This is a genomic window from Litchfieldella xinjiangensis (assembly GCF_000759345.1).
Taxonomy (GTDB): domain Bacteria; phylum Pseudomonadota; class Gammaproteobacteria; order Pseudomonadales; family Halomonadaceae; genus Litchfieldella_A; species Litchfieldella_A xinjiangensis.
In genome coordinates, this window is sequence record NZ_JPZL01000002.1 from 111,181 (window position 1) to 168,851 (window position 57,671).

Genomic DNA, 57,671 nt, shown 5'->3' on the forward strand with positions numbered 1-57,671 from the left:
GTCCGTGCTTGCCAAGGGTGCCGAGCGTGCACGTGCCGAAGCGGCGGCCTTGATGGACCGGTTGCGTCCTGCAGTAGGACTGGGCCGATTCGTGTAAACAGCGACCGCGAAGACCGCTTCCGAGGCGCCCCACGGGGCGCCTTGTTTATATCTATAATTGATAGTCGGTATCAGTCTTATGCATTTCCACTTGCTCAGGCCGCGGCGTAGGGTGGGCATCATCGAGTTAACGCGACCGAGGAGAGCATGATGAGCGATATCGCAGTACCGCGCCGTCCGGCGCCTACCGTCTGGGTGGCCGGCGGTTTGCTGGCGTTGGGTGCACTGAGTATTGGTGCCGTCTTCGGTTGGCGCCTCACGGGGCTCATGCTGGTAGGGGGTGCGCTGGGGCTAGTGCTCTACCATGCCGCGTTCGGTTTCACCGCCGCTTGGCGCGTCTTCATCATCGATCGGCGAGGCCGGGGCTTGCGCGCCCAGATGCTGATGCTGGCGGTGACGGTCCTTCTGTTCTTCCCGGTCCTTGGCAACGGCACTCTGTTCGGCCAGGCGGTGAGCGGCTTTGTGGCGCCAATCGGTATTTCGGTGCTGGTCGGCGCGTTCCTGTTCGGGGTCGGCATGCAGCTTGGCGGCGGTTGTGCTTCCGGCACGTTGTTCACCGCAGGCGGGGGCAATGCGCGAATGCTGGTGACATTGGCCTTCTTCATCGTGGGCTCGCTCATCGGTACCGCGCACTTCACCTGGTGGCAGGGCCTGCCGGCCTTTGAGCCGGTCTCGGTCGTCGACACGTTCGGCGTAGCGGGCGGCCTGGTCGTCAGTCTCGGTTTGTTTGCCTTGATTGGTCTGCTGACAGTGGCCCTGGAAAAGCGTCGCCATGGCAAGCTGGAAGAGACGCCACGAGTGGATTTCGGTCATCGTCACTGGCTGACCGGTCCATGGCCGCTGCTATTCGGCGCTGTAGCTCTGGCGCTACTCAATTTCGCTACCCTCGCCTTGGCCGGTCGCCCTTGGGGCATCACTTCGGCGTTCGCCCTTTGGGGTGCCAAGGCCTTCGAGTTCCTGGGCGGCGATGTCAGCGGTTGGGGCTACTGGCAGAATCCCGGCAATGCGGCTGCACTCGATGCCAACGTCTGGCAGGACGTGACGACGGTGATGAACGTGGGGATCATGCTGGGCGCGCTGGCGGCCGCCTCATTGGCGGGACGCTTCGCTCCCAGCCTGCGCATCCCGTTGCGCTCATTGCTGGCCGCAGTCGTTGGTGGTTTGTTGCTCGGCTACGGTGCCCGGCTGGCATTCGGTTGCAATATCGGGGCGTACTTCAGCGGCATCGCTTCAGGCAGCGTGCATGGCTGGGTCTGGATGGTGGCAGCCTTCGCCGGCAATATCATGGGCACCTGGTTGAGGCCCTGGTTCTTTCAACAACCTGCCCGGCCCGTATCGCGCAGTGGCTGAGGCGCATATCATGGCGCGCCGGACATGAGCGCGCCGGGCCAGACATGCTAAAGTGACGCCATTCATGGCGCCGCCAGAGCGCCACATGACTCCGCCAACCGCACGAGAGACGAGATGAACGATTTCCCCAAGCGTCCGCTGTATGTGCCCTATGCCGGGCCCTCGTTACTGGAAATGCCACTGCTCAACAAGGGGAGCGCCTTTACGCTCCAGGAGCGCATCGCTTTCAACCTCGTCGGCTTGTTGCCCCACAATGTCGAGAGCATCGAAGAGCAGGCCGAACGGGCCTATCGCCAGTATCGGTTATGCACCACGGATCTGGATCGTCACATCTATCTGCGCGCCATCCAGGATGACAATGAGACGTTGTTCTTCCGCCTGCTCGAAGAGCATCTCGAAGAGATGCTGCCGATCATCTATACCCCGACGGTCGGCGAAGCGTGCGAGGAATTCTCGAACATCTACCGCAACCACCGTGGGCTGTTCGTCTCCTATCCGCACCGCGAACACCTCGACGATATCCTGCGCAGCGCCACCAAGGACAAGGTCAAGGTGATCGTGGTCACCGACGGCGAACGTATCCTGGGGCTTGGCGATCAAGGGATCGGGGGTATGGGTATCCCTATCGGAAAGCTGTCGCTGTATACCGCATGCGGCGGTATCAGCCCGGCCTATACGCTGCCGATCATGATCGACGTGGGCACCAATAACCAGGCGCTGCTCGACGATCCCATGTACATGGGCTGGCGCCATCAGCGAATCTCGCAAGATGAATACAATGCCTTCATGGCCGACTTCATCGCTGCCGTGAAGCGTCGCTGGCCTAACGTGCTGTTGCAGTTCGAGGACTTCGCCCAGTCCAATGCCATGCCCCTGCTCGAGCGTTACCGTGACGAGCTCTGCTGCTTCAATGACGATATCCAGGGCACGGCGGCGGTCTGTGTCGGTACGTTGCTGGCGGCCTGCAAGGCCAAGGACGAGAAGGTCAGCGAACAGCGCGTCGCTTTCGTGGGCGCCGGCTCGGCAGGCTGTGGTATCGCCGAGCAGATCGTCGTGGCGATGCAGGAAGAGGGGCTTAGCGAATCCCAGGCACGTGCCCAGATATTCATGGTCGACCGCTATGGTCTGCTGACCACCGACTTGAACGGGCTCTACGATTTCCAGGCACGCCTGGCGCACGATCCCGCCGCGGTAGCCGATTGGGGGGATCGCAGCCTGCTCGATGTGGTGCGTCACGCCAAACCCACCGTACTGATTGGCGTCTCGGGGCAACGTGGTCTGTTCTCTCGGGAGGTGATCGAGGCGCTGCAGGAGGGATGTCCGCAGCCTTTGGTCATGCCATTGTCAAACCCGACCTCACGGGTCGAGGCGACGCCCCAGGACATCCTGACCTGGACCCAGGGTCGCGCCCTGGTGGCGACCGGTAGCCCGTTCAAGCCGGTCTCGCTGGAAGGTGAAACCTACCCCATTGCCCAATGCAACAACGCCTACATCTTCCCCGGCATCGGCCTGGGTGTGGTGGCTTCGGGGGCTACGCGGATTACCGATGCGATGCTGATGGCCGCTTCGAACGCGCTGGCCAATGGCGCGCCAATAGTGAAGCACGGCGAGGGCGCGCTGCTTCCGGCGCTCTCCGATATTCGCGAGATCAGCAAGGCGATCGCCTTCGACGTGGCCAAGCAGGCCCAGGAGGATGGTGTGGCGCTGCGCAGTGACGATGAAACCCTGAGGGAGGCCATCGAGTACCATTTCTGGTACCCGCGTTATCGCGACTACCGCCGCAAGGCGTTCTAAGCGCGCTCCTGCATAGTGCCCCGGCAGCAATGGATAAGCAGCATAAGAAAGGCCCCGCCAATTGGCGGGGCCTTTTTCGATGCTGGATGAAAAGTGGCGATCAAGCCGAGCCAATCATCTTGCGCAGCACATAGTGCAGGATGCCGCCGTGGCGATAGTATTCCAGCTCGTTGGCGGTATCGATCCGGCACAGGGCCTCGATCTTCTTCTCACCCTTGTCGGACTTGATGGTCACGTTGACCTGCCCGCCCGGGGTCAGGTCGGCGATCCCATCGATGGAGACCTCCTCATCCCCGGTCAGACCGAGCGACTTGCGGTCCTCTCCCTCGGGGAACTGAAGCGGTACCACGCCCATGCCGATCAGGTTGGAGCGGTGGATACGCTCATAGGACTCGGCGAGTACCGCACGGACGCCGAGCAGACGCGTGCCCTTGGCGGCCCAGTCACGTGAGGAGCCAGTGCCGTATTCCTTGCCGGCAATCACGACCAGGGGGCGACCTTCCTCGGCATACTTCATTGCCGCATCGTAGATCGCCATCTGTTCGTCGCTCGGCACGTGGCGGGTGTAGCCGCCTTCGACCCCGTCGAGCATCTCGTTGCGGATACGCACGTTGGCGAAGGTACCGCGCATCATGACTTCGTGGTTACCGCGACGAGAGCCATAGGAGTTGAAGTCCATCGGCTTGACGCCGTGCTCCTGCAGGTAGCGACCTGCAGGGCTGTCGGGCTTGATGGCACCCGCCGGCGAGATATGATCGGTGGTCACCGAGTCGCCTAGCATGGCCAGCACGCGTGCGTTTTCTACATCCTGCAGCGGCTCCGGCTCTCTGCCCATACCCTCGAAGAACGGCGGGTGCTGGATATACGTGGAATCCTCGGACCATTGATAAACCTGGCTCTGGGGCACGTCGATGGCTTTCCACACCTCGTCGCCCTCGAAGACCTCGGCATACTCCTTGCGGTACATCTCGGTGCGGACCTTCTCGACCGCCTCGGCAATTTCCGCCTGGCTGGGCCAGATATCCTGAAGATATACCGGCTTGCCGTCCTTGCCTTCGCCAAGGGGCTCCTTGGAGATGTCCAGGCGCACGTTCCCGGCCAGGGCATAAGCGACGACCAGGGGCGGAGAGGCGAGCCAGTTGGTCTTGACCAGCGGATGCACGCGTCCTTCGAAGTTACGGTTCCCCGACAGCACCGAGGCCACGGTCAGGTCGCCGTCCTCGATGGCCTTTTCGATCGGTGGCAGCAGCGGCCCTGAGTTGCCGATACACGTGGTACAACCGTAGCCGACCAGGTTGAAGCCCAGCGCATTCAGGTCGTCCTGGAACCCGCCGGCAGCCAGGTAGTCCGTAACGACCTTGGAGCCCGGAGCCAGCGAGGTCTTCACCCAAGGCTTGGTATCGAGACCTTTTTCCACCGCCTTGCGGGCCAACAACCCGGCAGCCATCATCACGCTGGGGTTGGAGGTGTTGGTACAGGAAGTGATCGCGGCAATCACTACCGCGCCCGGGTTGAGCTTGAAGGTCGAGCCCTCGACATCGACGTCCTGGCTATCGTGGTGTTCGAAATGCTCGTGGGTCCCCACGGGCATCTGTCCGCCTTCCGAATCGAACTTGCCGCGTGCGGTGGCGGAGGCCTCTGCAGCGTCGTCACCCATCAAATTCTCGAAGGTCGACTTCATGTCGGACAGGGCGACGCGATCCTGGGGACGCTTGGGTCCGGCCAGGCTGGCCTCGACATCACCCATGTCCAGTTGCAGGGTGTCGCTGAATACCGGCTCGGCACCGGGCTTGCGCCACAGGTCCTGTTCCTTGCAGTAGGCTTCGACCAGCGCTACTTCCTCGTCGCTGCGGCCTGTCAGGCGCAGGTAGTTGAGCGTCTCGTCGTCGACCGGGAAGAAGCCGCAGGTCGCACCGTATTCAGGGGCCATGTTGGCGATCGTGGCACGGTCGGCCAGTGGCAGGTCGTCCAGGCCGTCGCCATAGAATTCGACGAACTTGCCCACCACGCCTTTCTGACGAAGCATCTGGGTGACGGTAAGTACCAGGTCGGTGGCGGTAATGCCTTCCCGCAGCTTGCCGGTGAGCTTGAAGCCGACGACTTCGGGAATCAGCATCGAGACCGGCTGGCCCAGCATGGCGGCTTCCGCCTCGATACCACCCACGCCCCAGCCGAGTACGCCAAGGCCGTTGATCATGGTGGTATGCGAATCGGTGCCGACCAGGGTATCGGGGTAGGCGAACGACTTTCCGTCCTCTTCCTTGACCCAGACGGTCTTGCCTAGATACTCAAGGTTGACCTGGTGACAGATACCGGTGCCGGGGGGAACCACGCGGAAGTTGTCGAAGGCGTCCTGTCCCCAGCGCAGGAACTCGTAACGTTCACGGTTACGGTCCATCTCGATGGCGACGTTATCGCGAAACGCGCTGGGATCCCCATACTTGTCGACCATCACCGAGTGGTCGATGACCAGGTCGACCGGGGACAGCGGGTTGATGCGCGACGGATCTTCGCCCAGCTTCTCGACAGCGGCCCGCATCGAGGCCAGGTCGACGACACCGGGAACGCCCGTGAAGTCCTGCATCAATACCCGGGCGGGACGATAGCCGATCTCGCGGGTCGAACGCGCTTCCTGCTGCCAGTCGACCAGGGCCTGCATATCCTCGCGAGACACGCTTTCGTCATCGGCAAAGCGAAGTTGATTCTCGAGCAGGATCTTGAGAGTGACCGGAAGGCGCTGGATGTCCCCCAAGGCCTCGGCCGCCTTGGGCAGGCTGTAATAATGATATTCGCGCTCGCCCACGGTCAGGCTAGCGAGCGTGTTCGGTGCGGAATCGGCACTCATGGTCTTCTCCTCGTGACGGTGAAGTCATGTACGGTGGGGCTTCCTGCCCCGGACCATAACCCATGACCTTACACATGGTCATCATAGTTGCAGTTTTCAAGCAACGCTGCGCTGCGCCCGGTCTGGCAGCGTTGTTCTGGCACGGCGGACGACTGGCGAGTTCGTGCGTCAATGGCTCGCTGTCTTCGCAAGTTCCTTGAAAGCATGGCACACAGCCCCCATCTCGCATAATTCTGGCAATGGCTCGACAGGGCATGTGGGGCCGGGGCATAGCCGTGGCCTATGACAGCCATTGGGCATATCGAATTGCAGAATACCGGTACCGGACTTTAGTCTAGGGCCGTTTAATTCCCCCGTTATCCACTCTTTCGTAGAAAGGAGCGTTACATGAGCGTGTTGGTTGGTCGTCAAGCCCCCGATTTCGAAGCTGCTGCCGTGCTAGGCAATGGCGAGATCGTCGAGAATTTCAAGCTGTCCGACAGCAACGGTAAAATGCGCGTGCTGTTTTTCTGGCCGCTGGATTTCACCTTCGTTTGCCCGTCGGAAATCATTGCCCATGACAACCGTCTGCAGCAGTTCAAGGAACTGGGTGTCGAGGTGATCGGTGCTTCCATCGACTCACAGTTCACCCACCACGCCTGGCGCAAGACCTCGCCCGACCGTGGCGGTATCGGTGAAGTCGGCTTCCCGATCGTTGCTGACGTCAAGCACGAGATTACCCAGGCCTACGGCATCGAGCATCCGGAAGCGGGTGTCGCCATGCGTGCCTCGTTCCTGATCGACGAGCAGGGTGTCGTCCAGCACCAGACCGTCAACAACCTGCCGCTGGGTCGTAACGTCGACGAAATGCTGCGCATGGTCAAGGCGCTGCAGCACCACCAGAAGCACGGTGAAGTCTGCCCGGCAGGCTGGGACGAAGGTCAGGAAGGTATGAAGGACACCGCGGAAGGCGTCGCCAAGTACCTGGGCAGCCACTCCAAGGACCTGTAAGCCAAGCGACTGATACGAGGCGGCCCCAAGGGCCGCCTCTTTCGTTGCGACCCTTCTGTGGGGCGCATTACGCTATTTCGCCTGATAAACTACGGTCGCCCGTTAAACAATACGCACCAGGGTGCTGTGGCATGTCTTTGCTGGAAGCCATGCCAGAGGACCGCTGAGGTTCCTTTCCGTGTCTGTACGAGGAATGTCATCCATGAGCGAAGTGCGTCACGAACGCCTGATCATTCTCGGTTCCGGCCCTGCCGGCTACACCGCTGCTGTCTATGCCGCGCGCGCCAACCTCAAGCCATTGCTGATAACCGGCATGCAGGCCGGCGGGCAGTTGACCACGACCACCGATGTCGATAACTGGCCGGGCGATGACGAGGGTGTGCAGGGCCCGGAGCTGATGGAGCGTATGCGCAGGCACGCCGAGCGCTTCGATACCGAGGTCCTGTTCGATCATGTCAATGAAGTCGATCTGCGAGAACGGCCTTTCACCCTGAAAGGCGACAACGGCACCTACACCTGCGATGCGCTGATTGTCGCCACCGGTGCCAGCGCTCGTTATCTTGGGTTGCCGTCCGAGCAGCAGTTCATGGGCCAAGGGGTTTCCGCCTGCGCGACCTGCGATGGCTTCTTCTATCGCAACCAGGAAGTGATTGTCGTTGGCGGCGGCAATACCGCCGTCGAGGAGGCGCTTTATCTTTCGAATATCGCCTCCAAGGTCACGCTGGTGCATCGTCGCGACACACTTCGCGCCGAGAAGATCATGCAGCAGAAGCTGTTCGAGAAAGCCGAGAGCGGCAAGGTCGTGCTGGAGTGGAACCAGACCTTGGATGAAGTACTTGGCGACAATAGCGGTGTGACCGGGGTGCGCCTCAAGTCGGCGCTCGATGGCAGTACCAAGGAAATCACGGCACCCGGCGTCTTCATTGCCATCGGCCACACGCCCAATACCGGTATCTTCGAAGGGCAACTGGACATGGCGGGCGGCTACATCAAGGTGCGGACCGGGCTCGAGGGTAACGCCACGGCGACCAGCGTTCCCGGCGTGTTCGCCTGCGGTGACGTCATGGATCATGTCTACCGCCAGGCCATCACCTCGGCCGGTAGCGGCTGCATGGCCGCCCTCGATGCCGAACGCTATCTGGAAACGTTAAGCTGAAACCTGCCTTCGTCGCAAAGCCCACCGCACGGTGGGCTTTAATGTATGGAACGTCCGGCCTTCCGGGTGTCGATCAGTTCAGTAATGCGGTGGCACCTCATTCTCGGCTCGATAGTCGCTGTCTTCCGAAGTAGCGTTGATCGCCTGGTGCTGTTCACGAAGTCGCTGGCCCATCAGCTCGCTCATGCGCTCCAGCTGGGCGAGGCGACGTTCCTGGGCCGCCACGGCCTTGTCCAGACTCTCAAGCCAATGTTCCTGATAGGCAATACGACTCTCGAGGTCGTCCAGCCGCGCGCGGTCGTGCGCGAGCGAGCCTGATTGCGGCGTGATAGAATCATCGGGTTGTGTGTTGCCATTCATCGCGACACCTTCGCTGTAATCAATCGGTGCCCTGCGCTTTATCACGTCAGGGCCTTTATCGTGTTCGTCATCCCTTACCAAACACAAGAGAGAATCCTAGGTCCATGAATCGAAAGGTCTTGCTTCGTTGTAGTCTGGTTAGTCTGTTGTTCGCCATTCCCGCGCCGCTACTGCTTGCCTTGTGCGTCTCCTTCACCGGCGGTTCGTCGTTTGGCGAATTGCTGTCGGCGCTCGCCGAGGATCGCCTCAGTGTCTACCTGGCCGTGGTGATTGGCGTATTCCTGACGTTACTCTTCGCCACCCTGACGCTGAATTGGGTCAAGCCGACGTTCACTGCCTACGCCGAGGTCGAGGACGACGACCGTGAGCTTGGCGAGGTGAAGTGGTTCAACGTCAACAAGGGGTACGGTTTCATCACCCGTGAAGGTGGGGAGGATGTCTTCGTCCACTTCCGAGCCATCCGTGGCAAGGGGCACCGGACCCTCGCCGAGGGGCAGAAGGTGCGCTACTACGTGATCGAGAATGAGCGTGGATTGCAAGCCGACGACGTCACTGTCATTACCTGACGCTCTGCCCGAGACGCTCGTGTCAGACAATCGCCCGCCGGGGAGACCCGGCGGGCGATTTCATTGTTACTGCCCCGAGTCGGGCCAGTCGATCGCCCCTTCGCTGCCGTCGGGCAGAACCCGCCAGAACCGGTCGGGCTCGTCGCCGGGCTGCCAACCGCCCAATGAGCAGCGAACTTCGCAGTCGAGCCGCTTGGCGGCCTCACGCGCACAGTCAACATCCCTCGGCCAGGGCGTGGCGCCACTGTCGAACCACAGGCTGGCGTAGCCATCTGCGGCCTGCTCGACCAGCAGCACGGGAATTTGCTGTCCGTCAGCATGGCCAGTGGTCCGCGCCTTGCGCTTGCCGGCCCCTTTCAAGGGTGGCGCATCGAGGCGTTCGGCCAGCCAGGCATCCAGCGCCGGTAGTGACGCCTTGGCGAGGTAGATTTCGATATCGGGGTAGCGCTGCATGACGGCCTCTGAAGGTGCTGGATCGAACCGGGGACGAACCTCTCAGGCAAATAGGCGCTTGAGAATGGCTTCGTAGATCTCGCTCAGGGTATCCAGATGGCTGGCGCAGACCCGTTCGTTGACCTTGTGAATGGTATCATTGAGCGGCCCCAATTCGACCACCTGGCTGCCCAGCGTGGCGATAAAACGACCGTCCGAGGTACCGCCCGAGGTGGAAAGCTCGGGGCGACGCCCTGCAATTTCCTCCACACCCGCCAAGGTGGCGTCCACCAGCTCCCCTTCGGCGGTCAGGAAGGGTTCGCCATTGAGGGTCCAGTCGAGCCGGTAATCCAGGCCGTGGGCATCGAGAATGGCTTCGGTACGCTGGCGTAACTGCTCATGGGTGACTTCAGTGGAGTAGCGGAAATTGAACACCGCCTCCAGTTCGCCGGGGATGACATTGGTCGCGCCCGTGCCTGAGCGCAGGTTGGATATCTGGAAGCTGGTCGCGGGGAAGAAGGCATTGCCGTCGTCCCAATGTTCGCGCACCAGGGCATCCAGAGCCGGGGCCACGTCATGGATGGGATTGCGCGCCAGGTGAGGGTAGGCGACATGCCCCTGTATCCCTTTGACATGCAGTACGCCACCCAGCGACCCGCGACGCCCATTCTTGATCACATCGGCGAGTTCCCGGGTGGAGGAAGGTTCGCCAACGATGCAGTAGTCGAGGCGCTCGTGTCGCTCACGAAGATGCTCCACCACCGCGCGGGTGCCATCGACTGCCGGCCCTTCTTCGTCGGAAGTGATCAGGAAGGCTATTCTACCGGCGTGGTCGGGATAGCGTGTGACGAAGCGCTCCACAGCCGTGACCATGGCGGCCAGGCTGCCCTTCATGTCGGCGGCGCCACGCCCGCACAGCATGCCTTCGTCATCGATGCTCGGCTCGAAGGGCGGCGTTGCCCAGTTGGTATGCGGTCCGCTGGGCACGACATCGGTGTGGCCGGCAAAGGCCAGTACCGGGCCATGGTGTCCATGCACGGCCCAGAAGTTCACGACATCGCCGAATGGCAACCGTTCGATCTGGAAGCCGAGGCGCTCGAGACGCTCGATCATCACGGTCTGGCACCCTTCGTCGTCCGGCGTGACCGAGGGGCGACGAATCAGATCGAAGGCCAGGGCGAGGGTCGGGGAGAGCGCGCTAGCGGTGTCGGCGTTGGACATGCGGAATCCTGAAGGTGGCGGAGCGAAAGGGCCGCCGCTCATAAGGAGCGGCGGCGCACGCTTACTGGTTGGCGTGCAGGGCGTCGTTGAGGGCGATGGCGCTCTTGTTGGTCAGGCACTCGATGCGACCGCTCTGGGAATTGCGGCGCAGCAGCAGGTCGTTCTGCCCGGCCAGCTCGCGGGCCGCCACGATCCTGACTTCCTGGCCCTGGTCGTCGAGCAGGGCGACCTTGGCGCCAGCGGTAATATACAGCCCGGCTTCCACGGTACAGCGATCGCCCAGCGGGATGCCGATGCCGGCATTCGCCCCGATCAGGCAACCTTCGCCCACCTTGATCACGATATTGCCGCCACCCGATAGGGTGCCCATGGTCGAGCAGCCACCGCCAAGGTCGGATCCCTTGCCGACCATGACACCGGCTGAGATACGGCCTTCGATCATGCCCGGACCCTGGGTGCCGGCATTGAAATTGACGAAGCCTTCATGCATCACGGTCGTGCCTTCGCCGAGATGGGCCCCCAGGCGGACCCGGGCGGTGTCGGCAATGCGGACGCCGGTGGGCACCACGTAATCGGTCATCTTGGGGAACTTGTCGACACAATCCACCGACAGGGTGCGACCCTCGAGGCGTGCCTTGAGTCGGCGAGCCGGAAGCTCCTCGACATCGATCGCGCCTTCGTTGCTCCAGGCCACGTTGCGCAGCAGGCCGAACATGCCGGTCAGGTCGAGACCATGGGGCTGCACCAGGCGATGCGACAGCAGGTGCAGCTTGAGGTAGACCTCGGGGGCGCTCTGCGGCGGAAGATCCTCGGTCAGGAACATGGCAACCAGCGGACGCTGACTCTCGGCGAAGGCTTCGGCGAGCTCGGCCTGGTCGCCATGGCCTGCCTCGCGTAGGGCCTGGGCCAGCGCTGGACAATGCTCGGGCAGAAAACTCACCGCAGCGTTGCCTTCCGGGGCGTCGACGGCACGCTTCGCGGCCTCGACCAGACTGGCATCCGGTGCCCAGAGGGGCGCCGGATAATAGATCTCCAGCCAATCGCCCTGGGTGTTCTGGGTGCCGATTCCAAGTGCGAAGCTCAGCATGGGGGGTGTCCTCTAGTAATGGTGGGGGCTAGGGCGTCAAATCGTCAAAGTCGCCGTTGCGGTAGCCGACCCGCAGGTCGTTACCCGTATCCAGCAGCGGGCGCTTGATCAGCGTCGGATGGGCGAGCATCAGCGCATGGGCCCGGGCCGTATCGATATCCTCTTTCTCAGCATCGTCGAGTTGACGCCAGGTAGTGCTGCGGCGGTTGAGCAGCGTACCGAGCGGCAGCCGAGCGAGCCATGCACCGAGCCGCTCGGCATCGAGGCCATCATCGCGAAGGTCGTGGAATCGGTAGTCGACTCCCTTGGCGTCGAGTGCCTTGCGCGCCTTGCGGCAGGTGTCGCAAGCCTTGATCCCATACAGGGTAATCATGACGAATCCTCAGTGACCTTCGATGAAGCGGCGAATGCGGCGTGCGCCTTCGAGCGTGGACTCCAGCTCGGCGACCAGCGCCAGGCGGATGCGCCCGGCGCCAGGATCGTCTCCTTGGCTCGACGCCCGTGACATGTAGCGACCCGGGAGCACGCTGACATGCGCCTCGGCAAACAGGTCGCGGGTGAATGCCTCGTCGTCGCCCTCGGGCACCGCCGGCCATAGGTAGAAGCTCGCCTCAGGGGTGGGAAAATCCATCACCGGGGCGAGAATGTCGGTGACCGCGGCGAACTTCTCCCGATAGGCATCGCGATTGGCACGAACGTGCGTCTCGTCACCCCAGGCAGTGATCGAGGCACGTTGGATCGGCAGGGACATGGCGCAGCCATGATAGGTGCGGTAGCGCTTGAACGGGGCGATCAGGTCCGCATCCCCTGCGACGAACCCCGAGCGCAGGCCCGGCAGGTTGGAGCGCTTGGACAATGAATGGAACACCACGCAGCGCCGGTAATCGTGGCGTCCGAGCAGGGCGCACGCCTCGAGCAGCCCGGGGGGCGGGGCGTTCTCGTCGAGATACAACTCGGAATAACACTCATCCGAGGCCACGATGAAATCATGCTCATCGGCCAGCTCGATCAAGCGAACGAACTCCTCGATAGGCGTGACTGCACCGGTGGGGTTGCCGGGAGAGCAGACAAAGACGATCTGCACATCGCGCCATGTCTCGGCGCTGACCGCGTCGAGGGTAGGGCGAAATCCGCTCTCGGCACGGCAGTCGAGATAGAGCGGCTGGCCGCCGGCCAACAACGTGGCTCCTTCGTAGATCTGATAGAAGGGGTTGGGCACCGCGACCCGCGCCGGCCGCGTCCGGTCGAGCGCCGCCTGGACGAACGCGAAGATCGCTTCACGGGTGCCGTTGACCGGCAGGACCTGGCGCTCGGCGTCCAGACCATCAAGGGCGAAGCGCCGTGTCATCCAGCGCGCGATCGACTCGCGCAGCTCGGGTAGCCCGGCCGTGGCCGGATAGCGGGCCATCTCGTGCTGGTAGACCTGCAGGGTCTCGAGGGCCGCAGCGAAGGGCGCATGCTGGGGCTCGCCGATGGTCAGGGGAATATGCGAAAGCGACGCGGGCGGCGTGATGTTCGCCTTTAGCGTGGCGAGCTTCTCGAAGGGATACGGCTTCAAGGCATCGAGATCGGGATTCATGGGTGTCCTGGCGGCGCCTCGCGAGGCGCTTGTCATTTGAGTCGGCGCCGCGGGCGGCCTGCCTGAGTCGTGGCTAGGCTGGCGATTATAAGGAAGCCGCCCCGGTGTCTCAAACCCGGGGCGGTTCATCGAAGGCTAGACGCTGAGCACCTCGACCAGGCGCTCGCGCAACCTGGCCTGGCGCTCGGGGTCGGTCAGTGGCTGGCCGGTCTTGTCGGTGATGAAGAACACGTCTTCCACCCGCTCGCCAAGCGTGGCGATCTTGGCCGTCGACAGGGCGATATCCTGCTCCATGAAGATGCGCCCGACGCGGGCCAGCAGGCCCGGGCGGTCCGGGGCGACCAGTTCCAGCATGGTGCGCTCGTTGGCCGGATCCTGCTCGATCACCACTTGGGTGGGGACCTTGAAGTGCTTCAACTGGCGAGGCGTGTGACGAATCACGATTTGCGGATAGTCCTCGGGGTCGTCGAGTTCTTCAACCAGATGGCGGCGAATCTCGTCGAGCCGGTGCGGATCGCGAATCGGCTGATCCTCCTCGTCGAGTACGATGAAGGTATTCAGTGTCCAGTCGTTGCTCGAAGTGGCAATGCGCGCGTCGTGAATCGATAGCCCCAACTGCTCCATGGCCGCAGCAGTGGCGGCGAACAGATCGTCGACCGAGCGGGTGTGGATGAAGACCTTGGTGCCGCCTTCGGACATGTCCTCGGTCGGCGCGCTGATCAGAATCAACGGCAAGTCGGCGCTGTGATGGGCCAGAATGCCCTGGGTCTGCCAGGCCACCTCACTGGGGGCGTACTGCAGGAAATACTCTTCCCCCAGCGATTCCCACAGCTGATCCACCCGCGCCAGGTCGGCGCCCACCGAGGCGAGCAGCGAACGCGCTTCGTCGCGGGTCTCGCGTACCCAGTCGTCGCGGTCCAGCGGATTTTCCAGCCCGCGACGCAGAACGCGCTTGGTCTCGGCATGCAGCTGGCGCAGCAGCGAGGCGCGCCAGCCATTCCACAGGGAGGGGTTGGTGGCGTTGATATCGGCCACGGTCAGCACGTAGAGATAATCCAGGTGGACTTCGTCGCGCACTTCCATGGCAAACTCGCGAATCACGTCCGGGTCGGAGATGTCGCGCTTCTGAGCGGTTTTCGACATCAGCAGGTGGTGCTCGACGAGCCAGCTTACCAGTCGGGAGTCGTGGGGCGGCAGTCCGTGGCGCTCGCAGAACGCCTCGACATCGCGGGCGCCGAGAATCGAGTGGTTGCCGCCGCGTCCCTTGCCAATGTCGTGATAGAGCCCGGCGATCCACAGCAGTTCGAGCTTGGGTAGCTGGTGAACCAGTACCGCGGCCACGGGGAAGCAATCACGGCCCTCCGGCTCACGAAAGCGCTGCACGAACTTCAACAGGCGCAGGGTGTGGGCATCCACCGTATAGATGTGAAACAGGTCGTGCTGCATCAAGCCGACCGCCTGGCCGAATTCGGGCAGGTACTTGCCCAGCACGCCGTAGCGGTTCATGCGTCTAAGCTGTCGGGGGACGTTTCCGCCGCAACGCAGCAGCTCCATGAACAGACTTTGATGGCGCACATCCTCACGGAAAAGGTCGTCGATGCGGTGACGGTTATCGCGAATCAGGCGAATGGTCGAGGCTCGCACGCCCTCGATCTCCGGGTGCTGCGCCATCAGCAGGAACAGTTCCAGTAGCGCTGCCGGACGGCGGTGGAAGACCCGGGGGTGGCGGGCCTGGATGTAGCCGCCCTTGATCTCGAATCGCGCATTGAGCGGCTTGGTCTCGAGTTCCTCGCTGCCGCGCAGGATGACCTCGTCAAAATGCTGCAGCAGCATGTCGTTGAGTCCGGCGAGGGCCGTGACATGCCGGTAGTAGCGCTTCATGAACTGTTCGACGGCCAGTCGCTCCGGCGTGTCTCGATAGCCGAAGCGTTCGGCAATGGTGCGCTGATGGTCGAACAGCAGGCGATCCTCGGCACGGCCGGTCAGCATGTGCAGCGCATAGCGAACCTGCCACAGGAAGGCCTGCCCCTGACTGAGGATGCGCAGCTCCGCATCGTTCATGAAGCCGCTGTCGACCAGATCCTCGTAGCGCAGGGTGCCGAAATGGCGCTTGGCCACCCAGCCGATCATCTGGATATCGCGCAGGCCGCCCGGGGAGCTCTTGATATTGGGCTCAAGATGATACTCGGAGTTGTTGTAGCGGTAGTGCCGTGTGATCTGCTCCTGCCACTTGGCTTCGAAGAAGCGATCCGCCGGCCACAATCGCTGTGTGGACAGGCGTTCCTGCATGGCGTCGCGCAGCCGTGCCGGGCCGGCCAGGGTGCGCGACTCGAGCAGGTTGGTGATCACTGTGATATCGGCCTTGGCCTCGCGCTCGCAGTCGTTCAGCGAGCGCACGCTATGACCGATCTCGAGCCCGATGTCCCATAGAAAGGTGATGAACTCGGTCAAGGGCTCGCGGTAGGCCGTATCGTCGTCATGCTCGAGCAGCAGCAGCAGGTCGACATCCGAATGCGGGTGCAGCTCGCCGCGCCCATAACCGCCCACCGCGAGCAGGGCGATGCCGTCATCGGGCCAGGCATGGCGCGACCAGGCGACCTCGAGCAGGCGGTCGAGGCACCAGGCGCGGCCATGAATCAGGTCGCGGATGTCGGCGCCGGCCGCAAAGCGCTCATCCAGGCGCGCCTGGACGGCCCGTAGCGCCTCCTTGAAGGGGGCAATGGGCGAACGCTTGCCTTCCAGGTCGGCACGCAAGGCCTCGGTGTCCAGCAGGCTCGTGTCGGGTTCGAAGCGATAGTGATGCAGCAGCATGGTCAGCTGCGCAGGAAGGACAGGTCTTCGTCACCGCGGGCGGTGAGGACTTCGACGCCATCGGCAGTCACCAGCAAGGTGTGCTCCCATTGGGCCGACAGGCTCTTGTCCTTGGTTACCGCGGTCCAGCCATCGCGAAGGACCTTGGTACGGTAGCCGCCGACGTTGATCATCGGCTCGATGGTGAAGCACATGCCCTCGGCCAGGGCGATGTCCGCTTCGGGAGCATAGCCATCGTAATGCAGGAACTGCGGATCCTCATGGAATCCGGCGCCGATGCCATGGCCGCAGAAATCGCGAACCACCGAGTAGCCGTTGGCCTCGGCGTGACGCTGGATCGCGCGCGCCAGCTCGGAAAGGCGCACGCCCGGCTTGACCAGTGCGATGCTCTTGTAGAGGCACTCCTGCGTGACCCGGGAGAGGCGCTCGCCCTGGATGCTTTCGCCGATGACGAACATCATGCTCGAGTCGCCATGGTAGCCATCGGCAGTCTTGACGGTAATGTCGACATTCATGATGTCGCCATTCTTGAGCTTCTTGCCCTCGTCGGGAATGCCGTGGCAGACCACATGATTGAGTGAGGTGCAGATCGACTTGGGGAAGCCATGATAATTGAGCGGCGCCGGCGTGGAGCCCAGCTCGTGCACGATATAATCGTGGCACAGGCGGTCGAGCTTGCCCGTGCTGACACCGGCCTGGACATGGGGGGCGAGCATTTCGAACACGCTTGCGGCCTGGCGGCCCGCTTCGCGCATCTTTTCGATTTCGTCGGACGTCTTGATGGGTACGTTCATGGAGTCTCGAAGGCTGGGAGTGAGTGCCGGCCGCGACGCTGAGAAGGGCGGGCGACTTCATCTTGGCATTGATCTATGGTATAAAGCCGCGCGCTTTCCTGCAATCGTTGACCTGACCCCGTAAGCGACTGAGCGGTGGTCGGTGATACCAGGCAAGATGCGTAACCAGAACGCCTTGAAAACACACATGTACCGTCACATGGTCCCGGGTGCTGTCGGCGCGCCGATAGTCGGATCCATGGGGTATGTGGAGGCCTAACCCGATTTTTCAGGAGTCATCCCATGGCACAAGTCAATATGCGTGACCTGCTCAAGGCAGGCGCCCACTTCGGTCACCAGACCAAGTACTGGAACCCGAAGATGAGCAAGTACATCTTCGGAGCACGCAACAAGATTCACATCATCAACCTCGAGCACACCCTGCCGGCCTTGAACGAGGCGATCGGCGTGGTCGAGAGAATGGCGGCCAGCAACAACAAGATCATGTTCGTCGGTACCAAGCGTAGCGCGAGCAAGATCATTCGCGAAGAAGCCAACCGTGTTGGCATGCCCTTCGTGAACCACCGCTGGCTCGGCGGCATGCTCACCAACTACAAGACCATCCGCGTTTCCATCAAGCGTCTGCGCGAACTCGAAGCCATGCACGAAGACGGCACCTTCGAGAAGCTGACCAAGAAGGAAGTCCTGATGGCGACCCGCGAGCAGGACAAGCTCGAGCGCTCCGTGGGCGGTATCAAGGAAATGGGCGGCCTGCCGGACGCGCTGTTCGTGATCGACGTCGACCACGAGCGCATCGCGATCAATGAAGCCAACAAGCTGGGCATTCCGGTCATCGGTGTCGTTGATACCAACTCCAATCCGGACGGCGTCGACTACGTCATCCCCGGTAACGACGACTCCATCCGCGCCATCCAGATTTACGTCCAGGCTATCGCCGATGCCTGCGCCAAGGCGAAGGAAGGGCGTCCCGACGAGTTCGTCGAGGTCTCCGAGACCAGCGAGAACGAAGTCGCCGAGTGATGTCGCGACGTCTATCCTGAGCATCGCCGCCGGTTCCGTGGCATCGCGATGACAGGATTGATCGAAGGGGGCTACGGCCCCCTTTCCCGCCGCCAAGGTCATCGGTGGCGGGATACGTTCTCCCGAATACCGACTCAACCTAGAGGTTATCAATATGGCAGCTATTAGCGCGTCTCAGGTCAAGGAACTGCGCGAACGTACCGGCCTGGGCATGATGGAGTGCAAGAAGGCGCTCACCGAAGCCGACGGCGATATCGAGAAGGCGATCGAGGATCTGCGCAAGAACTCGGGCCTCAAGGCCGCCAAGAAAGCCGGTCGTACCGCTGCAGAGGGTGCTGTCGTGACCCGTGTTGCGGAAGACGGCAGCTACGGGGTCATGCTCGAAGTCAACTCCGAGACCGACTTCGTCGCTCGTGACGAAAACTTCACTGCCTTCGCCGAGAAAGTGTTGGCCAAGGCCTTCAGTTCTAAGTCCGACGACATCGCCGCCATCATGGAAGGTGAGCTGGAAGACGCCCGTGGTCAGCTGGTCCAGAAGATCGGCGAGAACATCACCGCGCGTCGTGCGGTGGTGATCGAAGCCGGTGAGGGCAACCGCGTCGGTGAATATGTCCATGGCGGTCGCATCGGTGTGCTCACCGTGCTCAAGGGCGGTACTGACGAGGCGGCTCGCGATGTCGCCATGCACGTCGCGGCCATCAACCCCGCGGTGGCGCGTCCCGAGAACATGCCTCAGGAGCAGCTGGACAAGGAGAAGGCGATTATCCTGGCTCAGCCGGACATGGCCGGCAAGCCGACCGAGATCGCCGAGAAGATGGTCCAGGGTCGCCTGAAGAAGTACCTGGCCGAGAACAGCCTGACCGAGCAGCCCTTCGTCAAGGATCCGAACCAGAGCGTCGCCGAGTACGTCAAGGCGGCCGGCGGTGAAGTGATCGGTTTCACCCGCTTCGAAGTGGGCGAAGGCATCGAGAAGGAAGAGGTCGACTTTGCCAAGGAAGTGATGGAACAGGCTCGCCGTAGCTGAGGTCCTAGCTTCCAGGTCCGTGTTGGCGTGCGCGTGAGCGCACGCCTTCGCGTATCCAGCCCCCCAATTTCGCCGACGTGTCCAAAGGAGACTTGCCATGCCTTCATCTTCCGATCAGCCAGGTGCCGTCGAGCCGCGTACCGGCAAGGTCGAGCGCGGTGCAAAGTCGAAGTACAAGCGCATCCTGCTCAAGCTGTCCGGCGAAGCCTTGATGGGTGAGCATGACTTCGGTATCGACCCCAAGGTCCTCGATCGCATGGCGCTCGAGATCGGACAGCTGGTCGGCATCGGTGTCCAGGTAGGTATCGTGGTCGGCGGCGGGAACCTGTTCCGCGGTGCCGCGCTCAATGAGGCGGGCATGGACCGGGTGACCGGCGATCACATGGGCATGCTGGCCACGGTCATGAATGCCCTGGCGATGCGTGATGCGCTGGAGCGCTCGAACATTCGTTCACGCGTGATGTCGGCCATTCCCATGAGCGGGGTCGTGGAGCATTACGATCGTCGCACCGGGATACGCTACCTGACCTCGGGAGACGTGGTATTGTTCTCCGCCGGCACCGGCAATCCCTTCTTCACCACCGACTCCGCGGCCTGCCTGCGGGGCATCGAGATCGATGCCGATGTCGTCATCAAGGCCACCAAGGTCGATGGCGTCTACGACAAGGATCCGGTGAAGTTTCCCGATGCCGTGAAGTATGAACGCCTGACCTACGACGAGGTCCTCGACCAGAAACTTGGCGTCATGGATTTGACCGCCATCTGCCTGGTGCGTGACCATGACATGCCGGTGCGTGTGTTCGACATGAACAAGCCCGGTGCCCTGCTGAATCTGGTCGTGGGCGGCAAGGAAGGCACGCTGATAGATAGAGGGTAGAAACGTGATCAACGAGATCAAGAAAGACGCCGAAGCGCGCATGAAGAAGAGCCTTGATGCCCTGCATGCCAACTTCAACAAGATTCGTACCGGACGGGCGCATCCCAGCATTCTCGATTCGGTGATGGTCGATTACTACGGCGCTGCCATGCCCATCAACCAAGTGGCCAATGTCAATGTCGAGGATGCACGCACCCTCGCGGTGGTGCCCTGGGAAAAGAGCATGGTACCCAAGGTCGAGAAGGCGATCATGACCTCGGACCTGGGGCTCAATCCCTCGACGGCGGGCGACGTCATTCGCGTACCGATGCCGATGCTCACCGAGGAGACGCGCAAGGGCTATATCAAGCAGGCGCGTGGCGAGGCCGAGAATGCCCGAGTGGCGATACGCAGTGTACGGCGTGACGCCAATAACGATCTCAAGGCGCTGCTCAAGGACAAGGAAATTTCCGAGGACGAAGAGCATCGTGCGGTGGACGATATCCAGAAGCTGACCGACAAGCACATCGCCGATATCGACAAGCAGCTGGAAGCCAAGGAACACGACCTGATGCAGGTGTGAAGAGGAGGATGGTCACTCCTTCTTCTTGTGAGGCTCAATGACGTTACCGCAGTCCCCCAAGTCCCGGCAGTGCGAGACAGACCACTGTGGGCCGCCACGCCATGTGGCGATCATCATGGACGGCAACAATCGCTGGGCCCGCTCCCGGGGCATGTCTGGCGTGCGTGGTCACCATGCCGGCGTCGAGGCGGTACGGGCCGTGATTCGCCGTGCCGCCGAGCGCGGGGTCGAGACGTTGACCCTGTTCGCCTTTTCCAGTGAAAACTGGAAGCGTCCCGTGGCCGAGGTCAACGCCTTGATGGAGCTTTTCCTGATGGCGCTCAAGCGCGAGGTGAAGAAGCTTCACGAGCACGACATCCGCTTGTCGATCATCGGTGCACGGGATGGGTTTTCCACCTCGATCCAGCAGTACATCGACCGCGCCGAGCGGCTTACACGAGACAACCGCGGGATGCATCTGGTGGTGGCGGCCAATTATGGCGGCCGATGGGACATTGCCCAGGCCGCACGGCGATTGGCGTCGCGTGTCGAAAATGGCGAGTTGCATGCCGAAGACATCGACGAGGCAATGATGGGCCAGGAAATGGCACTGGCCGACCAGCCGCCGGTCGATCTGTGTATCCGGACCAGTGGAGAGCAGAGAATCTCCAATTTTCTGCTTTGGCAACTGGCCTATGCCGAGTTCCATTTCTCGCCACTACTGTGGCCGGATTTCGACGGCGAGGCGTTCGATCTGGCGATCGATGATTTCACTCGACGTCAGCGTCGCTTCGGCATGACCCACGAGCAGATCGAGGCGCAGGGTGCTTAAGCAGCGTGTCATTACCGCAGTGATTCTCGCCCCGCTGGTGCTGGCGGGCTTGTTCGGCCTGACCGGCGGTGCGTTTGCCCTGTTTACCGGGGCCATCGTGCTGATCGGTGCCTGGGAGTGGGTCAACCTGGCCGGCTACGCCAACTCGAAGCTGCGTATCGCCGGTGTGCTGGGCATGGCTGTGGCAATGGCATTGCTCTGGTACACCGGTCAGGTTCATTCAGCCTGGCCGCTGTGGGTCGCTGCCGTGGGGTGGGCCCTCAATCTCTACTGGGTCGTGGCCTATCCCGAGCATCAGGCGCAGTGGGCGACCTCCGCACGACGCCTGGCCATGGGGGTATGGGTGCTGCTGCCCTGTTGGGTCGGTTTCATCGTGCTTCGCGAGAGTGGCGCTGTCTGGCTGCTGTTCCTGTTGCTGCTGGTGTGGTGTGCCGATACCGGGGCCTACTTCGCCGGACGACGCTTTGGCAAGCGCAAGCTGGCTGTGCACGTGAGCCCCGCGAAATCCTGGGAAGGCGTATTGGGCGGGATGGCGGCGACCACCTTGTTGGCGTTGATATTCGCCGTATGGCTGTCATTGGGTGTTGGTGAGACACTGGTCCTGGTCATCATTACCTGGGCGGTGTCGCTGGTATCGGTATTGGGCGATCTGTTCGAGAGCATGCTCAAGCGCACCCGTGGCATCAAGGACTCCAGTGCGCTGTTGCCTGGGCACGGTGGTGTGCTAGACCGTATCGATAGTCTCACCGCCGCGGTTCCCCTGTTTGCCTTGCTATGGCTGGTACTCTGATATGCATGACCCTCTCGATGACTCGAGCGACGCTCGGGTGAGGCCGCAGTCGGTGACCGTACTGGGTGCCACGGGCTCGATCGGTACAAGCACCCTCGACGTACTGGCACGTCATCCTGATCGTTATCGCATCCATGCCCTGACCGCCTGTTCCCGGCGTGAGGCCCTTCGCGACCAGTGTCTGGCTCATCGCCCTCGCCTGGCGGTATTGGCACACGAGATGGATGCTCAGTGGCTGCGTGACGAGTTGCATGCCGCAGGACTCGATACGGAAGTCAGGGCAGGCGACACCGCCCTGGTCGAGGTCGCCGAGGCCAGCGAAGTGGATGTCGTGATGGCTGCCATCGTCGGTGCGGCGGGCCTGTTGCCGACCTTGGCCGCAGTGCAGGCGGGAAAGCGGGTGCTTCTGGCCAACAAGGAAGCGCTGGTGATGTCCGGGGCGCTGTTCATGGATGCTGTGCAGCGTCATGGCGCCGTCCTGTTGCCGATCGATTCCGAGCACAATGCCATCTACCAGTGTCTTCCGACCGAGCATAGGGGTGGATTGGCCCGCGTGGGGGTGCGCCAGCTGTTGCTGACGGCATCCGGCGGCCCGTTTCTCGGCTGGTCGTCCGACGCCCTGACCCATGTGACCCCCGAACAGGCTTGCGCCCATCCCAACTGGTCGATGGGGCGCAAGATTTCGGTCGATAGTGCCAGCCTGATGAACAAGGGGCTCGAACTGATCGAAGCCTGCTGGCTATTCGATGCGCGCCCCGAACAGATTCAGGTGGTGGTGCATCCGCAATCGGTGATCCACTCCATGGTCGCCTACGACGATGGCTCGGTGATCGCCCAGTTGGGCAATCCCGATATGCGCACGCCGATCGCCTATGGGCTGGCCTGGCCGGAGCGTATTGCAGCAGGTGTCGAGGCGCTGGACCTGTTCCAGGTCGCCCGGCTGGATTTCCAGTCCCCCGACGAGACTGCATTCCCGTGTCTACGCCTCGCGCGCCAGGCCATGCAGTCTGGCGGCACCGCCCCGGCCGTACTCAATGCCGCGAACGAGGTGGCTGTCGAGGCCTTCCTGAACGGTCGCCTGGGTTTCAAGGGCATCGCGGAGTTGGTGGAAGGGGTGCTTGACTCGACGCCCGTCCAGACAGCCTCGGAACTCGAGGTCATCCTTCAGGAAGATCGTCAGGCGCGCACGCGTGCCGAACGCTTTCTGGAACGCTATTGCTAGGAGAGGTCGTCATGGGCGTTATCCAGAATATTCTTGCCGTGATCGTGGTCCTGGGCCTCCTGATCACGTTTCACGAATTCGGCCACTTCTGGGTGGCTCGCCGATGTGGCGTCAAGGTGCTGCGTTTCTCGGTGGGATTCGGCAAGCCCTTGTGGTCACGCGTGGATCGCCACGGGACGGAGTTTGCCGTGGCGGCGATTCCCCTGGGCGGCTACGTCAAGATGCTCGACGAGCGTGAGGGACCGGTCGACCCGGCCGAGCACCATCGAGCCTTCAATCGCAAGAGCGTCTGGCAGCGCATCGCCATCGTAGTGGCCGGACCGCTGGCCAACTTCCTGCTGGCCATCGTCGCCTATTGGCTGCTGTTCGTGGTGGGGACCACCACCGTGGCTCCCGTGGTGGGCGATGTCGCGCCCGGGTCGCCGGCCGAGCAGGGCGGCTTGCAGACGGGCCAGGAAATCGTGGCGGTGCAGGACGAGGCGGTTCGTTCCTGGGATGAGGTCAATCTCAAGCTGATATCCGCGATCGGCGCCGACGAGTTACGCATCCAGGCGCGTGGGGACGGTGCCAGCGAAGCGCGGGAGTATCGCTTACCCGTCGACAACTGGCTGGCCCGCCAGGACCCTCCACAGCCATTGCCCAGCTTGGGCGTAACCCCCTGGCGCCCCGAGTTCCCGGCCGTGCTGGGCCAGGTCGTCGAAGGCGAACCCGCGGCCGAGGCGGGGCTACAGCCTGGGGACGAAATCATTGCCGTCGACGGTGAGCCGATTGCCGACTGGATGGCCTTCGTGGAGCGAGTCCGCGCCAATCCGGGCGAGGCCCTGACGCTGACCGTGGCACGAAATGGCGAGCGGCAGGATATCCGCTTGACGCCTCAGCGCAACGAAATCGAGGAGGGCCGGGCGATCGGTTACATCGGCGCCGGTGCAGAATCGGTCGAATGGCCCGATGAGTATCGCCGGGAGATCCGTTACGGACCGCTAGCGGCGGTCGGCCAATCGTTGGCGCGTACCGGCGAGATGTCGGTGCTGACCCTGGATGCCATACGCAAGATGGCGGTTGGCCTGATTTCGCCGTCCAATTTGTCGGGCCCGATTACCATCGCCCGCGTGGCGGGGGATTCGGCGCGCACGGGCCTTGAAAGTTTCGTCAGTTTTCTGGCGTATCTCTCGATCAGTCTTGGCATCCTCAACCTGCTCCCCATCCCTGTGCTGGATGGAGGACATCTGGTCTATTACCTGTTCGAGGTGGTACGCGGCCGGCCGCTTTCCGAGCGGGCCCAGGCCATGGGCCTGCGTGTCGGCCTGGCACTGGTCGGCGGGTTGATGGTGATGGCGTTGTACTTTGATCTGATGCGGCTGTGAGCGGTGCGGGACGGGGCCGTTCGGTGCTGACGGTGGGGTGGACCCAGCGAGGCTGACGCGAGCGGCCTTGTCAGTTACCCACCCTAATGTATAAGGTGCCTGTTTGATGCGCGGGGATGCGTAACCGCGGGCAGACTCAACTCGAGCGAATCGACTGCATGAAACTCAAGACCATCGGATTGGCGGCGCTGATGCTTACCGGCGCTCAAGCCCAGCTGGCGCTGGCAGAGACGTTCAACGTTTCCGACATTCGCGTGGAGGGGCTGCAACGCGTTTCTGCCGCTTCCGTATTCAATGCCTTCCCTATCAACGCCAACGAGAGTGTCGACGACCGGGAACTGGCCGAGGCCGCCCGGGCCCTGTTCCGCACCGGATTGTTCGACGACGTGCAGCTGGCCCGCGATGGTGACGTGCTGATCATTCAGGTCGATGAGCGCCCTTTCATTACCGACGTCAGCATCAGCGGCAATTCGCAAATTTCCGAAGAGGACCTTCGTCGAGGGCTGCGTGAGGCAGGGCTTGCCGAGGGGCAGGTCCTGCAGCTGTCGACACTCGAGGAGATCCAGCGTGAACTCGAGGGGGTCTACCAGGGGCAGGGACGCTACAGCGCCCGCATCAATACCGATGTCGAGGAGATCGACGAAAGCCGGGTTCGCGTCGCTATCGACATCAATGAAGGCTCCGTCGCCAAGATTCGCCAGATTAATATCGTAGGCAATCAGGCTTTCGATGACGAGACCCTGCGCAACGTCTTCGAACTCCAGGATCGCCCCGGCTGGCTGTTCGGCTGGTTCTCCGATGACGAATATTCGCGTGAACGGCTCTCCGGCGATCTGGAGCGCCTGCGCTCGTATTACCTCGATCGTGGTTACGTCAACTTCACCATCAGTTCGACCCAGGTCTCGATCAGCCCCGACAAGTCGGAGATCTTCGTTACCGTCAACGTCGACGAGGGCAACCAGTACCGGCTTGGCAACATCCGTTTCGCTGGCGAGCTACCCATCGCCGAATCCGAAGCGCGCGGTCTGGTCCAGGCCGAGCCGGGCGAGATATTCTCCCGCAGCGACGTGACCGCCTCTGCGGAAGCCCTGCGCTCGAGGTTGGGTGCCGAGGGCTTTGCGTTCGCCAGTGTCGATGGCGTGCCCGAAGTGAGTGGCGACAGCGTCGATGTGACCTTCGTCGTCGATCCCGGTCGGCGTGCTTATGTCCGGCGTATCAACTTCATCGGTAATACCACAACGGAAGATGAAGTGCTGCGCCGCGAAATGATTCAGATGGAAGGGGCGCCGGCCTCGACCCAACAGATCAGTCAGTCCCGTCAGCGTCTCGAGCGCCTGGGCTTTTTCCGGCAGGTCGACGTCGAAACACAACCCGTGGCAGGCGAACCCGATCAACTCGACGTCACCTACAATGTCGAGGAGCAGCCTTCGGGGTCGATCTCTGCCAGCGTCGGCTTTTCCCAGAGTGCGGGTGTGATCTATGGGGCCGCCCTGTCCCAGAATAATTTCCTGGGTACGGGTAACCGAGTCAATGTCGGTGCCCAGCGCAGTAATACCTTCACTAGCCTGAATTTCGGTTTCACTGATCCGTACTGGACGCTGGATGGCGTGTCACGCGGCTATAACCTGTTCTATCGCGAGACCGACTACGAAGATTCCGATATTTCGACCTACTCCACCGATGCCTACGGGGCCGGTATCAACTTCGGCTACCCGATCAATGAATTGGCACGGCTGAATTTTGGCGCCAGCCTCGAGGACCTCACGGTCCATACCTATAACGATACGGCCTCCGAGATCGTGCAGTATGTCGATGAGCAGGGGACCAACGCCCAAAGCCTCAAGCTGACCGCCAGTTGGACGCGAAATAACCTCAACCGCGGGATGATGCCGACGGCGGGCAACTATCAGCGGGTGTCACTCGAGACCGCCGCACCCGGAAGCGATGCCCAGTATTACAAGTTACGTATGCGGGCCCAGCAATTCTTCCCCATCAACGATAGCTGGTCGCTGAAGTTCGGCTCGACGTTGGGGTATGCCGATAGCATCGGCAACGATCCCTACCCGTTCTACGAGAATTTCTTCTCCGGCGGTCTTGGCTCGGTACGTGGTTTCACCGGCAACACCCTGGGGCCGGACACGACTCCTCGCGGGGGCGGCAGTGATCGTACCCTGGGCGGTAACGTGCTGGTCGAGGGCTCGGCAGAGTTGTTGTTTCCGCTGCCGTTCATCGAGGATCAGCGCTCGTTGCAGGCCGGATTCTTCGTTGATGCCGGCAATACCTACCTGACCGATTGCTACGAGGTCGAGGCCGGCCGTGAATCCAGCTGCGAATCCGGCGTCGATCTGGGTGAGCTGCGCTACAGTGCAGGTATCGGCCTCTCATGGCTGACGCCGGTGGGGCCATTGACGTTCAGCGTCGCTGAGCCGCTCAATGACAAGGAGGGCGATGATACTCAGGTCTTCCAGTTCTCGCTGGGTCAGACGTTCTGATTCCTGCACCGAAATTGACACGAGGAGAGCAAGCGTATGCGTAAATTGACCGGAGTGCTGTGTGCCGGCCTGCTGGGGATGCTCGCCTTGCCTGCCCAGGCGGCGGACGTGGCGGTACTCGATTGGCGTGAGGCCCTGTTGTCGACCGATGCCGCCCAGCGTTCGATGAACCAGTTGGAAAACCAGATCAGCGGCCAGCGCCAGCAAGCGCAGTCGTTGGGCCAGGAATTACAACAGTTGCAGCAACGCCTGCAACAGGATGGCGCAGTCATGTCCGACAATGAGCGCCAGCAAGCCCAGCAGGAGTTGCAGCAGAAGGGGGCTGAGTTCCAGCAATTGCGCGGCTCGATCGCCCAGGCCCAGCGCCAGGCCGAGCAGCAGTTTCTCGAACAGGCCGACCCCAAGCTTCAGCAAGCCGTGGAGCAGGTCATCAATCGTCACGACGTCAAGGTGCTGATCGATCGTGAGGCGGTGATTCATGTCGAGGATGGCCTCGATCTCACCAGTGAGGTCACGCAGATCCTCAACTCACTCAACTGAATCGTCGCTTAGCCATCTATCCAGCCAATCGCGCCGGCGAACCCTACGACTACCGGATCAGTGACATACCATGAGCTACGCCCACAACGCCGCCTATACCTTGGATGAAATTGCCCAGCGCCTGGGAGCGACGTTGGTGGGCGATGGCTCACGTCGAGTGACCGGCTTGGCGACCCTCAGCGACGCCGGCCCCGAGGATATCGCCTTTCTCGCCAATCGGGCCTATCTGCGCTATCTCACCGATACCCGGGCGGCCGCCGTGCTGCTACACCCAAGCCATGCCGACGCGTGCCCTACCGCCAGCCTGACCCTGGACAATCCCTACCTGGGGTACGCACTGGTCTCCGGGTTGTTCGATCCCCTCGCGGCACGCGATGAGCCGGGAATCGATGCGTCCGCCTCGGTCAGCGACACCGCCAGTCTTGGCCAGGACGTGCAGATTGGCCCGAACGCGGTGATCGAAGCGGGAGCGCGGTTGGGGGATAGGGTCATCGTTGGTGCGGGATGTGTGGTCGGCGCCGACACACAAATCGGTGACGACTCTCGCCTGCACGCCAATGTCACGGTGTACCATGGGGTGATGATCGGCAAGCGGGCCATTCTCCACAGTGGGTGCGTCATTGGCGCCGATGGTTTCGGGTTCGCCCATGATGGCAGCCGCTGGCACAAGATCGCCCAACTCGGCGGTGTTGTCCTGGGCGACGATGTCGAGGTCGGCAGCTGCTCCAGCATCGATCGTGGTGCACTCGGTGACACGCTCATCGGAGACGACGTGAAAATCGACAGCCAGGTACAGATCGCCCATAACGTGCAAATTGGCGATCACAGCGCGCTGGCCGGTTGCGTGGGCATCGCCGGCTCGACCAAGGTGGGTCGGCACTGCATGCTGGGTGGCGGCGTCGGCCTCTCGGGCCATCTGACCCTCTGTGACGGGGTGCAGGTCACGGGCATGAGTCTCGTGACCAATTCGATTCACGAGCCCGGCGTCTACTCATCCGGGACCGGTGCCATGAACAATGCCCAGTGGCGCAAGAATGCGGTGCGTTTCAAGCAGCTCGACGATATCGCCAAGCGGCTTGCGCGTCTCGAGAAAGAACAACGCAGCCGTTGAGTCGCGCGAGTAGGGCGCTATAATCCCTGGCCCGCCCAGCGCGCTCATCCCTAGGGATGAGCTTTTTGTATTTTCAGAGGTCGCATCGATGGTAATGGACATCAACGAGATTCGTGAGTATCTGCCCCACCGCTATCCTTTTCTGCTGATCGATCGGGTGCAGGAACTTACGGTGGGCGAGTCCATCGTCGCGTACAAGAATGTCAGCATCAATGAGCCATTTTTCAACGGTCATTTTCCCCACCACCCGATCATGCCGGGCGTGTTGATCATCGAGGCAATGGCCCAGGCTTGTGGGATTCTGGGCTTCAAGACCGTCAACAAGCTTCCCGCCGATGGCTATGTCTATTACCTTGTTGGCAGTGACAACGCCCGCTTCAAGCGGCCGGTCATGCCGGGCGACAGGCTGCTACTGGAGGCCAAGGTCATACGTGGCAAGCGGGGCATCTGGAAGTTCGCCTGCCGTGCCACCGTCGAGGGTGAACTGGCCTGTGAGGCCGACATCATCTGTGCCGAGAGGAAGGTCGCTTGATACATCCCACTGCCATCGTAGATCCCGAGGCTAGCCTGGCCGAGGACGTCGAGGTCGGTCCCTTCAGTGTCATCGGGCCGGATGTGGAGATCGGTGCCGGTAGCCGCATTGGTCCGCATGTCGTGATCAAGGGGCCGACTCGCCTCGGCGAGCGCACGCGTATCTTCCAGTTCGCCTCGGTGGGCGAGGACTGCCAGGACAAGAAATACGCCGGTGAGCCGACACGGCTGGTCATGGGCGACGACAACGTGATTCGTGAAGGGGCGACCCTGCACCGGGGAACGGCCCAGGATCGCTACGAAACGACCATCGGTAGCCGCAACCTGTTCATGGCCTATGCTCATGTCGGTCACGACTGTGTGATCGGAAGTGATTGTATCCTCGCCAACCAGGTCACCCTGGCAGGGCATGTCACACTGGGCGACTTTGCCATCCTGGGTGGCCTGGCCGCGGTGCATCAGTTCTGTCACTTCGGCACGCATGCCATGGCCGGGGGGGGGTCGATCATCACCAAGGACACCCCAGCCTATGTGATGATCAATGGCAATCCTGCCCAGCCGCATGGCTTGAACGTCGTGGGGCTCAAGCGGCGCGGCTTCGATGACGAGGCAATACGGGCACTGCAGGATGCCTACAAGCTGGTCTATCGACGCGGCCTGACCGTTGCCCAGGCGCTGGAAACCATCGAGTCGCGCTACCAGTTACCCGAGACGCGAACATTCGTGGACTCGATACGGGTTGCCTCGCGCGGCATCGTTCGTTAGTCATCACCAGGTAAGCCAATCCAGGGCGCCCAATCCAGGTCATGCCAAGGGGATCAGCGTTGAACCACTCGCGCCGTCTCAAGATTTACCTCGTGGCCGGCGAGCTGTCGGGGGATATCCTGGGGGCCAGCCTGCTGCGGGCCTTGAAGGAACGCTTCGGCGAGATCGAAGTGCGTGGGATCGGTGGGCCGCGGATGATCGCCGAAGGCATGACCAGTCGTTATCCCCTCGAGACACTGTCCGTCATGGGCCTGGTCGAGGTGCTCAAGCACCTCCCGGGGCTGATGCGCGTACGTCGCGAGCTTCGCCGCGACGCCTTGGCCTGGCAGCCGGACATCATGCTGGGTATCGATGCGCCCGACTTCAATCTGGGGCTCGAACGCCAGTTACGGGCTGCCGGCATCACCACGGCACACTATGTCAGCCCCTCGGTCTGGGCCTGGCGGCAGGGGCGTGTAAAGGGCATCGCCCGCTCGGTGGACGCCATGCTCACCTTCCTGCCCTTCGAGGCGGCGTTCTACCAGCGGCATGACGTACCCGTGGCCTTTGTCGGGCATCCACTGGCCGATGACCTGCCCCTGGAAACCGATCGACAAGCGGCGCGTAGCGAGCTCGGCCTGGCCGTGGATCGTCCGGTGCTGGCCGTATTGCCCGGTTCGCGAGGCAACGAGATACGCTACATGGGCCCGACGTTCCTCGAGTCGGCTCAACGCCTTTGTCGTGCCATGCCGAACCTGCAGGTTGTCATTCCGGCGGCCACCGAACAGCGCCAGACAGAGCTTGCTGCCTTGTTGGCGGATTACCCCGACCTGGATGGGCACGTAGCGCTGATAGCGGGCCGCTCCCGGGAGGCCATGGTGGCCAGTGACGTGGTGATGCTGACCTCGGGGACGGCGGCGCTCGAGGCGATGCTTTGCCATCGACCGATGCTGGTCGCGTATCGAATGGCGCCCATGACCCACTGGCTGGCCAGACACCTGGTCAAGACGGAGTGGATCTCGTTACCCAACCTGATCGCCCGCGAGTCCCTGGTGCCCGAGCTCATCCAGGAGGCGGCGAGCGTCGAGGCCGTCGTGGCGCAGGTACTGTCTTTATTTGATGATGTCGAAGGTCGACACGCCCTCGAGGCGCGTTTCGCCGCTATGCATGCCGACCTGCAGCGTGGCGCCAGCGCACGATCGGCCGAGACCATCGAGGCATTGGTCCAGGGCAAGCCGTTACCGGCAAGCGTGAGTGTGGAGTCGAGTGAATGAGCGTTTGCGAACCCTTTCCCCCCTTGGTCATTCAGTATCAGGGGCCTTGTCTCGCTGGGGTCGATGAAGTCGGTCGCGGGCCGCTGGCGGGGTCAGTGGTCGCTGCGGCGGTGATACTCGATCCCCAGTGTCCGATCGATGGCCTGGGCGATTCCAAGGCATTGAGTGAAAAGCGCCGCCAGGAACTGGCGGGGCAGATACGTGAATGTGCGTTGGCCTATGCCATTGCCGAGGCGTCTGCCGCCGAGATCGACGAAATCAATATCTACCACGCCACCCATCTGGCCATGCGGCGCGCTATCGACGCACTGGAGATTGCCGCCGAGTATCTGCTGGTGGACGGCAACTGCCTGCCCGGGCATCATGTCCCCGGGCAGGCGGTCATCAAAGGCGATGCTCGCCATCCGGCGATCGGTGCAGCATCGATCCTGGCCAAGGTCACGCGTGATGCCCAGATGGTGGCGCTGCACGAACGCTATCCCGAGTACGGTTTTGCACGTCACAAGGGCTATTCGACCCCCGAGCACCTCGCGGCGCTGGAGCGCCATGGTCCGCTCACCGAGCATCGCCGCTCCTTTGCCCCGGTCAGGCGTCAGTTCGAGCTGTTCTGAATACGGCGCCTTTGATACCGACCGTTCGTTTGCCCGTTTCTGCTCCACATTTCAGGTCCTGCCATGACGACGCCGAGCGCGACACCTCCTTTCGTTCACCTGCGCGTGCACAGCGAATTTTCCCTGGTCGATGGCCTGGTCCGGCTCAAGCCGTTGATCAAGGCGACGGCCGAGATGGGCATGCCCGCCGTGTCGGTCACCGACGAGACCAACCTGTTCGGCCTGGTCAAGCTCTACAAGGGCGCCCAGGGAGAGGGACTCAAACCGATCATCGGGGCCGACCTGTGGCTGGCCAATCCTCACGATGAAAGCCATCCCTATCGCATGACCCTGCTGGCGATGAACGCCCAGGGCTATCGCAGCCTGACTGAGCTCATCTCGCTGGGCTGGAGCAAGGGCCAGCGACAGGGCGTGGCGATCCTCGACAAGGCGTGGCTATTTGCCCAGAACGAAGGACTGATCGTCCTGTCCGGCGCCCGAGAGGGCGAAATCGGTCGATTCCTGCTGTCAGACCATGGGCACGAGGCACGCCAGCTACTGGATGAATGGCAACGGCATTTTCCGGGCCGCTTCTATCTGGAGCTGCAGCGCACCGGGCGGCAGAACGACGAGGAGTGCCTGCATCTTTCGGTCGACCTCGCCATGCAGACCGGCACGCCGGTCGTCGCGACCAATGATGTACGTTTCCTGACGAAAGACGATTACTGGGCTCATGAAACGCGGGTTTCGATCGGCGAAGGCAAGGCGCTCGACGATCCGCGTCGCGAGCAGCGCTACAGCGAAGAGCAATATCTGAAGAGCCCGGCCGAGATGGCCGAGTTGTTCGCCGATATTCCCGAAGCGCTCGAGAACAGCGTGATGATTGCGACGCGCTGCAACGTCGACGTGCGCCTGGGCGAGATTTTCCTGCCTGAGTTCCCGATTCCCGAGGGCATGACCCAGGACGAGTATTTTCGCAAGGTGTCCCATGACGGGCTTACCGAGCGTCTGGATCAGCTCTTCGAAGGCCCCACAGCGATCTATGCCGGGCGCGACCGTGCCGAGCATGAGCCTGAGTACCGCAAGCGGCTCGATTTCGAGCTCGACATCATCCTGCAGATGGGGTTTCCCGGTTACTTCCTGATTGTGATGGACTTCATCCAGTGGGCCAAGGACAACAACGTACCGGTGGGCCCCGGGCGGGGCTCCGGGGCCGGCTCGTTGGTGGCCTATGCCCAGAAGATCACGGACCTCGACCCGCTGGAATACGACCTGCTGTTCGAGCGCTTCCTCAATCCCGAGCGGGTGTCGATGCCCGACTTCGACGTCGACTTCTGCATGGAGAAGCGCGACCGGGTCATCGATTACGTTGCCGACCGCTACGGCCGCGAGGCGGTGTCGCAGATCGTCACCTTCGGCACCATGGCAGCCAAGGCGGTGGTGCGTGACGTGGCGCGCGCCCAAGGGAAGCCCTACTCGTTGGGCGACAAGCTCTCCAAGCTGATTCCCTTCGAAGTCGGCATGACCCTGGCCAAGGCCATCGAGCAGGAGCCCGCGCTCAAGGAGTTTCTCGACGCCGACGAAGAAGCCCAGGAAATCTGGGATATGGCGATCAAGCTCGAGGGGGTCACCCGGGGCACCGGCAAGCATGCCGGGGGGGTGGTCATCGCGCCGACCAAGTTGACCGACTTCTCGCCGCTGCTGTGCGATGAAGACGGTAGTGGCCTGGTCGTGCAGTTCGACAAGAACGACATCGAGGAAGCCGGGCTGGTCAAGTTCGACTTCCTGGGCCTGCGCACGCTGACCATCATCGATTGGGCGCTGGAAATGGTCGACACGGTGCGTGAGCGACAGGGCGAAGGGCCACTGGACATCAACGCCATCCCTCTCGACGACGTGCCGACCTTCGACATGCTCAAGAAGGCCGAAACCACGGCGGTCTTCCAGCTCGAATCGCGCGGCATGAAGGAACTGATCAAGCGCCTGCAACCCGACTCGCTGGAGGACATGATCGCGTTGGTGGCCCTGTTCCGTCCGGGGCCGTTGCAGTCGGGCATGGTCGACGACTTCATCAACCGTAAGCATGGCCGCGCCGAAATCTCCTATCCGCACCCCGACTACCAGCACGAGTGGCTCAAGCCTGTGCTGGAGCCCACCTACGGCATCATCCTGTATCAGGAGCAGGTCATGCAGATTGCCCAGGTGCTGGCGGGCTACAGCCTGGGGCAGGCCGACATGCTGCGTCGGGCAATGGGCAAGAAAAAGCCCGAGGAGATGGCCAAGCAGCGCGCCGGCTTCATGGAGGGCTGCGCGGCCAATGGCATCGACAAGGACCTGGCGGGCAATATCTTCGACCTGGTGGAAAAGTTCGCCGGTTACGGTTTCAACAAGTCCCACTCGGCCGCCTACGGCCTGGTCTCCTACCAGACCGCCTGGCTCAAGGCACACTATCCCGGGCCATTCATGGCCGCGGTGCTCTCCACCGACATGGACAACCTCGACAAGGTCGTGCCGCTGATCGAGGAGTGCCGCAACCAGGGGCTGACGGTGACCCCGCCGGACGTCAATGTGGGTGCCTACAAGTTCACCGTCGATCCTCAGGGTCGCGTCGTCTACGGCCTCGGCGCCATTCGCGGGGTCGGCGAAGGACCGATCGGGGCCATCGTCGAAGCCCGCCAGGCGGACGGCCCTTTCAAGGATCTGTTCGATTTTTGTCGCCGCGTCGATCCCAAGCGAATGAACAAGCGCACGCTCGAGGCATTGATCCGCTCGGGGGCGCTGGATAACCTCGGTCCTTCGCGTGCCGTGCTGTTCGCGGCGCTGGATGCCGCGCTCAAGGCCGCTGCACAGAACCTCAGCAACCAGAACCTGGGAATGGTCGATATGTTCGGCGAGGCCTTCATCGAGGAGGATGAGGGCGATGTCTATGCCGACTACCGCAGGGCACGCGACTGGAGCGACAAGGAACGTCTGGCCGGCGAGAAAGACACGCTGGGGCTCTATCTCACCGGGCACCCGATCGATGAGTACGAGCATGAGCTCAAGCGCTTCGTCTCGACGCGCATCAGCGACCTGAAGCCGTCCCGCGAGCCGCAGCGTGTCGCGGGTCTGGTCGTGGGCATGCGTACCATGAAGTCCAAGCGTGGCGACACCATGGCTTTCGTCACGCTCGACGACCGGACGGGGCGAATCGAGGCCTCGCTATTCGGCGAACTCTTCGAGCAGTTGCGCGGTCGATTGGATACCGACCAGGTGCTGATCGTCGAAGGCGAAGTCTCCAGCGACGATTATTCGGGTGGGTTGCGCTTGCGTGGCAAGGAGATCACGCCGATGGTGGCGGCGCGCGCCCGCTACGGCGAAGCGATCGAGCTGTGTGTCGATGGCGCCCTGACCAATGGTCGACTGGTCGACAGCCTGCGCGACAGCCTCACGCCGTTTCGGGATACTACCGGCTTGCCCGTGCGTGTCGAATACCGCAACGTGCGGGCGCGCGGCTGGCTGGAGTTGGCCGAGGAATGGCGGGTGGCGCCCTGCGACGAAGTCCTCGTTGCCTTGCGCGAGGTCGAGGGGCAGGCGGGCGTGCGCCTCAAGTATCGCTGAAGGCGCGGGTTGTTGACGGTGCTTGCTTGCGCCAGGGGGTCAAGCTGCGATAATGCCTGACACTTACGACATATTCATGACTGCCGTGGCTCCAGACGGCCGGATTCCAACTAGCTGAAACTCTATGAACCCCAACTATCTTGACTTTGAACAGCCCATTGCCGAGCTGCAGGCGAAGATCGAGGAGCTGCGGCTGGTCGGCAACGACAGCAAGATCAACATCAGCGACGAGATCGGCAAGCTCGAGGAAAAGAGCAAGAAGCTGACCGAGCAGATCTTCCGCGATCTCACCGCCTGGCAGGTCTCGCAGCTATCGCGCCACCCCAAACGGCCGTATACGCTCGATTATCTGAGCTATATCTTCACCGACTTCGATGAGTTGCATGGCGATCGGCATTTTGCCGACGATGCCGCCATCGTGGGCGGTGTGGCCCGGCTCGACGACAAGCCGGTGATGGTCATCGGCCATCAGAAAGGGCGCGACGTGAAGGAAAAGGTTCGCCGTAACTTCGGCATGCCGCGCCCCGAGGGGTATCGCAAGGCGTGTCGATTGATGGAAATGGCCGAGCGTTTCCACATGCCGGTACTGACCTTCATCGATACACCCGGCGCCTATCCCGGCATCGACGCCGAGGAGCGTGGCCAGAGCGAGGCCATTGCCTATAACCTGGCGGTCATGTCGCGGCTCAAGACGCCGATCATTTCCACGGTGGTGGGCGAGGGTGGCTCCGGTGGCGCCTTGGCCATCGGCGTGTGCGATGAGCTGCAGATGCTGCAGTACTCCACCTACTCGGTCATCTCGCCGGAGGGGTGTGCCTCGATCCTCTGGAAGAGCGCCGAAAAGGCCCCCGAGGCAGCGCATGCGATGGGCATCACCGCCGAGCGCCTCCAGGAGCTGGGCTTCGTCGACACTTTGATCGAGGAGCCGCTGGGCGGGGCGCATCGTCACCCGCTGACCACGGCCGATCACGTCAAGGAGGCGCTGCTGGCAAGTCTCGAGCGTCTGCAGGCAATGGACACCGATGCCTTGCTGGAACGTCGCTATGAGCGACTGATGAGCTATGGGGCGCCGGCACAGTAACGTCATGTCGCTCCAGCGCCTGATCCAAGACGCCCTGGCGGAGACCCCGCCGGGGCGTCCCGTTTGGGTAGGACTTTCTGGTGGACTGGATTCGTGCCTATTGCTGACCCTGACCGCCCAGTCGCTTCACCACCATCCACGCCCGCTGCATGCGATTCATGTCAACCATGGCCTGCAGCAGGCCGCCAGCGACTTCGAACGCCACTGCCGCGGGCTATGCTCGCGGTTGGGGATACCGCTTTACGTCGAGCACGTCAGCGTGTCGCAAACCGGGGGGCTGGGCCTCGAGGGGGCGGCGCGCGAGGCTCGCTATGCCGCCTTTGCCCGCCGGGTCGCGCCAGGGGATACGCTATGGCTGGCCCAGCATCGCCGTGACCAGGTCGAGACCCTCCTGCTCAATGCGCTGCGCGGCAGCGGTGTGCGTGGACTAGCTGCGATGCCTGTTAGACGCATCTGGCAGGAACGGCGCCTGGTGCGGCCATGGCGCGATGTGTCACGCGAGGCCCTGGAGGCCGAAGCGGTCAGACTGGGACTCCGTTGGGTCGAGGATCCCAGCAATGCCGACGACGGCCTGGATCGAAACTATCTGCGACAGCGGGTCCTGCCCTTGTTAGCCCAGCGCTGGCCCAGCACCGAGGCATCCCTGGCCCAGGCGGCGACAAACGCCGGCGAGGCCGATGCCTTGTTGGGCGAGTTGGCCGAGCAGGATCTTATGGAGGCCGGCGGTGCCCCAGGCTGTCTGCCGTTGGCGTTCCTCGAGACACTCTCATCGCCACGCAGGCGCTTGTTGATCCGCCATTGTTGCGAGCGGCTGGGGCTGGCGCATCCGCCCCGGGCGCGTTTGCTGGCCCTGGATGAACAGCGCCAGGCGCGGCGCGATGCCGTGGTACATGTGAGCTGGCCTGGCGGAGAGGCGCGTATCTGGCGCGACGCCCTCTACCTGCAGCAGCTGACTGCCGCTTCCTGTGACGAGGCATGGCAGCGCCCCTGGGATGGCATATCGCCCCTCTCGACACCGGTAGGCCAGGTGACGGGGGCGCTGTCGAGACAAGAGGGGGACTTGGGGCTATCCGCTGAGTTCCAGGTCATGCCACGGCGGGGGGGCGAACGCCTGCGCCTGGCGAAGCGAGGCCATCGTGACGTGAAGCGGTTGCTGCAGGAGCTGGACGTCCCCCCTTGGCAACGCCACCAGGTGCTGGTGGTCTGGCAGGGGGAGACGGTCGTGGCGTTACTGGGCGACGTGCTGCCTGGCGGCGGCGTTACGAGCGAAGGTTGGCGGCTGTGTCCATGGTCGGCTCGACCGTAAGGCGAAAGCCGGCAGCCTGCTGATAGAGCGTTTCCTGCTCGAGGTCATTGAGCAGCAGGGCCTGATCCTGCAAGGAGGCATCTAGCGATAGGTGCAGATCATCGTCTTTGGCATACAGCCGGAACCCCAGCGTCGGAGTTTCGGGACGTGAACGATTGAGCAGTACCGCCAGGCGCAGCAGCCGTGCCAGACGGCCTAATGTGACGCGGTTTGCGGCCAGGTTCTGGTATTCCTTGACGGGAAACTTGCGCCGATGGGCTCGCACCAGGAACGCCAGCGCTTGCTGCTCGGGCCGCGAGAATCCCGACAGGTCCGAATTCTCCAGCAAATAGGCACCGTGTCGGTGGAACTGGCTGTGAGAGATGGCCAGACCGATTTCATGCAGTTGGCCCGCCCAGTCGAGAAAGTCCTCCGGCCCTTGGTCGATCTGCCATTCGTCCTGAACCTGGGCCAGTGCCTCGCGGGCCGTGGCAGCCACGTTATCGGCCTGTCGTGTGTCGATGCCGTAGCGGCGTCTGAGGATACCCAACGTCTGTAGCCGTGAATCCTCGGCAGTATGGCGTCCGGCCAAGTCGTAGAGCACGCCTTCGCGCAGGGCGCCATCCGAGTAACGCATATGCTCCAGACCAAAGGCCTCGAAGATGGCACAAAGGATGGCGACCCCGGCGGGGAACACCGAGGCGCGGTCAGGCTTGAGCCCGTCGAGAGCGACCTGGTCGAGCTGCTTGGCCTTGATCAGTCTCTTGCGCAGGGACAGCAAGCCCTCGCGCTCGATGATGCCAGCGGGGGAGTCGCCATACGCAGCGAGCACGGCTGCCACCGCCTTGATCGTCCCGCTCGAGCCGACCGGATCGACCCAACCCAGTTCACAATAGTGACGCCGGATGTTGGCCAGTTCGGAGAGGGCGGCAAGCTCGGCGCGGCGCATGCGTTTCTCGGTGATTTCCCCATCGCCGAAATAGTACCGGGTGAAAGAGACACACCCCATGTCGAGGCTTTCCAGCGCCAGGGGCTCGAAGTTCTCGCCCACAATGAACTCCGTCGAGCCGCCGCCGATATCGACGATCAACCGCCGACCGTGAACATCCGCCAGGGCGTGCGCGGCCCCGAGGTAGATCAGGCGCGCCTCCTCGCGGCCGGCGATGATCTCGATGTCGTGGCCCAGCAGGACCTGGGCGCGTTCGATCAGGGTCTGGCTGTTGCTGGCCATGCGCATGGCGTTGGTACCCACGACACGCAGGTGAGCGGAAGGGATACCGGAAATGAAGGGGGCGAAGCGCGACAGACAATCCAGGGCGCGCTGCATGGCCGCTTCGCTGAGCTGGTTCTGGTCATCGAGCCCGGCGGCGAGTTGTACCTTCTCGCCCTGTTTGGCGACGACCTGCAACTCCCCCTGCTGGTAGTTGGCTACCAGCAGGTGGAAACTGTTGGAGCCCAGATCGATGGCCGCGAGACGGCGCGGTTCCTGGGCGGGCGTCCTGCGCATGGCCGTGTTGCGGGGCATGGGGCATTCCTTTGTTCCAGATTAAGCAAGGTTGCGGTGAGCCCCGGAGCTTGTCAATCTTTCGCCAACGCCGGGAGAAACGCCGTGACATGCAGGGGCTTGCGTTTATCCTTGGCCTTGTCTACCATCGAATCGTTCGCCTGTTCCAGAATGCTTCCCGGCCGTCATGCGGTGTCACCGCCCCGGTCTAGTTTCCAAGCCGTCAGATAGCCCGCTTATACGTTTCATGAGCACGACGTCATGAACCGCTCCTCAGGCGACACGAACACTGCTCTCCTCGACTACGGTAGCGACCGACCTTTCGCCGCGAAAGTGCCCCGGTCAAGCTTACCCGAGGAAGAGTGCCCCCCGGGCTCTGAACGCACCACACGGCGTAACGTCACCGCCTCCTGTCTTTCCCGGCATCTCGCCGCCACGCTGACATGAGCAACATCTGAACAAACGATGAATCTTACCGAACTCAAGCAAAAGACTGTGCCGGAGCTGTTGGAAATCGCTCGCGAAATGGGCATCGACAACCTGGCTCGATCACGCAAGCAGGACATCATCTTCGCCATTCTCAAGAAGCACGCAAAGAGTGGTGAGGACATCTATGGCGATGGCGTACTGGAGATCCTCCAGGACGGTTTTGGCTTCCTGCGCAGTGCCGACAGCTCCTATCTCGCCGGTCCCGACGATATTTACGTGTCGCCCTCGCAGATCCGTCGCTTCAACCTGCGCAAGGGTGACTCGATCTCCGGCAAGATTCGTCCGCCCAAGGAAGGCGAGCGCTACTTCGCGCTGTTGAAGGTCAGCGAGATCAACTTCGACAAGCCCGAAAACGCCAAGCACAAGATCCTGTTCGAAAACCTGACCCCGCTATTCCCTCAGGAACGCCTGGTGATGGAGATCGGCAACGGGTCCACCGAGGATCTCACGGCGCGCATCATCGACCTCACAGCGCCGATCGGCAAGGGCCAGCGCGGCCTGATCGTCTCCCCGCCCAAGGCGGGCAAGACCTTGATGCTGCAGAACATCGCAACATCGATCACGCGCAACAACCCCGAGTGCCACATGATCGTGCTGTTGATCGATGAGCGCCCGGAGGAAGTGACGGAAATGTCGCGTACGGTACGCGGCGAGGTGGTGGCCTCGACCTTCGACGAGCCTCCCGCGCGTCACGTGCAGGTGGCCGAGATGGTCATCGAGAAGGCCAAGCGCCTGGTCGAGCACAAGAAGGACGTGGTGATCCTCCTCGACTCGATCACCCGCCTGGCACGTGCCTACAACACCGTCGTGCCGTCATCCGGCAAGGTGCTCACCGGGGGTGTCGATGCTCATGCGCTCGAGAAGCCCAAGCGCTTCTTCGGCGCGGCGCGTAACATCGAGGAGGGCGGCAGCCTGACGATCATTGCCACCGCGCTGGTCGATACCGGCTCCAAGATGGACGAGGTGATCTTCGAGGAATTCAAGGGCACCGGTAACATGGAAGCCCACCTCGACCGCAAGCTGGCTGAAAAGCGCGTCTATCCGGCGCTCAATATCCGCCGCTCCGGGACTCGCCGCGAAGACCTGATCGCCTCCGAGGAAGAGATGCAGCGCATGTGGATCCTGCGCAAGCTGCTCAACCCCATGGATGACGTGGCCGCCACCGAGTTCCTGGTCGATCGCCTGAAGGATACCAAGACCAACCTCGAGTTCTTCGAAGCCATGAAGCGTCGATAACGTCTGACGCGGAGCGAAACCGAAGGGGCGGCATGCTATGCTGCCCCTTCCGTCATTTTGGAACCGGGAAATCCGCATGAAGTACAAGGATTTACGCGACTTCATCGCCGCCCTCGAGCAGATGGGCGAGCTCCAGCGGGTCACCGCCGAGGTCGACCCCTACCTCGAGATCACCGAGATCTGCGACCGCACCCTGCGTGCCGGTGGCCCGGCGCTGTTGTTCGAGAACGTCAAGGGACACGACATGCCCCTTCTGGGCAACCTGTTCGGTACCCCCAGGCGGGTGGCACTGGGCATGGGTCAGGACAGCGTGGAGGCGCTACGTGAAGTGGGCAAACTGCTGGCCTTTCTCAAGGAGCCAGACCCGCCCAAGGGGTTTCGTGACGCCTGGGACAAGCTGCCCATTTTCAAGCAGGTGATGAGCATGGGTCCCAAGACCCTGCGCTCGGCGCCGGTACAGGAAGTCGTGCTCGAGGGGGCTGACGTCGATCTCGACCGACTACCGATCCAGCATTGCTGGCCCGGCGATGTCGCGCCGTTGATCACCTGGGCGCTGGTGGTCACCAAGGGGCCGCACAAGGCGCGCCAGAACCTGGGGATTTACCGTCAGCAGAAGCTGTCGCGCAATCGGCTGATCATGCGCTGGCTGTCGCACCGTGGCGGCGCTCTGGATTTTCAGGAGTTCCAGCAGACCCACCCCGGTGAACCCTTTCCGGTGGCCGTGGCGCTGGGGGCCGATCCGGCAACCATCCTGGGGGCTGTCACGCCGGTGCCCGATTCTCTCTCGGAGTATGCCTTCGCCGGGTTGCTGCGCGGCTCGCGTACCGAACTGGTCAAGTGCGGTCATGCCGATCTCGAGGTGCCGGCGTCCGCCGAGATTATCCTCGAAGGGTTCATCTATCCCGACGACACCGCCCCCGAAGGCCCGTATGGCGACCATACCGGCTACTACAATGAGGTCGAGACCTTTCCCGTCTTCACGGTGGAGCGCATCACGCATCGACGCGATCCGATCTATCATTCGACCTACACAGGACGGCCCCCTGACGAGCCCGCCGTCCTTGGGCTCGCGCTCAATGAGGTCTTCGTTCCGATCCTGCAGAAGCAATTTCCCGAAATCGTCGATTTCTATCTCCCCCCGGAGGGCTGTTCCTATCGAATGGCCGTCGTGACCATGAAGAAGCAGTACCCGGGGCATGCCAAGCGCGTGATGATGGGTGTATGGAGCTTCCTTCGGCAGTTCATGTACACCAAGTTCGTGGTGGTTCTCGACGATGATGTGGATGCCCGCAATTGGCAGGACGTGATCTGGGCGATCACGACCCGCATGGATCCGGCGCGTGATACCGTGCTGGTCGAGAATACGCCCATCGACTATCTCGACTTTGCTTCGCCGGTCGCCGGCCTGGGGTCGAAGATGGGGCTCGATGCCACCGGCAAGTGGCCCGGCGAGACCGACCGCGAGTGGGGCACACCCATCGTTCAGGACGCTGCGATCAAGGCGCGGGTCAGCGAGCGCTGGGATAGCTTGGGTATCAGCCTCCCGGGCGGACTCCCGGTCAATGACGAGGGACACCAATGACGGTAAGCATGACGCCCCGGATCCTGACCTGCCGAGTCACCGCCATGGAGGATCTGACCCCGGATGTATTCCGGGTGATGCTGGAGGGGCGCGCGGAAGCCATGGCTCACGCACCGGGACAGTATCTCGAGCTCAAGCTCGACGAGGACACCTGGGTTCCCTTCTCCATCGCCAGTCCGCAACGTGACGATGGCACCTTGGAATTGCATATCCAGCACTGGCCGGGGCATGACAATTCTATCCGGCTTCGCGAACTGATCCGGCCGGGCCGGAGCGTCACCCTGAAAATACCCGGTGGCGACTGCGTCCTGGACGAGAGCAGTCAGCGCCCCTTGTTGTTGATCGCTGCAGGCACCGGCTTCGCCCAGATGAAGGCGATAACCGAGGCGGTACTGCGCCGGCAACCCGAGCGAGACGTCAAACTGTGGTGGGCGGTGCGCGAGCGTCGCGATTTTTACCTCGAATCGCTTCCTCGTGAGTGGGCCAGCGAGTTTGCCAATGTGCGTTTTCATGCGGTTTGCGAGACGCCTCTGGAGGCAGGATTCGAAGGGCCAGGCACGATAGTGCATCAGGGAAGGATCGATGCGGTGCTGGGCGACCAGCTCGATGACATCAGCCAATACGATGTCTATCTTTCCGGCTCGCCGCCGATGGTTTATGCCTGCGTCGATGTGCTGGCCTCGCTGGGGCTCGAGCCGTCGCGGGCGTTCTCCGATGTCTTCGCCTACGCCCCGCGCGACCCGCTAGTGCCCACGGCAGGCAGCTTGATCCGGGGGAAGCGCTCATGAGCGCGTCCCCTATCCTGATCACTGGTGGGGCCCAGCGCCTGGGTCGGCACTGCGCCGAGCGGCTTCTGGATGATGGTCATCCGGTCATCATCACCTGCCGACGCGAGCGGGAGGCCCTGGATGCGCTACGCGCGCGGGGAGCGACGACCTTGCAGGCGGATTTCTCCACCGAGGCCGGGATACACGACTTCATTGGGCGGCTCAGGTCGAGTGTCGCCTCGTTGCGGGCCATCGTACACAATGCCAGCGATTGGGCCGCGGATACCGACGATGAGGAGGCCGGCGCGAACTTCGAGCGGCTCTTCCGGGTCCACATGCAGGCCCCGTACCTGATCAATCTTCAATGCCGCAGCCTGCTCGAGGCGTGCCCCGAGCCCCAGCGCGATATCGTGCACATGACCGATTACGTGGCACGCAAGGGCTCGAAAAAGCATGCCGCCTATGCTGCGACCAAGGCCGGTCTAGATAACCTGACGCTGTCGTTTGCCGCGATGTTCGCTCCGTCCATTCAGGTCAATGCCATCGCCCCGGCCCTGATCATGCTGGGCGAGGACGACGACGAGGCCTATGCCGAAAAGGCCCGGGCCAAATCGGCCATGGCGATGATTCCCGGACCGGGCGTGATTTACCAGAGCCTGCGTTATCTGCTGGATAACCGCTATGTGACCGGCGTCACTCTGCCGGTCGATGGTGGCCGCCACCTGAGCTAGAATGACATTCCCTGACAATGATGAGGAGTGTCCCATGGCTTATGATCCAAGCTTCAAGGACGACAGTGGCTTCCTGTCCATCTTTCTGGGACTGGCCGCATTCGTAGGTATGGCAGCGCTGCCGGCGACCATCGGCTGGGTGCAGGTTTTCACCTGAGGCGCTTGCCAATTCCGGTTGGGTGTGTAGGATGAAATGCAAGACGATTCGGAGTCAGCTCATGTCCCCTCGATTCACTTCACGTAGCCATACCTCGCTTGCGGCCCTCCGCAAGGCGTTCGTATGTCTGCGTGGTTATGGGTATTGGGGTTATTGGTTTAGCGCCGGCGTGCCGGCGGCGAGGTCGAGCTGACCTGAACCGCAAGGCGCGCCCATCCAAGGGTTTGCCGCCGATAGTCATCAAGAACCCCCGGTCGGCAACCCGATCGGGGGTTCTTACGTTTTTATTGTCTATTTCACGAGGTGAGCACCATGTTCGACCACGCCGCTGATATCGTCCTGAACCTGCCCCAGTATGCCTATTATGGGGATCGGGGGTGGCGATTTAGCGACCCCCGGTCGGCGCAGCTCGCCACCTCCGGCCGGCAGCACATCGGTGGCCATTCGCTGCGATGTTCGACCCCCGACCGAGGATGACACCATGACTGTGCCGCTTTCCCCCGTTTCAGCCGACGCTCCTGCCACGACATCAGCGACGCCTGCTGTAGCCCCTGCCCATCACACCGGGCCATTAGGCGATACGCAGCGTGGCGATGTACTGCCCACCCCGCATGACCTGCGTCAGCGGGTTCCCGTGAACGCTGCCCTGCGTGAGCGTATCCAGGCCCAGCGCGAGGCCGTTCGCGCCATTCTCGACGGCCGGGATGATCGTCTGCTGGTGGTGGTCGGTCCCTGCTCGATCCATGACCCCCAGGCGGCTAGAGGATATGCCGAAAACCTTAGCGCCCTGTCGCGCCGGGTCGATGATCGCCTGTTGCTGGTGATGCGCGTGTACGTCGAGAAGCCGCGAACCACCGTGGGCTGGAAGGGGCTCGCCTATGATCCCCATCTCGACGGCAGCAATGACATGGCAAGAGGACTGGAAGTCTCCCGCTCGCTAATGCGTGATGCCGCCGAGCTGGGCTTGCCGGTGGCCACCGAATTGCTGCAGCCGATGATCGCCCCGTACCTCGAGGATCTGCTGGCCTGGACGGCGATCGGAGCGCGGACCACCGAGTCGCAGGTGCATCGCGAAATGGCCAGTGGCCTGGAATCGGCGGTGGGCTTCAAGAACGGTACTGACGGCAGCGTCGAGGTCGCGGTCGATGCCATTCGCGCGGCGATGCATGGCCATCGCCACTTCGCCATGGATCTGGACGGGCGCGCGTACATGCGTGAGACGTCCGGCAACCCTTATGCACATGTCGTGTTACGTGGCGGTAATGATGGGCCCAACTACGGGGCGGACGCCGTACGTACCTGTCGCGAGGCGCTGCACAACGCGGGTATCGAGCCACGCTTGATGGTCGACTGCAGCCATGCCAATTCGAGGAAGGATCACCGGCGGCAGCCTGCGGTCCTCGACGAGGTGGTGCGTCAGCGACTGGCAGGGGATCGCAGCCTCATCGGTGTCATGCTCGAGAGCCACCTGCAGGAAGGCAAGCAGGCGCTCGTACCCGGCGACTTGCGCTATGGGGTCTCGGTCACCGATGCCTGCCTGGGCTGGGAGGCGACCGAGCGGCTGCTCAGCGGGACGGCCACACAACTGCGGGACCACGCCGCCAACTAGTGGGCGTGGGGCCGGCGATCTGTGATAATCGCGGCATTTCGCGTTACGCGTTGCCACCCACAAGGATCGCCGGCCCATGATCTTCCGCTTCGAACACCACGACCCGGAAACCTACCGCCGCAAGGCCCGCCTGATCTCCCTGGCCATGGCCGCTCAGTTCATCGTCTTCGGGCTGGTTTTCTCGCTGTGGCTGACCTCGGTATGGGGCTCCAGTCTCTGGTTGAACGCCCTGGGTGTCTTTCTGGGGTTATTGGCGACCAGCCTGGTCTTCGCCCTGTTGCGCGAGCGTCCCTGGATGAACGAGATGCGCTATGTCTGGCAGCTCAAGCATCATCTTTCCCGGGTCAGTAGTTACTTGCCCGAGCTGCGTCGCGGCATGCGCGACGACAACACCGCGGCCCTGGACGTCCTGGCCTTTTACCATCAGGGCATGCACCAGTTGGCCGAGCTCAACGGACGTACCACGGATGACGATGCCGAGCGGCTGGCCGAGCGGCTCGAAGTGCGCCAGAAACGCGAGGCCAAGGGCCTGCCGGTCGAGGTCGGGCACTTCGACCCCGAAGACCTGCGTGCCTTCAAGCGGCGTTAGGTGCTTGGCGGGGTGAGTGCCGGGTGAGTTCCCCGGCCTTGCTCATGGTTTGGCGGCATAGGCATACAGCAGGGTTTCCTGGGCACTGATCGGTGCGCCACCCCCAATGGGCTGCTGTAGCCGGTACTGTCCATCGGGCTGCAGCAGCCAGCTCTGGCAATTGTCGACCAAATACGTTTCGAGGTCCTTTCTCACCCGTGCCGCCAGTTTGCGATCGCGTAACGGAAAGCCGATCTCCACGCGGTGGAACATGTTGCGTTCCATGAAATCGGCACTCGAGGCCCACACTTCGGGCTTGCTGTCATTCTGGAAGTAAAAGACCCGGGTATGCTCCAGGAAGCGGCCTACGATCGAGCGCACGCGAATGTTGTCCGAGATACCGGGCACGCCAGGGCGCAGGCTGCACATGCCACGAATGATTAGATCGCACTCGACCCCCGCCTGTGACGCCTTGTAAAGCGCACGTATCAACTTGGGCTCGGTCAGCGAATTGCACTTGATGATGATGTGCGCCCTACGACCCTGCTCGGCATGCGCGGCCTCTCGCTCGATCATCTGCACCAGGCGGCCATGTAGCGTGAACGGGGCATGCAGCAGGGTCTCGATGCGTCGGGCCTGGCCCATGCCTGAAAGTTGCTGGAAGACCTTGTGAACGTCTTCGCACAGGTCCGGATCCGCCGTCAGCAGGCTGTAGTCGGAATAGAGACGTGCGGTGCGGGTGTGGTAGTTGCCGGTGCCCAGGTGGGCGTAATAGCGCAATCCGCCCGGCTCACGGCGCACGATATGCAGCATCTTGGCATGCGTCTTGTAAGCCATTACCCCATAGATGACGATGGCCCCGGCTTCCTGGAGACGACTGGCCAACTGAAGGTTGTCGGCCTCATCGAAGCGCGCACGCAATTCGATGACCACCGTCACCTCCTTGCCATTGCGAGCGGCCTCCAGCAGGGCACTGACGATCGGTGAATCGGCGCCGGTACGGTAGAGCGTCTGCTTGATGGCCAGCACGCCGGGATCGCGGGCGGCTTCGGCAAGCAGGTCTTCGATCGGTGCGAATGACTGGAACGGATGATGCAGGAGGATATCGCCTTCGGCCATGGCCTCGAACAGGCTGCGCCCTTTGCGAAGGCTCTTGGGCAGCCCCGGGGTGAACGTGCGATAACGCAGGTCGGGACGCTCCACGACGTTGAGCACGGCCATCATGCGGGTCAGGTTGACCGGGCCGTTGACGCGGTAGAGGTCCTGTTCGTCGAGATCGAACTGGCGAATCAGGAAGTCGGAGAGCTCATCCGGACAATTGTCAGCGACTTCCAGGCGAACGCCACTGCCGTAGCGTCTGGCCAGCAACTCCCCGCGCAAGGCCGAGGCGAGATCGGAGACGGCTTCGGGATCCACCGAGAAGTCGGCATTGCGTGTCAGCCGAAACTGGTAGCAGCCATGCACCCGCATGCCGGGAAAGACCGTATCGGCATGGGCATGGATCATCGACGACAGAAAGACGTATTCGCTGTAGCCCTCGCTGCACAGGGCGGGGGGCAGTGCGATCAGCCTGGGCAGCGAACGCGGGGCCGGCAGGATCGCCAGGCCCCCTTCACGACCGAAGGCGTCCTTGCCCTCGAGTTCGACAATGAAATTGAGGCTCTTGTTGACCAGGCGCGGGAAGGGATGGGAAGGGTCGAGCCCGATGGGGCTAATGACCGGCATGATCTCTTCTTCGAAGTAGTCCCTGACCCAGGCGGCCTGCGCGTCGGTCCAGTCCTCGCGACGACGAAAGCGAAGCCCCTGCTGTTCCAGGGCCGGTATCAGGGTCTCGTTGAGTAGACGATACTGGCGCGCCACCTGTTCATGAACGATGCGTGACACTTCGGCCAGCGTCTGACGCGGCGGCATGCCGTCGGCACCGCTGTCGTCGTGGCCCAGCGCCTGCTGATGTTTCAGGCCGGCAACCCGTATCTCGAAAAATTCATCGAGATTGGAAGAGAAAATGAGCAGGAACATCAGCCGATCGAGCAAGGGATGCGAGGAATCCAGGGCCTGTTCCAGTACGCGAATATGGAATTGCAGCGTGCTGATTTCGCGATTGAAATAGAGTGCAGGATCACTCAGATCGGCATCGGTCGACGGCTTGGCCTGGATGCCCGTCCGGGTTCGGTTGATCCGCAAGGGCATCTCGCCGGATGTCTCGCCCTCGGCGCCAGGCTCGGCTGCCGCCGAGGACGGTTGCTGTTCGGAACCATGCATGACTTCCATCCTGCCTCCAGGGAACGGAAGGGCATGGCCCTCCCGTTATTGTGCGAGCAGCCGAGCGGCTCGCTTGGCGAAATAGGTCAGGATCCCATCGGCGCCGGCGCGCTTGAAGCACATCAGCGATTCCAGGATCACCGTATCGGCGTCCAACCATCCCTTCTCGAACGCCGCCATGTGCATGGCGTACTCGCCACTCACCTGGTACGCGAAGGTCGGCACCTCGAACTCATCCTTGACGCGACGCACGATATCCAGATAAGGCATGCCCGGCTTGACCATGACCATGTCGGCGCCTTCAGCCAGATCCATGGCCACTTCATGCAGCGCTTCGTCGCTGTTGGCGGGATCCATCTGATACGTGCTCTTGTCGGCCTTGCCGAGATTGCCGGCCGAGCCGACCGCATCGCGGAAGGGACCGTAATAGCGCGAAGCGTACTTGGCGCTATATGCCATGATCCGTGTGTTGTGCAGCTTTTCCTGCTCCAGGACGGCACGGATCGCGCCAATGCGGCCATCCATCATGTCCGAGGGAGCCACCACGTCGGCGCCGGCTTCGGCATGGGACAATGCCTGCTTGAGCAGGGTGTCGACGGTGCGATCATTGTGCACGTAGCCGTGCTCATCGAGGATCCCATCCTGGCCGTGACTCGTATAGGGATCCAGCGCAACATCGGTAATCAGACCAAGCTCGGGGCAGGCGGCCTTGAGTTCCCGCACGGCGCGCTGAACAAGTCCATTGGCATTGTAGGCTTCTTCGGCATATTCGCTTTTCAATGTCGGATCGATTACCGGGAACAGGGCCATGGCCGGTATCCCCAATTGCCAGGCCTCGCGGGCTTCCTCGACCAGCAGATCCACTGACAGGCGTTCGACGCCGGGCATCGATGGGACCGCCTCCCGGCGTCCTTCGCCTTCGAGTACGAATACCGGCCAGATCAGATCGCTTGGGGTGAGGGTCGATTCACGCATCAGGCGACGTGAGAAGTCATCCTTGCGCATGCGCCGGAAACGCGTCGTCGGGTACTGACGGGGAATGGAAACACTCAAGGTGAAATACTCCGGTCAATGGGCAACCGCCGACCTCGGATCAGTGTCCCACTGGAGTGTGACCGAATGATGACAAGGGGCGAGGTTGCCTCGGACAAGGGAAAGCGCCTGCCATGCAAGCGCAGTGACTGCAGTATATCAATGCGACGCGTAGCCGCTAACCTCGCCTTGCGAGGGTGAGGCGTAGCCAAATGAGACGGTCGGAAGACACGCTACCGCTAGGCATCGGCCTCGTCGGTGTTCGCATCGCTACGGCGTCGCTTGACCACGCGGCCAAAGAAGATGCCGACTTCATAGAGCAGATACATGGGCACGGCCAGCAGGCTCTGCGAGATGACATCGGGGGGCGTCAGCAGCATGCCGATGACGAAGCAGGCCAATACGATATAGGGCCGCTTCTGTGACAGGCTTTCCACGGTGGTGGCGCCGCTATAGATCAGCAGGAAGGTGGCAATCGGGATCTCGAAGGCGACCCCGAAGGCGAAGAACATCTTGAGTACGAAGTTCAGGTACTGGTTGATGTCGGTCATCACCGCGACGTCCTCGGGGCCCGTCTGGGTGAAGAACTTGAACAGTAGCGGAAACACGACGTAATAGGCGAAGGCCGCGCCTGCGTAGAACAGGCCAACGCTCGAAAGCAGCAGGGGGATGGCCAGCCGTTTCTCGTTGTCATAGAGCCCGGGGGCGATGAAGGCCCAGGCTTGGTGCAGCACCACGGGGATGGCAATGAAGACCGCCACGACCAACGTCAGCTTGAACGGGGCGAGGAAGGGCGAGGCGACCTCGGTGGCAATCATTTGCGCACCTTCCGGCAGCAGGTCCATCAGCGGCTGCGCAACGAAGGTGTAGATATCGTTTGAGAAGGCGTACAGGGCCAGGAAGATCAGAACCACCGCGATGACCGCCCGCATCAACCGCGAGCGTAACTCGATCAGGTGTTCTATCAGCGGGGCCTGAGCTTGGGCCGAGTCCTGTTCACTGGGGTCGCGCGACGCAGTCATGGGCGGCGTGAATCCTTGTCTGAGGGCTCTGGCTGTGTGGCTTCGGGGCGATCCGGCGGCGGCTCGCCAGGCGGCGGCGGTGTCAGCGGCGCTTCGCCCTGTGAGGCTTTCCCCTCCAGGGAGGCGGCGCTGCTGCTCTCGCCGGCAAGCTCGCTCGAGTCGGCGTCACGCACCTTGTCGCGGGTCTTGTCGTCCCCCGACTCGATGTAGCTCTCCACGTCCCGCTTGGCCTTGCCGAGCCCCTCGTCGAGCTTCTTCTGTTGGTCGTTGAGTTTCTGGCGCAGCTCTTCCGCCTCCAGCTGTGCGGAGATCTCACGCTGCATGCCAGCGACGGTACGCTTGATCTTGCCGATCCATAGACCGGTGGTGCGGGCTGCCTTGGGCAGGCGCTCAGGGCCGAGCACCAGCAGGCCGACCACACCAATGATCAACAATTCGAGAAAGCCGATGTCGAACATGGGCGATTACTTGCGCTCGTCCTGTTCCTCGGTCTTGCGCTCGGCCTTGACGTCGTAGGTGCTGCCCTGTTCGTCATGGCTGACGCGCTGATGCGGTTCGTCCTGCTTTTCCTTCTCTTCCTCGCTCATGGCCTTCTTGAAGCCCTTTACGGCACCGCCCAGGTCACCGCCCACGTTGCGCAGCTTCTTGGTACCGAAGATGAGGATGATGATGCCGAGTACGATCAGCAACTGCCAGATACTGATGCCACCTAACATGGAGTATGTCTCCCTTATCGATCGGAGGTGCGGGCGGCTTTTTCATCCAGCCCGGAAATGCCGAAACGCCGTGCCAGTTCGTCCAGCACATCCTGGTGCGATATCCCAAGATGCGACAGCATCACCAGGCTATGAAACCACAGGTCAGCAGTTTCGGCGACTACTGCTTGCTTCGACGCCTCAATGTCTTCCCTCTCGGCATCCTTGGCGGCCAAAACGGTCTCGGTGGCTTCCTCGCCGATTTTCTCGAGAATCTTGTTGAGCCCCTTGTGATGCAGCGAGGCGACATACGACGTAGCCGGATCTGCGCTGCGCCGCTGTGCCAGAACGTCGGCGAGCTGTGCAAGTGTATCGTTCATGTCATGTCTCTTCGTTGGTCAGTGCCAGGCCAACAGCAGTACCCCGAGTGCGGCAGCGGCCAGCACCGGCCAGGGCTGGCCCGAGGCCCAGGTCATCAGCGGTTGCCACGCCAGCGCCAGTGCCAGCAACAGCAACCCTACCCGAATGCGGCGAGTGCCTCGCGCGGTATGGCCGAGTTGCTTGCGAATGGTCTGGATCGCCTCGTTCTGCTCGCGCCGTAGCCGATAGTCGCTTTCGGCGCGTCCCAGTGCCTGGTGGGCGAGTACCGGCAATTCAGGGAGCTGGCGCGTCAGCTCGGGTGCCTGACGCCTGAGCGAGTCCCACAGGCCACGCGGGCCGGCACGCTCCTTCATCCAGCGCTCGATATAGGGTTTGGCGGTACTCCACAAATCGAGGTCGGGATACAACTGGCGCCCCAGGCCTTCGATGTTGAGCAAGGTCTTCTGCAGTAGCACCAATTGCGGCTGTACTTCCATGTTGAAGCGCCGCGCCGTCTGGAACAGGCCCAGCAGGACCTGGCCGAAGGAGATATCCTTGAGCGGCTTTTCGAGGATCGGCTCGCACACGGCGCGGATGGCCGAGGCGAATTCGTTGGCACGCGTGCCTTCTCCGACCCACCCCGACTCGATATGCAGGACCGCGACCTCATAGTAATCCTGATGGAAGAAGGCCAGGAGGTTGCGCGCGAGATAATCCTGGTCCTCGCGAGTCAGACTACCGACGATGCCGCAATCGATGGCGATGTACTGGGGGTCGCCCGGAGTTTCGTGAGAGACGAAGATATTGCCGGGATGCATGTCGGCATGGAAGAAGTTGTCGCGAAACACCTGGGTAAAGAAGATCTCCACGCCACGCTCGGCGAGTCGCTTGAGATCGGTTCCCTGCGCCTTGAGCCCCACGATATCGGCGACCGGCACACCCCGGATGCGCTCCTGCACCATCACGCGACGATGGGTCAGCGGCCAGTGGATGGTCGGGACATACAGCAGCGGGGAATCCTTGAAGTTACGCCGGAGCTGAGAGGTATTGGCCGCCTCCTTGCGCAGATCGAGCTCATCGAAAAGCGTCGCCTCATAATCGGAAACCACTTCGACCGGACGCAAGCGGCGCGCCTCGGGAATCATCTGCAGCAGACGTGCGACGCGATAGAGCAGGGCCATATCCTGGCGCATGACGCGCTCGATGCCGGGACGGATGATCTTGACCACGACATCCGCACCACTATGCAGTCGGGCGGCATGCACCTGGGCCACCGACGCCGAGGCGAGGGGCTGGGCATCGAACTCGGCGAAGGCCTCGGTCAGCGTCATCTCGAGCTCTTCCTCGACCAGGGCGGCGGCGGCATCGCCCGGGAAGGGCGGTACCTGATCCTGGAGGCGCCGAAGCTCGTCGGCGATATCTTCGGGGAACAGGTCGCGGCGGGTCGACAGCATCTGGCCAAACTTGACGAAGATCGGGCCCAGCGCCTCCATGGCAAGACGCAGGCGTTCGCCGCGCGAGCGTCGTCCCACCGGGAACACGCGCAAGGGGGATAGGACGAAGACCACGCGCAGCCACCAGGGCAGACGCTCCAGCGGTATCAGCGTATCCAGGCGAAAGCGGGTTATGATCCACAAGATCCATAGCAGCCGCAGGCTCATCGACGCGCCTCCTGTTCAACCAGGCGCGTGAACCTGGCCAGCCGAGCCTCGAGGCGATCCGCGGCCACCTCGAGCTCTGTCAGATGGTCGCGCATCACATCGTATTGTGCGCGTCCGGGCAGCAGGCGGGCCTCCTCGAAGAGATACTCGCTTAGATCGGCCTGCAATTCACCGCGAGTACGCAGCCCCCAGCGCGAGAGCCGACGCAGCCCCTCGGCGAGACTGTGGGCCGGCATGTCGCCGAGCCAGCCTGCCAACTCGCCTTCCCAGTCGAGATCGAGGTCGAGCAGCAAATCGCGGGCGTCCTCGAGCAGGTGGCTTCGACCGCGAACGGCGAGCCGCCCCCCAAACATCAGCCGCTCGACCGACGTACCGCCGAGCAAGCTCCCCAGGGTTTCGCTATCGACCTCGACCACGACGTCCACCGTGCTTTCATTGAGCGACGGGGCATGGGCGAGGTGCAGACCCTGGGCATCGAAACTCACCAGGATCTCGAGGTGAGGCCGCTCCAGTCGGAACAGCATGCGCGAGCCGGCAAGCCGGGCCAGACGGCCATGCGCTGCGGGGTCGCGTGCCAGCAGGGCGTTCAGGGTTCGTTCGACCAGCGGTAGCATTACAACTTGATGCCCCGATGCAGGGCGACGATGCCGCCGGTGAGATTGGAGTATTCGACCCGCTCGAGGCCCGCGGCTTCCATCATCGACTTGAGGGTATCCTGATCGGGATGCATGCGAATCGATTCGGCGAGGTAGCGATAGCTTTCCGCGTCGTTGGCCACCCATTGGCCGATACGTGGCAGGAAGCGGAACGAATACTCATCGTAGGCGCGGGTCAGCAGGGGGTTGCCCGGCTTGGAAAATTCGAGCACCAGTAGCCGCCCGCCCGGCTTCAACACGCGTTGCATGGAGCGCAGCGCTGCGTCCTTGTCGGTGACATTGCGCAGGCCGAAGGCGATGGTGATGCAATCGAAGTGATTGTCGGGGAACGGCAGACACTCGGCATTGGCCTGGACATACTCGACATTGCCGCCGACGCCGTTGTCGAGGAGCTTATCGCGGCCGACCCGTAGCATCGAGGCGTTGATGTCGGCCAGCACGACACGGCCCCGCGGGCCGACCCGGCGGGCGAAGGCCAACGTAAGATCACCGGTGCCACCGGCAATGTCCAGCACCTGGTGGCCGGGGCGGACGCCGGCACGCTCCAGGGTCAGGCGCTTCCACAGGCGGTGGATGCCGAACGACATCAGATCGTTCATCACATCATAGCGCGCCGCTACCGAGTGAAAGACATCGGCCACGCGCGAGGCCTTCTCCTCGAGCGGGACTTCCTGGTAGCCGAAGTGGGTCGTCGTGCGCTTTTCCATGGCCATTCCTAGCGTTGGGAGGTGACAATGCTGGCCATTGTAGCCTCCCCCCGCCTTGCTTGTCTTTGACCGGCCTAGAGCTGCTTGATTTCGATGCCCAGCGGTTCGCGTGAGGCTCCGGCCTCCTCGAGGCGGCGCAAGTAGTCGGCCCAGTTGCGTTCACGCCGAATGATCAGCTCGAACAGGTACGCCCAGCTGTAAAGGCCGCTATCGTGGCCGTCGTCAAACGACAGTTTGATGGCATAACGCCCCACCGGGGTGATGTCCTTGAGGCCGACGTCCTTCTTGCCGACCTGCAGCACGGCGGTGTCGGCACCGTGGCCGCGTACCTCGGCCGAGGGCGAGAAGACCCGCAGGTACTCCACCGACAGCCGGTGGCTCTGGCCATCCTCGTAGATCAGCTCGAGTTCGCGGGCCTTCTTGTGATAATGGATATTCTTCGGGGTAGGCGCGGTCATGCGGCGGTCTCCTGTATTCGCTCAGGCGCTGGAGTCTCTGCAAGGGCGCAGCGAAGCGACGCCCCTGCATCCCCGATCATTCAAAGAATATACCGGGACAAATCCTCGTCCATGGCCAATTCGCCGAGCTGGGCATTGACGTACTCGGCATCGATCACCAGCGGGCTCGTCATGTCGCCGCCCTTGAAGGAAGGCTCCTCAAGCAGGCGCTCCATGACGGTATGCAGGCGTCGTGCCCCGATATTCTCGGTGCCCTCGTTGACCCGCCAGGCAATCTCGGCGATACGCACGATGCCATCTTCGGTGAATTCGATTTCGAGCCCCTCGGTCGCCAGCAATGCCTGGTACTGCTTGGTCAGCGAGGCCGACGGTTCGGTCAGGATACGCTTGAAGTCGTCGGGGGTCAGGGCATTGAGTTCGACCCGGATCGGCAGGCGGCCCTGCAGCTCGGGAATCAGGTCCGACGGCTTCGACAGATGAAACGCGCCGGAGGCGATGAACAGAATATGGTCGGTTCGGACCATGCCATGCTTGGTGGACACCGTCGAGCCTTCGATCAGCGGCAGGAGGTCGCGCTGGACCCCTTCGCGGGATACTTCGCCGCCACTGGATTGCTGGCCCTTGGTGACCTTGTCGATCTCATCGAGGAAGACGATGCCGTTCTGCTCGACGGCCTCGATGGCGCGATGCTTGATTTCCTCTTCGTTGACCAGCTTGGCGGCTTCCTCGTCGCGCAGCAGCTGACGTGCGTCCTTGACCGTGACTCGGCGGCTCTCGGTCTTCTGCCGTCCCATGTTGGAGAACAGGCTCTGCAGCTGACTGGTCATCTCCTCCATGCCTGGCGGCGTCATGATGTCGATTCCACCGCCCTGGGGCGTGACCTCAATATCGATCTCCTTGTCATCGAGCTGGCCTTCGCGAAGTTTCTTGCGAAACAGCTGGCGCGTGGAGCTGTCGTTGCGCGGGGCATCCTCCTGACCGCGCGGCGGTGGCAGCAGGGCATCGAGAATGCGATCTTCGGCGGCATCCTCGGCCTTGTTGCCGACTTCGGTCTTGGCCTGCTCGCGTACCAGCTTGATCGAGGCCTCGGTGAGGTCGCGAACGATCGACTCGACATCGCGGCCGACATAGCCGACTTCGGTGAACTTGGTCGCCTCGACCTTGATGAACGGGGCATTGGCGAGCTTGGCCAGACGGCGGGCAATCTCGGTCTTGCCTACCCCGGTGGGGCCGATCATGAGGATATTCTTGGGGGTGACTTCACCACGCAGCTCATCACCGAGCTGCATGCGCCGCCAGCGGTTACGCAAGGCGATCGCCACGGCACGCTTGGCGTCCTGCTGGCCGATGATGAACTGGTCCAGCGCATGGACGATCTCACGAGGGGTCATCTGGGACATGGTTAGAGCTCTTCCAGCGTGACGTTGTGGTTGGTGAACACGCAGATGTCGGCCGCGATATCGAGCGATTTCTCGGTGATTTCGCGCGCCGACAGGTCGGTGTTCTCGAGCAGGGCGCGGGCGGAGGCGAGGGCGAAGTTGCCGCCCGAACCGATGGCGATGATGCCACGCTCGGGCTCCACCACGTCGCCGTTGCCGGTAATGATCAGCGAGGCGTTCTTGTCGGCGACGGCGAGCAATGCCTCGAGCCGTCTCAGGGCGCGATCGGTACGCCAGTCCTTGGCCAGTTCAACGGCGGCCTTGACCAGGTGGCCCTGGTATTTCTCGAGCTGGGCCTCGAAGCGCTCGAATAGCGTGAAGGCATCGGCGGTGCCACCGGCGAAACCGGCCAGTACCTGGTTACGGTACAGTCGACGCACCTTGCTCGCATTGCCCTTCATCACGGTATTGCCAAGTGACACCTGGCCGTCGCCGGCCAGTGCGACCTGATCACCGCGGCGCACGGAAACGATCGTGGTCATGGGGAGACTCCTTGGGGGAACGCGCACGCTCCCGATGACTTTCGGCGCGACGGATACCGTCACGCCGTGACTAAGCTTTTCAGGAGGTGCGGGCGTAGTGCGGGAAATTCAAGCGCCGGCAGTGCTTGTGGCCGGTTAGTTCTGCAGACGTATCAGCAGCGGCTCGATGCCCTGGGTGATCATCAGATCCTGGGCTCGGTTGAGCTCACGTCGATCGTTATACGGGCCGACCTGGACGCGATGCCAGGTGGC

Annotated in this window: 54 protein-coding genes (2 of these 54 only partly in view); 31 read left to right on the plus strand and 23 right to left on the minus strand. The window is 62.4% G+C overall.

Annotated features, from left to right (window positions below; genetic code table 11):
• From trpS to JH15_RS08090, 3 genes are all read left to right on the plus strand, one after another.
• Positions 1-97: the 3' portion of a tryptophan--tRNA ligase gene (gene trpS, locus JH15_RS08080; RefSeq protein WP_043529270.1), read on the plus strand. Its footprint begins 917 nt before the window's first position; the window shows 97 of its 1,014 coding nt (coding positions 918-1,014); its start codon lies off the left edge, out of view; it ends in the stop codon at positions 95-97.
• A gap of 152 nt (positions 98-249) precedes the next feature.
• Positions 250-1,449 (plus strand): YeeE/YedE family protein, encoded by a 1,200-nt coding sequence (locus JH15_RS08085; protein ID WP_043529272.1) that lies wholly within the window; start codon positions 250-252, stop codon positions 1,447-1,449.
• Between the two features lie 114 nt (positions 1,450-1,563).
• Entirely contained in the window at positions 1,564-3,243 is a 1,680-nt protein-coding gene (locus tag JH15_RS08090; protein ID WP_043529274.1) for an NAD-dependent malic enzyme, read from the plus strand.
• Between the two features lie 100 nt (positions 3,244-3,343).
• Here the strand turns inward: JH15_RS08090 and acnA are convergent, their stop codons facing one another.
• Positions 3,344-6,088, minus strand: coding sequence for an aconitate hydratase AcnA (gene acnA / locus JH15_RS08095; protein ID WP_043529276.1), 2,745 nt, complete (start codon positions 6,086-6,088; stop codon positions 3,344-3,346).
• A gap of 387 nt (positions 6,089-6,475) precedes the next feature.
• On the opposite strand from acnA, the gene JH15_RS08100 reads away from it, so the two are divergent.
• Together JH15_RS08100 and trxB are read left to right on the plus strand one after the other, a co-directional pair.
• Positions 6,476-7,078, plus strand: coding sequence for a peroxiredoxin (locus JH15_RS08100; RefSeq protein ID WP_043529278.1), 603 nt, complete (start codon positions 6,476-6,478; stop codon positions 7,076-7,078).
• A 202-nt stretch (positions 7,079-7,280) separates the two neighbouring features.
• Positions 7,281-8,234 (plus strand): thioredoxin-disulfide reductase, encoded by a 954-nt coding sequence (trxB, locus tag JH15_RS08105; protein WP_043529280.1) that lies wholly within the window; start codon positions 7,281-7,283, stop codon positions 8,232-8,234.
• Between the two features lie 78 nt (positions 8,235-8,312).
• Here trxB and JH15_RS08110 read toward each other — a convergent pair whose 3' ends face one another.
• Positions 8,313-8,594, minus strand: a complete 282-nt coding sequence (locus JH15_RS08110; RefSeq protein WP_043529282.1) for a SlyX family protein — start codon at positions 8,592-8,594, stop codon at positions 8,313-8,315.
• 104 nt (positions 8,595-8,698) lie between these two features.
• On the opposite strand from JH15_RS08110, the gene JH15_RS18450 reads away from it, so the two are divergent.
• Positions 8,699-9,160: a cold-shock protein gene (locus JH15_RS18450; protein WP_043529283.1), complete on the plus strand. Its 462-nt coding sequence runs from the start codon at positions 8,699-8,701 to the stop codon at positions 9,158-9,160.
• A gap of 66 nt (positions 9,161-9,226) precedes the next feature.
• Here JH15_RS18450 and JH15_RS08120 read toward each other — a convergent pair whose 3' ends face one another.
• From JH15_RS08120 to map, 7 genes are all read right to left on the minus strand, one after another.
• A complete protein-coding gene (locus JH15_RS08120) occupies positions 9,227-9,613 on the minus strand; it encodes a hypothetical protein (RefSeq protein ID WP_043529285.1) in 387 nt (128 codons plus the stop codon).
• A gap of 42 nt (positions 9,614-9,655) precedes the next feature.
• Complete coding sequence (gene dapE / locus JH15_RS08125) at positions 9,656-10,813, minus strand: succinyl-diaminopimelate desuccinylase (protein ID WP_043529287.1); 1,158 nt, start codon at positions 10,811-10,813, stop codon at positions 9,656-9,658.
• A gap of 61 nt (positions 10,814-10,874) precedes the next feature.
• A complete protein-coding gene (gene dapD, locus JH15_RS08130) occupies positions 10,875-11,900 on the minus strand; it encodes a 2,3,4,5-tetrahydropyridine-2,6-dicarboxylate N-succinyltransferase (protein ID WP_043529290.1) in 1,026 nt (341 codons plus the stop codon).
• A gap of 28 nt (positions 11,901-11,928) precedes the next feature.
• On the minus strand, positions 11,929-12,273 hold the full coding sequence (locus JH15_RS08135) for an arsenate reductase (protein ID WP_043529292.1): 345 nt from the start codon (positions 12,271-12,273) through the stop codon (positions 11,929-11,931).
• Positions 12,274-12,282: 9 nt separating this feature from the next.
• Positions 12,283-13,479, minus strand: coding sequence for a succinyldiaminopimelate transaminase (dapC, locus tag JH15_RS08140; protein ID WP_043529294.1), 1,197 nt, complete (start codon positions 13,477-13,479; stop codon positions 12,283-12,285).
• A gap of 135 nt (positions 13,480-13,614) precedes the next feature.
• Positions 13,615-16,290: a [protein-PII] uridylyltransferase gene (locus JH15_RS08145; RefSeq protein WP_043529296.1), complete on the minus strand. Its 2,676-nt coding sequence runs from the start codon at positions 16,288-16,290 to the stop codon at positions 13,615-13,617.
• A 2-nt stretch (positions 16,291-16,292) separates the two neighbouring features.
• On the minus strand, positions 16,293-17,084 hold the full coding sequence (gene map / locus JH15_RS08150) for a type I methionyl aminopeptidase (protein WP_043529298.1): 792 nt from the start codon (positions 17,082-17,084) through the stop codon (positions 16,293-16,295).
• Between the two features lie 282 nt (positions 17,085-17,366).
• Here map and rpsB point away from each other — a divergent pair, with 282 nt between their 5' ends.
• The 18 genes from rpsB to tilS all read left to right on the plus strand — a co-directional run bounded on the left by rpsB (position 17,367) and on the right by tilS (position 38,023).
• Positions 17,367-18,104: a 30S ribosomal protein S2 gene (rpsB, locus tag JH15_RS08155; protein WP_043529300.1), complete on the plus strand. Its 738-nt coding sequence runs from the start codon at positions 17,367-17,369 to the stop codon at positions 18,102-18,104.
• A gap of 154 nt (positions 18,105-18,258) precedes the next feature.
• On the plus strand, positions 18,259-19,128 hold the full coding sequence (gene tsf / locus JH15_RS08160) for a translation elongation factor Ts (RefSeq protein WP_043529302.1): 870 nt from the start codon (positions 18,259-18,261) through the stop codon (positions 19,126-19,128).
• A 97-nt stretch (positions 19,129-19,225) separates the two neighbouring features.
• Entirely contained in the window at positions 19,226-20,005 is a 780-nt protein-coding gene (pyrH, locus tag JH15_RS08165; RefSeq protein ID WP_043529303.1) for a UMP kinase, read from the plus strand.
• Between the two features lie 4 nt (positions 20,006-20,009).
• Positions 20,010-20,567 (plus strand): ribosome recycling factor, encoded by a 558-nt coding sequence (gene frr / locus JH15_RS08170; RefSeq protein ID WP_043529305.1) that lies wholly within the window; start codon positions 20,010-20,012, stop codon positions 20,565-20,567.
• Positions 20,568-20,604: 37 nt separating this feature from the next.
• Positions 20,605-21,378 carry a polyprenyl diphosphate synthase gene (gene uppS, locus JH15_RS08175; RefSeq protein WP_043529307.1) on the plus strand — a complete coding sequence of 258 codons (774 nt, stop codon included), beginning with the start codon at positions 20,605-20,607 and terminating at the stop codon, positions 21,376-21,378.
• A complete protein-coding gene (locus JH15_RS08180) occupies positions 21,371-22,168 on the plus strand; it encodes a phosphatidate cytidylyltransferase (RefSeq protein ID WP_043529309.1) in 798 nt (265 codons plus the stop codon). Before uppS ends, JH15_RS08180 begins: the two co-directional genes overlap by 8 nt.
• A gap of 1 nt (position 22,169) precedes the next feature.
• Positions 22,170-23,390, plus strand: a complete 1,221-nt coding sequence (ispC, locus tag JH15_RS08185; protein ID WP_052383976.1) for a 1-deoxy-D-xylulose-5-phosphate reductoisomerase — start codon at positions 22,170-22,172, stop codon at positions 23,388-23,390.
• 11 nt (positions 23,391-23,401) lie between these two features.
• On the plus strand, positions 23,402-24,754 hold the full coding sequence (rseP, locus tag JH15_RS08190) for a sigma E protease regulator RseP (RefSeq protein ID WP_043529310.1): 1,353 nt from the start codon (positions 23,402-23,404) through the stop codon (positions 24,752-24,754).
• A gap of 158 nt (positions 24,755-24,912) precedes the next feature.
• The gene (gene bamA / locus JH15_RS08195) at positions 24,913-27,246 is read left to right on the plus strand and encodes an outer membrane protein assembly factor BamA (protein ID WP_231566404.1); all 2,334 of its coding nucleotides are present in this window, start codon (positions 24,913-24,915) and stop codon (positions 27,244-27,246) included.
• A gap of 36 nt (positions 27,247-27,282) precedes the next feature.
• A complete protein-coding gene (locus JH15_RS08200) occupies positions 27,283-27,786 on the plus strand; it encodes an OmpH/Skp family outer membrane protein (protein WP_043529311.1) in 504 nt (167 codons plus the stop codon).
• Between the two features lie 70 nt (positions 27,787-27,856).
• Entirely contained in the window at positions 27,857-28,897 is a 1,041-nt protein-coding gene (gene lpxD, locus JH15_RS08205; RefSeq protein ID WP_043529312.1) for a UDP-3-O-(3-hydroxymyristoyl)glucosamine N-acyltransferase, read from the plus strand.
• An 88-nt stretch (positions 28,898-28,985) separates the two neighbouring features.
• The gene (gene fabZ, locus JH15_RS08210; protein WP_043529313.1) at positions 28,986-29,429 is read left to right on the plus strand and encodes a 3-hydroxyacyl-ACP dehydratase FabZ; all 444 of its coding nucleotides are present in this window, start codon (positions 28,986-28,988) and stop codon (positions 29,427-29,429) included.
• Positions 29,426-30,193 (plus strand): acyl-ACP--UDP-N-acetylglucosamine O-acyltransferase, encoded by a 768-nt coding sequence (gene lpxA / locus JH15_RS08215; protein ID WP_043529315.1) that lies wholly within the window; start codon positions 29,426-29,428, stop codon positions 30,191-30,193. The genes fabZ and lpxA overlap by 4 nt, the downstream gene beginning before the upstream one ends.
• A 59-nt stretch (positions 30,194-30,252) precedes the next feature.
• Positions 30,253-31,446: a lipid-A-disaccharide synthase gene (gene lpxB / locus JH15_RS08220; protein WP_231566405.1), complete on the plus strand. Its 1,194-nt coding sequence runs from the start codon at positions 30,253-30,255 to the stop codon at positions 31,444-31,446.
• On the plus strand, positions 31,443-32,057 hold the full coding sequence (gene rnhB / locus JH15_RS08225) for a ribonuclease HII (protein ID WP_043529317.1): 615 nt from the start codon (positions 31,443-31,445) through the stop codon (positions 32,055-32,057). The genes lpxB and rnhB overlap by 4 nt, the downstream gene beginning before the upstream one ends.
• Before the next feature lie 63 nt (positions 32,058-32,120).
• Positions 32,121-35,636, plus strand: a complete 3,516-nt coding sequence (gene dnaE, locus JH15_RS08230) for a DNA polymerase III subunit alpha (RefSeq protein ID WP_043529319.1) — start codon at positions 32,121-32,123, stop codon at positions 35,634-35,636.
• 124 nt (positions 35,637-35,760) lie between these two features.
• A complete protein-coding gene (gene accA / locus JH15_RS08235) occupies positions 35,761-36,717 on the plus strand; it encodes an acetyl-CoA carboxylase carboxyl transferase subunit alpha (RefSeq protein WP_043529321.1) in 957 nt (318 codons plus the stop codon).
• Between the two features lie 4 nt (positions 36,718-36,721).
• Positions 36,722-38,023 carry a tRNA lysidine(34) synthetase TilS gene (tilS, locus tag JH15_RS08240; protein ID WP_231566406.1) on the plus strand — a complete coding sequence of 434 codons (1,302 nt, stop codon included), beginning with the start codon at positions 36,722-36,724 and terminating at the stop codon, positions 38,021-38,023.
• Here the strand turns inward: tilS and ppx are convergent.
• Positions 37,977-39,527 (minus strand): exopolyphosphatase, encoded by a 1,551-nt coding sequence (ppx, locus tag JH15_RS08245; RefSeq protein WP_052383978.1) that lies wholly within the window; start codon positions 39,525-39,527, stop codon positions 37,977-37,979. The two genes, tilS and ppx, sit on opposite strands and share 47 nt — an antisense overlap.
• A gap of 444 nt (positions 39,528-39,971) precedes the next feature.
• Between ppx and rho the strand changes: the two genes are divergently transcribed.
• The 7 genes from rho (at position 39,972) to JH15_RS08280 (ending at position 46,666) form a co-directional block, all read left to right on the plus strand.
• Positions 39,972-41,231, plus strand: coding sequence for a transcription termination factor Rho (gene rho / locus JH15_RS08250; protein WP_043529325.1), 1,260 nt, complete (start codon positions 39,972-39,974; stop codon positions 41,229-41,231).
• A 76-nt stretch (positions 41,232-41,307) separates the two neighbouring features.
• Positions 41,308-42,813, plus strand: a complete 1,506-nt coding sequence (gene ubiD / locus JH15_RS08255) for a 4-hydroxy-3-polyprenylbenzoate decarboxylase (protein ID WP_043529327.1) — start codon at positions 41,308-41,310, stop codon at positions 42,811-42,813.
• A gap of 8 nt (positions 42,814-42,821) precedes the next feature.
• Entirely contained in the window at positions 42,822-43,601 is a 780-nt protein-coding gene (locus tag JH15_RS08260) for an NAD(P)H-flavin reductase (RefSeq protein ID WP_043530549.1), read from the plus strand.
• Positions 43,598-44,311: a dihydromonapterin reductase gene (gene folM / locus JH15_RS08265; RefSeq protein WP_043529329.1), complete on the plus strand. Its 714-nt coding sequence runs from the start codon at positions 43,598-43,600 to the stop codon at positions 44,309-44,311. The genes JH15_RS08260 and folM overlap by 4 nt, the downstream gene beginning before the upstream one ends.
• A gap of 34 nt (positions 44,312-44,345) precedes the next feature.
• Positions 44,346-44,468, plus strand: coding sequence for a hypothetical protein (locus tag JH15_RS18455; protein WP_269319785.1), 123 nt, complete (start codon positions 44,346-44,348; stop codon positions 44,466-44,468).
• Positions 44,469-44,949: 481 nt separating this feature from the next.
• Entirely contained in the window at positions 44,950-46,077 is a 1,128-nt protein-coding gene (locus JH15_RS08275; RefSeq protein ID WP_043529332.1) for a 3-deoxy-7-phosphoheptulonate synthase, read from the plus strand.
• Between the two features lie 76 nt (positions 46,078-46,153).
• Complete coding sequence (locus tag JH15_RS08280) at positions 46,154-46,666, plus strand: DUF3087 family protein (RefSeq protein WP_043529334.1); 513 nt, start codon at positions 46,154-46,156, stop codon at positions 46,664-46,666.
• Positions 46,667-46,708: 42 nt separating this feature from the next.
• Here JH15_RS08280 and ppk1 read toward each other — a convergent pair whose 3' ends face one another.
• From ppk1 to JH15_RS08345, 13 genes are all read right to left on the minus strand, one after another.
• Positions 46,709-48,835: a polyphosphate kinase 1 gene (gene ppk1, locus JH15_RS08285; RefSeq protein WP_231566426.1), complete on the minus strand. Its 2,127-nt coding sequence runs from the start codon at positions 48,833-48,835 to the stop codon at positions 46,709-46,711.
• A gap of 117 nt (positions 48,836-48,952) precedes the next feature.
• Positions 48,953-49,960, minus strand: a complete 1,008-nt coding sequence (gene hemB, locus JH15_RS08290; RefSeq protein WP_043529336.1) for a porphobilinogen synthase — start codon at positions 49,958-49,960, stop codon at positions 48,953-48,955.
• A gap of 218 nt (positions 49,961-50,178) precedes the next feature.
• A complete protein-coding gene (tatC, locus tag JH15_RS08295) occupies positions 50,179-50,961 on the minus strand; it encodes a twin-arginine translocase subunit TatC (protein WP_043529338.1) in 783 nt (260 codons plus the stop codon).
• The gene (gene tatB, locus JH15_RS17760) at positions 50,958-51,419 is read right to left on the minus strand and encodes a Sec-independent protein translocase protein TatB (RefSeq protein WP_081948949.1); all 462 of its coding nucleotides are present in this window, start codon (positions 51,417-51,419) and stop codon (positions 50,958-50,960) included. The genes tatC and tatB overlap by 4 nt, the downstream gene beginning before the upstream one ends.
• 6 nt (positions 51,420-51,425) lie before the next feature.
• Positions 51,426-51,677, minus strand: a complete 252-nt coding sequence (tatA, locus tag JH15_RS08305; protein ID WP_043529341.1) for a Sec-independent protein translocase subunit TatA — start codon at positions 51,675-51,677, stop codon at positions 51,426-51,428.
• Positions 51,678-51,691: 14 nt separating this feature from the next.
• Positions 51,692-52,036, minus strand: a complete 345-nt coding sequence (locus tag JH15_RS08310) for a phosphoribosyl-ATP diphosphatase (protein WP_043529343.1) — start codon at positions 52,034-52,036, stop codon at positions 51,692-51,694.
• Positions 52,037-52,054: 18 nt separating this feature from the next.
• Positions 52,055-53,677, minus strand: coding sequence for a ubiquinone biosynthesis regulatory protein kinase UbiB (gene ubiB / locus JH15_RS08315; protein WP_043529345.1), 1,623 nt, complete (start codon positions 53,675-53,677; stop codon positions 52,055-52,057).
• Positions 53,674-54,291, minus strand: a complete 618-nt coding sequence (locus tag JH15_RS08320) for a ubiquinone biosynthesis accessory factor UbiJ (RefSeq protein ID WP_043529346.1) — start codon at positions 54,289-54,291, stop codon at positions 53,674-53,676. The genes ubiB and JH15_RS08320 overlap by 4 nt, the downstream gene beginning before the upstream one ends.
• Positions 54,291-55,040 (minus strand): bifunctional demethylmenaquinone methyltransferase/2-methoxy-6-polyprenyl-1,4-benzoquinol methylase UbiE, encoded by a 750-nt coding sequence (gene ubiE / locus JH15_RS08325; RefSeq protein WP_197053293.1) that lies wholly within the window; start codon positions 55,038-55,040, stop codon positions 54,291-54,293. The genes JH15_RS08320 and ubiE overlap by 1 nt, the downstream gene beginning before the upstream one ends.
• A 74-nt stretch (positions 55,041-55,114) precedes the next feature.
• Positions 55,115-55,498, minus strand: a complete 384-nt coding sequence (locus JH15_RS08330) for a gamma-butyrobetaine hydroxylase family protein (protein ID WP_043529350.1) — start codon at positions 55,496-55,498, stop codon at positions 55,115-55,117.
• Between the two features lie 80 nt (positions 55,499-55,578).
• On the minus strand, positions 55,579-56,898 hold the full coding sequence (hslU, locus tag JH15_RS08335; RefSeq protein ID WP_043529351.1) for an ATP-dependent protease ATPase subunit HslU: 1,320 nt from the start codon (positions 56,896-56,898) through the stop codon (positions 55,579-55,581).
• Between the two features lie 2 nt (positions 56,899-56,900).
• Positions 56,901-57,419, minus strand: a complete 519-nt coding sequence (gene hslV, locus JH15_RS08340) for an ATP-dependent protease subunit HslV (RefSeq protein ID WP_043529354.1) — start codon at positions 57,417-57,419, stop codon at positions 56,901-56,903.
• Positions 57,420-57,554: 135 nt separating this feature from the next.
• Positions 57,555-57,671, minus strand: the final stretch of a protein-coding gene (locus JH15_RS08345; protein WP_043529356.1) for an SPOR domain-containing protein. 609 nt of this gene lie beyond the right edge of the window; 117 of the gene's 726 nt are visible here — the last part of the coding sequence; the start codon falls outside the window, past its right edge; it ends in the stop codon at positions 57,555-57,557.

Bases quoted from the DNA above. Each gene is read 5' to 3' on its own strand.
- ubiB (WP_043529345.1), bottom strand. From the start codon at position 53,677: ATGAGCCTGCGGCTGCTATGGATCTTGTGGATCATAACCCGCTTTCGC.
- trxB (WP_043529280.1), top strand. From the start codon at position 7,281: ATGAGCGAAGTGCGTCACGAACGCCTGATCATTCTCGGTTCCGGCCCT.
- pyrH (WP_043529303.1), top strand. From the start codon at position 19,226: ATGCCTTCATCTTCCGATCAGCCAGGTGCCGTCGAGCCGCGTACCGGC.
- dnaE (WP_043529319.1), top strand. From the start codon at position 32,121: ATGACGACGCCGAGCGCGACACCTCCTTTCGTTCACCTGCGCGTGCAC.
- JH15_RS08110 (WP_043529282.1), bottom strand. From the start codon at position 8,594: ATGAATGGCAACACACAACCCGATGATTCTATCACGCCGCAATCAGGC.
- tsf (WP_043529302.1), top strand. From the start codon at position 18,259: ATGGCAGCTATTAGCGCGTCTCAGGTCAAGGAACTGCGCGAACGTACC.
- JH15_RS08275 (WP_043529332.1), top strand. From the start codon at position 44,950: ATGACTGTGCCGCTTTCCCCCGTTTCAGCCGACGCTCCTGCCACGACA.
- ubiE (WP_197053293.1), bottom strand. From the start codon at position 55,040: ATGGAAAAGCGCACGACGACCCACTTCGGCTACCAGGAAGTCCCGCTC.
- JH15_RS08320 (WP_043529346.1), bottom strand. From the start codon at position 54,291: ATGCTACCGCTGGTCGAACGAACCCTGAACGCCCTGCTGGCACGCGAC.
- acnA (WP_043529276.1), bottom strand. From the start codon at position 6,088: ATGAGTGCCGATTCCGCACCGAACACGCTCGCTAGCCTGACCGTGGGC.
- hslU (WP_043529351.1), bottom strand. From the start codon at position 56,898: ATGTCCCAGATGACCCCTCGTGAGATCGTCCATGCGCTGGACCAGTTC.
- JH15_RS08090 (WP_043529274.1), top strand. From the start codon at position 1,564: ATGAACGATTTCCCCAAGCGTCCGCTGTATGTGCCCTATGCCGGGCCC.
- JH15_RS08310 (WP_043529343.1), bottom strand. From the start codon at position 52,036: ATGAACGATACACTTGCACAGCTCGCCGACGTTCTGGCACAGCGGCGC.
- rpsB (WP_043529300.1), top strand. From the start codon at position 17,367: ATGGCACAAGTCAATATGCGTGACCTGCTCAAGGCAGGCGCCCACTTC.
- tilS (WP_231566406.1), top strand. From the start codon at position 36,722: ATGTCGCTCCAGCGCCTGATCCAAGACGCCCTGGCGGAGACCCCGCCG.
- JH15_RS08120 (WP_043529285.1), bottom strand. From the start codon at position 9,613: ATGCAGCGCTACCCCGATATCGAAATCTACCTCGCCAAGGCGTCACTA.
- bamA (WP_231566404.1), top strand. From the start codon at position 24,913: ATGAAACTCAAGACCATCGGATTGGCGGCGCTGATGCTTACCGGCGCT.
- JH15_RS08280 (WP_043529334.1), top strand. From the start codon at position 46,154: ATGATCTTCCGCTTCGAACACCACGACCCGGAAACCTACCGCCGCAAG.
- JH15_RS08135 (WP_043529292.1), bottom strand. From the start codon at position 12,273: ATGATTACCCTGTATGGGATCAAGGCTTGCGACACCTGCCGCAAGGCG.
- ispC (WP_052383976.1), top strand. From the start codon at position 22,170: ATGCATGACCCTCTCGATGACTCGAGCGACGCTCGGGTGAGGCCGCAG.
- dapC (WP_043529294.1), bottom strand. From the start codon at position 13,479: ATGAATCCCGATCTCGATGCCTTGAAGCCGTATCCCTTCGAGAAGCTC.
- JH15_RS08200 (WP_043529311.1), top strand. From the start codon at position 27,283: ATGCGTAAATTGACCGGAGTGCTGTGTGCCGGCCTGCTGGGGATGCTC.
- map (WP_043529298.1), bottom strand. From the start codon at position 17,084: ATGAACGTACCCATCAAGACGTCCGACGAAATCGAAAAGATGCGCGAA.
- JH15_RS08260 (WP_043530549.1), top strand. From the start codon at position 42,822: ATGACGCCCCGGATCCTGACCTGCCGAGTCACCGCCATGGAGGATCTG.
- ubiD (WP_043529327.1), top strand. From the start codon at position 41,308: ATGAAGTACAAGGATTTACGCGACTTCATCGCCGCCCTCGAGCAGATG.
- rnhB (WP_043529317.1), top strand. From the start codon at position 31,443: ATGAGCGTTTGCGAACCCTTTCCCCCCTTGGTCATTCAGTATCAGGGG.
- JH15_RS18455 (WP_269319785.1), top strand. From the start codon at position 44,346: ATGGCTTATGATCCAAGCTTCAAGGACGACAGTGGCTTCCTGTCCATC.
- tatB (WP_081948949.1), bottom strand. From the start codon at position 51,419: ATGTTCGACATCGGCTTTCTCGAATTGTTGATCATTGGTGTGGTCGGC.
- accA (WP_043529321.1), top strand. From the start codon at position 35,761: ATGAACCCCAACTATCTTGACTTTGAACAGCCCATTGCCGAGCTGCAG.
- JH15_RS08330 (WP_043529350.1), bottom strand. From the start codon at position 55,498: ATGACCGCGCCTACCCCGAAGAATATCCATTATCACAAGAAGGCCCGC.
- ppk1 (WP_231566426.1), bottom strand. From the start codon at position 48,835: ATGCCCTTGCGGATCAACCGAACCCGGACGGGCATCCAGGCCAAGCCG.
- fabZ (WP_043529313.1), top strand. From the start codon at position 28,986: ATGGTAATGGACATCAACGAGATTCGTGAGTATCTGCCCCACCGCTAT.
- JH15_RS08100 (WP_043529278.1), top strand. From the start codon at position 6,476: ATGAGCGTGTTGGTTGGTCGTCAAGCCCCCGATTTCGAAGCTGCTGCC.
- hslV (WP_043529354.1), bottom strand. From the start codon at position 57,419: ATGACCACGATCGTTTCCGTGCGCCGCGGTGATCAGGTCGCACTGGCC.
- lpxD (WP_043529312.1), top strand. From the start codon at position 27,857: ATGAGCTACGCCCACAACGCCGCCTATACCTTGGATGAAATTGCCCAG.
- tatC (WP_043529338.1), bottom strand. From the start codon at position 50,961: ATGACTGCGTCGCGCGACCCCAGTGAACAGGACTCGGCCCAAGCTCAG.
- JH15_RS08145 (WP_043529296.1), bottom strand. From the start codon at position 16,290: ATGCTGCTGCATCACTATCGCTTCGAACCCGACACGAGCCTGCTGGAC.
- ppx (WP_052383978.1), bottom strand. From the start codon at position 39,527: ATGCCCCGCAACACGGCCATGCGCAGGACGCCCGCCCAGGAACCGCGC.
- folM (WP_043529329.1), top strand. From the start codon at position 43,598: ATGAGCGCGTCCCCTATCCTGATCACTGGTGGGGCCCAGCGCCTGGGT.
- rho (WP_043529325.1), top strand. From the start codon at position 39,972: ATGAATCTTACCGAACTCAAGCAAAAGACTGTGCCGGAGCTGTTGGAA.
- JH15_RS18450 (WP_043529283.1), top strand. From the start codon at position 8,699: ATGAATCGAAAGGTCTTGCTTCGTTGTAGTCTGGTTAGTCTGTTGTTC.
- uppS (WP_043529307.1), top strand. From the start codon at position 20,605: ATGACGTTACCGCAGTCCCCCAAGTCCCGGCAGTGCGAGACAGACCAC.
- rseP (WP_043529310.1), top strand. From the start codon at position 23,402: ATGGGCGTTATCCAGAATATTCTTGCCGTGATCGTGGTCCTGGGCCTC.
- tatA (WP_043529341.1), bottom strand. From the start codon at position 51,677: ATGTTAGGTGGCATCAGTATCTGGCAGTTGCTGATCGTACTCGGCATC.
- JH15_RS08085 (WP_043529272.1), top strand. From the start codon at position 250: ATGAGCGATATCGCAGTACCGCGCCGTCCGGCGCCTACCGTCTGGGTG.
- dapE (WP_043529287.1), bottom strand. From the start codon at position 10,813: ATGTCCAACGCCGACACCGCTAGCGCGCTCTCCCCGACCCTCGCCCTG.
- dapD (WP_043529290.1), bottom strand. From the start codon at position 11,900: ATGCTGAGCTTCGCACTTGGAATCGGCACCCAGAACACCCAGGGCGAT.